The organism is Methanoregula sp. (assembly GCF_049510175.1).
Lineage (GTDB): Archaea > Halobacteriota > Methanomicrobia > Methanomicrobiales > Methanospirillaceae > Methanoregula.
In genome coordinates this window covers 55,072-109,424 of the sequence record NZ_JBEKZF010000006.1, presented here as the reverse complement: position 1 = coordinate 109,424, position 54,353 = coordinate 55,072, and the positions used below count along the sequence as shown (strand labels likewise).

63 protein-coding genes and 1 tRNA gene (1 of these 64 running past the window's edge) are annotated in these 54,353 nt (G+C 54.6%); 34 read left to right on the top strand and 30 right to left on the bottom strand.

Annotated features, from left to right (window positions below):
* Positions 1-7 precede the first annotated feature (7 nt).
* Positions 8-1,489, bottom strand: coding sequence for an MFS transporter (locus tag ABSG49_RS09450; RefSeq protein WP_424025878.1), 1,482 nt, complete (start codon positions 1,487-1,489; stop codon positions 8-10).
* Positions 1,490-1,781: 292 nt separating this feature from the next.
* Here ABSG49_RS09450 and ABSG49_RS09445 point away from each other — a divergent pair, with 292 nt between their 5' ends.
* Positions 1,782-2,381, top strand: coding sequence for a nitroreductase family protein (locus ABSG49_RS09445; RefSeq protein ID WP_424025877.1), 600 nt, complete (start codon positions 1,782-1,784; stop codon positions 2,379-2,381).
* Positions 2,382-2,596: 215 nt separating this feature from the next.
* On the opposite strand, the gene ABSG49_RS09440 is transcribed toward ABSG49_RS09445, so the two are convergent.
* Positions 2,597-3,490, bottom strand: a complete 894-nt coding sequence (locus tag ABSG49_RS09440; RefSeq protein WP_424025876.1) for a sulfurtransferase — start codon at positions 3,488-3,490, stop codon at positions 2,597-2,599.
* Between the two features lie 368 nt (positions 3,491-3,858).
* Between ABSG49_RS09440 and ABSG49_RS09435 the strand changes: the two genes are divergently transcribed.
* The 3 genes from ABSG49_RS09435 to ABSG49_RS09425 all read left to right on the top strand — a co-directional run bounded on the left by ABSG49_RS09435 (position 3,859) and on the right by ABSG49_RS09425 (position 5,552).
* On the top strand, positions 3,859-4,296 hold the full coding sequence (locus ABSG49_RS09435) for an ester cyclase (protein WP_424025875.1): 438 nt from the start codon (positions 3,859-3,861) through the stop codon (positions 4,294-4,296).
* Positions 4,297-4,422: 126 nt separating this feature from the next.
* Positions 4,423-5,124, top strand: coding sequence for a CDGSH iron-sulfur domain-containing protein (locus ABSG49_RS09430; protein ID WP_424025874.1), 702 nt, complete (start codon positions 4,423-4,425; stop codon positions 5,122-5,124).
* A gap of 32 nt (positions 5,125-5,156) precedes the next feature.
* A complete protein-coding gene (locus ABSG49_RS09425; protein WP_424025873.1) occupies positions 5,157-5,552 on the top strand; it encodes a Rieske (2Fe-2S) protein in 396 nt (131 codons plus the stop codon).
* Between the two features lie 157 nt (positions 5,553-5,709).
* On the opposite strand, the gene fhcD is transcribed toward ABSG49_RS09425, so the two are convergent.
* Together fhcD and ABSG49_RS09415 are read right to left on the bottom strand one after the other, a co-directional pair.
* Positions 5,710-6,600, bottom strand: coding sequence for a formylmethanofuran--tetrahydromethanopterin N-formyltransferase (gene fhcD, locus ABSG49_RS09420; RefSeq protein ID WP_424025872.1), 891 nt, complete (start codon positions 6,598-6,600; stop codon positions 5,710-5,712).
* On the bottom strand, positions 6,572-7,174 hold the full coding sequence (locus ABSG49_RS09415; protein WP_424025871.1) for a 5-formyltetrahydrofolate cyclo-ligase: 603 nt from the start codon (positions 7,172-7,174) through the stop codon (positions 6,572-6,574). The genes fhcD and ABSG49_RS09415 overlap by 29 nt, the downstream gene beginning before the upstream one ends.
* Before the next feature lie 286 nt (positions 7,175-7,460).
* Between ABSG49_RS09415 and ABSG49_RS09410 the strand changes: the two genes are divergently transcribed.
* From ABSG49_RS09410 to ABSG49_RS09385, 6 genes are all read left to right on the top strand, one after another.
* Complete coding sequence (locus ABSG49_RS09410; RefSeq protein ID WP_424025870.1) at positions 7,461-7,688, top strand: KTSC domain-containing protein; 228 nt, start codon at positions 7,461-7,463, stop codon at positions 7,686-7,688.
* Positions 7,689-7,922: 234 nt separating this feature from the next.
* Entirely contained in the window at positions 7,923-8,702 is a 780-nt protein-coding gene (locus tag ABSG49_RS09405) for an NYN domain-containing protein (protein WP_424025869.1), read from the top strand.
* A gap of 29 nt (positions 8,703-8,731) precedes the next feature.
* Positions 8,732-8,857, top strand: coding sequence for a hypothetical protein (locus tag ABSG49_RS09400; protein WP_424025868.1), 126 nt, complete (start codon positions 8,732-8,734; stop codon positions 8,855-8,857).
* Positions 8,850-9,530, top strand: a complete 681-nt coding sequence (locus ABSG49_RS09395; RefSeq protein ID WP_424025867.1) for a phosphoribosyltransferase — start codon at positions 8,850-8,852, stop codon at positions 9,528-9,530. Before ABSG49_RS09400 ends, ABSG49_RS09395 begins: the two co-directional genes overlap by 8 nt.
* Before the next feature lie 43 nt (positions 9,531-9,573).
* Positions 9,574-10,119, top strand: coding sequence for a hypothetical protein (locus ABSG49_RS09390; protein WP_424025866.1), 546 nt, complete (start codon positions 9,574-9,576; stop codon positions 10,117-10,119).
* A 99-nt stretch (positions 10,120-10,218) separates the two neighbouring features.
* Positions 10,219-10,773 carry a TATA-box-binding protein gene (locus ABSG49_RS09385; RefSeq protein ID WP_424025865.1) on the top strand — a complete coding sequence of 185 codons (555 nt, stop codon included), beginning with the start codon at positions 10,219-10,221 and terminating at the stop codon, positions 10,771-10,773.
* Between the two features lie 230 nt (positions 10,774-11,003).
* On the opposite strand, the gene thsA is transcribed toward ABSG49_RS09385, so the two are convergent.
* Positions 11,004-12,647 (bottom strand): thermosome subunit alpha, encoded by a 1,644-nt coding sequence (gene thsA / locus ABSG49_RS09380; protein WP_424025864.1) that lies wholly within the window; start codon positions 12,645-12,647, stop codon positions 11,004-11,006.
* 329 nt (positions 12,648-12,976) lie between these two features.
* On the opposite strand from thsA, the gene ABSG49_RS09375 reads away from it, so the two are divergent.
* Complete coding sequence (locus tag ABSG49_RS09375) at positions 12,977-13,693, top strand: Hsp20/alpha crystallin family protein (protein ID WP_424025863.1); 717 nt, start codon at positions 12,977-12,979, stop codon at positions 13,691-13,693.
* A 239-nt stretch (positions 13,694-13,932) separates the two neighbouring features.
* Here the strand turns inward: ABSG49_RS09375 and ABSG49_RS09370 are convergent, their stop codons facing one another.
* Positions 13,933-14,355: a YkgJ family cysteine cluster protein gene (locus ABSG49_RS09370; RefSeq protein WP_424025862.1), complete on the bottom strand. Its 423-nt coding sequence runs from the start codon at positions 14,353-14,355 to the stop codon at positions 13,933-13,935.
* Positions 14,356-14,643: 288 nt separating this feature from the next.
* On the opposite strand from ABSG49_RS09370, the gene eif1A (ABSG49_RS09365) reads away from it, so the two are divergent.
* Positions 14,644-14,985, top strand: a complete 342-nt coding sequence (gene eif1A, locus ABSG49_RS09365) for a translation initiation factor eIF-1A (protein WP_424025861.1) — start codon at positions 14,644-14,646, stop codon at positions 14,983-14,985.
* A 189-nt stretch (positions 14,986-15,174) separates the two neighbouring features.
* Here the strand turns inward: eif1A (ABSG49_RS09365) and dnaJ are convergent, their stop codons facing one another.
* Genes dnaJ through ABSG49_RS09350 form a run of 3 tightly spaced genes read right to left on the bottom strand, consistent with a single transcriptional unit; the run spans position 15,175 to position 18,659 of the window.
* Positions 15,175-16,236 (bottom strand): molecular chaperone DnaJ, encoded by a 1,062-nt coding sequence (gene dnaJ / locus ABSG49_RS09360; protein WP_424025860.1) that lies wholly within the window; start codon positions 16,234-16,236, stop codon positions 15,175-15,177.
* 19 nt (positions 16,237-16,255) lie between these two features.
* Positions 16,256-18,139, bottom strand: a complete 1,884-nt coding sequence (dnaK, locus tag ABSG49_RS09355) for a molecular chaperone DnaK (RefSeq protein ID WP_424025859.1) — start codon at positions 18,137-18,139, stop codon at positions 16,256-16,258.
* A complete protein-coding gene (locus tag ABSG49_RS09350) occupies positions 18,132-18,659 on the bottom strand; it encodes a nucleotide exchange factor GrpE (RefSeq protein ID WP_424025858.1) in 528 nt (175 codons plus the stop codon). The genes dnaK and ABSG49_RS09350 overlap by 8 nt, the downstream gene beginning before the upstream one ends.
* 437 nt (positions 18,660-19,096) lie before the next feature.
* Between ABSG49_RS09350 and ABSG49_RS09345 the strand changes: the two genes are divergently transcribed.
* The 3 genes from ABSG49_RS09345 to lon all read left to right on the top strand — a co-directional run bounded on the left by ABSG49_RS09345 (position 19,097) and on the right by lon (position 22,201).
* A complete protein-coding gene (locus ABSG49_RS09345; RefSeq protein WP_424025857.1) occupies positions 19,097-19,252 on the top strand; it encodes a hypothetical protein in 156 nt (51 codons plus the stop codon).
* 79 nt (positions 19,253-19,331) lie between these two features.
* On the top strand, positions 19,332-19,751 hold the full coding sequence (locus tag ABSG49_RS09340) for a MarR family winged helix-turn-helix transcriptional regulator (RefSeq protein ID WP_424025856.1): 420 nt from the start codon (positions 19,332-19,334) through the stop codon (positions 19,749-19,751).
* A gap of 56 nt (positions 19,752-19,807) precedes the next feature.
* The gene (lon, locus tag ABSG49_RS09335) at positions 19,808-22,201 is read left to right on the top strand and encodes an endopeptidase La (RefSeq protein WP_424025855.1); all 2,394 of its coding nucleotides are present in this window, start codon (positions 19,808-19,810) and stop codon (positions 22,199-22,201) included.
* Positions 22,202-22,687: 486 nt separating this feature from the next.
* Here lon and ABSG49_RS09330 read toward each other — a convergent pair whose 3' ends face one another.
* On the bottom strand, positions 22,688-23,254 hold the full coding sequence (locus tag ABSG49_RS09330) for an LEA/WHy family protein (RefSeq protein ID WP_424025854.1): 567 nt from the start codon (positions 23,252-23,254) through the stop codon (positions 22,688-22,690).
* 394 nt (positions 23,255-23,648) lie between these two features.
* Here ABSG49_RS09330 and ABSG49_RS09325 point away from each other — a divergent pair, with 394 nt between their 5' ends.
* On the top strand, positions 23,649-23,858 hold the full coding sequence (locus ABSG49_RS09325; RefSeq protein WP_424025853.1) for a hypothetical protein: 210 nt from the start codon (positions 23,649-23,651) through the stop codon (positions 23,856-23,858).
* A gap of 15 nt (positions 23,859-23,873) precedes the next feature.
* Here ABSG49_RS09325 and ABSG49_RS09320 read toward each other — a convergent pair whose 3' ends face one another.
* Positions 23,874-24,098, bottom strand: a complete 225-nt coding sequence (locus ABSG49_RS09320; protein ID WP_424025852.1) for a hypothetical protein — start codon at positions 24,096-24,098, stop codon at positions 23,874-23,876.
* Between the two features lie 168 nt (positions 24,099-24,266).
* On the bottom strand, positions 24,267-24,512 hold the full coding sequence (locus ABSG49_RS09315; protein ID WP_424025851.1) for a hypothetical protein: 246 nt from the start codon (positions 24,510-24,512) through the stop codon (positions 24,267-24,269).
* Positions 24,513-24,811: 299 nt separating this feature from the next.
* Here ABSG49_RS09315 and ABSG49_RS09310 point away from each other — a divergent pair, with 299 nt between their 5' ends.
* From ABSG49_RS09310 to ABSG49_RS09300, 3 genes are all read left to right on the top strand, one after another.
* A complete protein-coding gene (locus ABSG49_RS09310; RefSeq protein ID WP_424025850.1) occupies positions 24,812-25,312 on the top strand; it encodes a Holliday junction resolvase-like protein in 501 nt (166 codons plus the stop codon).
* A 169-nt stretch (positions 25,313-25,481) separates the two neighbouring features.
* Entirely contained in the window at positions 25,482-25,973 is a 492-nt protein-coding gene (locus tag ABSG49_RS09305; protein ID WP_424025849.1) for an META domain-containing protein, read from the top strand.
* Positions 25,974-26,160: 187 nt separating this feature from the next.
* A complete protein-coding gene (locus ABSG49_RS09300) occupies positions 26,161-26,670 on the top strand; it encodes a TspO/MBR family protein (protein WP_424025848.1) in 510 nt (169 codons plus the stop codon).
* A gap of 117 nt (positions 26,671-26,787) precedes the next feature.
* On the opposite strand, the gene ABSG49_RS09295 is transcribed toward ABSG49_RS09300, so the two are convergent.
* Positions 26,788-26,967 (bottom strand): CxxC-x17-CxxC domain-containing protein, encoded by a 180-nt coding sequence (locus tag ABSG49_RS09295; protein ID WP_015285958.1) that lies wholly within the window; start codon positions 26,965-26,967, stop codon positions 26,788-26,790.
* 101 nt (positions 26,968-27,068) lie between these two features.
* A complete protein-coding gene (gene eif1A, locus ABSG49_RS09290; protein WP_424025911.1) occupies positions 27,069-27,407 on the bottom strand; it encodes a translation initiation factor eIF-1A in 339 nt (112 codons plus the stop codon).
* 405 nt (positions 27,408-27,812) lie between these two features.
* Between eif1A (ABSG49_RS09290) and ABSG49_RS09285 the strand changes: the two genes are divergently transcribed.
* The 3 genes from ABSG49_RS09285 (at position 27,813) to pscS (ending at position 31,040) form a co-directional block, all read left to right on the top strand.
* On the top strand, positions 27,813-29,519 hold the full coding sequence (locus ABSG49_RS09285) for a histidine kinase N-terminal 7TM domain-containing protein (RefSeq protein WP_424025847.1): 1,707 nt from the start codon (positions 27,813-27,815) through the stop codon (positions 29,517-29,519).
* Between the two features lie 160 nt (positions 29,520-29,679).
* Positions 29,680-29,862: a hypothetical protein gene (locus tag ABSG49_RS09280; protein ID WP_424025846.1), complete on the top strand. Its 183-nt coding sequence runs from the start codon at positions 29,680-29,682 to the stop codon at positions 29,860-29,862.
* Positions 29,859-31,040: an O-phospho-L-seryl-tRNA:Cys-tRNA synthase gene (gene pscS / locus ABSG49_RS09275; RefSeq protein ID WP_424025845.1), complete on the top strand. Its 1,182-nt coding sequence runs from the start codon at positions 29,859-29,861 to the stop codon at positions 31,038-31,040. Before ABSG49_RS09280 ends, pscS begins: the two co-directional genes overlap by 4 nt.
* A 146-nt stretch (positions 31,041-31,186) precedes the next feature.
* Here the strand turns inward: pscS and ABSG49_RS09270 are convergent, their stop codons facing one another.
* Positions 31,187-32,389, bottom strand: a complete 1,203-nt coding sequence (locus tag ABSG49_RS09270; RefSeq protein WP_424025844.1) for an ammonium transporter — start codon at positions 32,387-32,389, stop codon at positions 31,187-31,189.
* A gap of 321 nt (positions 32,390-32,710) precedes the next feature.
* On the opposite strand from ABSG49_RS09270, the gene pap reads away from it, so the two are divergent.
* Both pap and ABSG49_RS09260 read left to right on the top strand, forming a co-directional pair.
* Positions 32,711-34,189, top strand: coding sequence for a polyphosphate:AMP phosphotransferase (pap, locus tag ABSG49_RS09265; protein WP_424025843.1), 1,479 nt, complete (start codon positions 32,711-32,713; stop codon positions 34,187-34,189).
* Between the two features lie 143 nt (positions 34,190-34,332).
* Positions 34,333-34,641 (top strand): hypothetical protein, encoded by a 309-nt coding sequence (locus ABSG49_RS09260; RefSeq protein WP_424025842.1) that lies wholly within the window; start codon positions 34,333-34,335, stop codon positions 34,639-34,641.
* Here ABSG49_RS09260 and thiI read toward each other — a convergent pair.
* On the bottom strand, positions 34,638-35,879 hold the full coding sequence (gene thiI / locus ABSG49_RS09255) for a tRNA uracil 4-sulfurtransferase ThiI (protein ID WP_424025841.1): 1,242 nt from the start codon (positions 35,877-35,879) through the stop codon (positions 34,638-34,640). The two genes, ABSG49_RS09260 and thiI, sit on opposite strands and share 4 nt — an antisense overlap.
* A gap of 155 nt (positions 35,880-36,034) precedes the next feature.
* Here thiI and ABSG49_RS09250 point away from each other — a divergent pair, with 155 nt between their 5' ends.
* Together ABSG49_RS09250 and ABSG49_RS09245 are read left to right on the top strand one after the other, a co-directional pair.
* The gene (locus tag ABSG49_RS09250) at positions 36,035-36,667 is read left to right on the top strand and encodes a DUF2150 family protein (protein WP_424025840.1); all 633 of its coding nucleotides are present in this window, start codon (positions 36,035-36,037) and stop codon (positions 36,665-36,667) included.
* Entirely contained in the window at positions 36,664-37,116 is a 453-nt protein-coding gene (locus ABSG49_RS09245; RefSeq protein ID WP_424025839.1) for a DUF5814 domain-containing protein, read from the top strand. The genes ABSG49_RS09250 and ABSG49_RS09245 overlap by 4 nt, the downstream gene beginning before the upstream one ends.
* A gap of 45 nt (positions 37,117-37,161) precedes the next feature.
* Here ABSG49_RS09245 and ABSG49_RS09240 read toward each other — a convergent pair whose 3' ends face one another.
* From ABSG49_RS09240 to ABSG49_RS09230, 3 genes are all read right to left on the bottom strand, one after another.
* Complete coding sequence (locus ABSG49_RS09240; protein WP_424025838.1) at positions 37,162-37,329, bottom strand: hypothetical protein; 168 nt, start codon at positions 37,327-37,329, stop codon at positions 37,162-37,164.
* 166 nt (positions 37,330-37,495) lie between these two features.
* Positions 37,496-38,224, bottom strand: coding sequence for a hypothetical protein (locus ABSG49_RS09235; protein WP_424025837.1), 729 nt, complete (start codon positions 38,222-38,224; stop codon positions 37,496-37,498).
* Between the two features lie 143 nt (positions 38,225-38,367).
* Positions 38,368-38,452: transfer RNA gene (locus ABSG49_RS09230), tRNA-Leu, on the bottom strand.
* A 210-nt stretch (positions 38,453-38,662) separates the two neighbouring features.
* Here ABSG49_RS09230 and trpY point away from each other — a divergent pair.
* Positions 38,663-39,163, top strand: a complete 501-nt coding sequence (trpY, locus tag ABSG49_RS09225; RefSeq protein WP_424025836.1) for a TrpY family transcription regulator — start codon at positions 38,663-38,665, stop codon at positions 39,161-39,163.
* Between the two features lie 485 nt (positions 39,164-39,648).
* Positions 39,649-39,858 (top strand): hypothetical protein, encoded by a 210-nt coding sequence (locus ABSG49_RS09220; protein ID WP_424025835.1) that lies wholly within the window; start codon positions 39,649-39,651, stop codon positions 39,856-39,858.
* A gap of 228 nt (positions 39,859-40,086) precedes the next feature.
* Here the strand turns inward: ABSG49_RS09220 and ABSG49_RS09215 are convergent, their stop codons facing one another.
* From ABSG49_RS09215 to ABSG49_RS09195, 5 genes are read right to left on the bottom strand one after another with little or no spacing between them, the layout of a single operon-like run.
* Entirely contained in the window at positions 40,087-40,563 is a 477-nt protein-coding gene (locus tag ABSG49_RS09215; RefSeq protein ID WP_424025834.1) for an HD domain-containing protein, read from the bottom strand.
* Between the two features lie 25 nt (positions 40,564-40,588).
* Entirely contained in the window at positions 40,589-41,110 is a 522-nt protein-coding gene (locus ABSG49_RS09210; protein WP_424025833.1) for a transcription factor, read from the bottom strand.
* Positions 41,110-42,186 carry an ATP-grasp domain-containing protein gene (locus tag ABSG49_RS09205; RefSeq protein WP_424025832.1) on the bottom strand — a complete coding sequence of 359 codons (1,077 nt, stop codon included), beginning with the start codon at positions 42,184-42,186 and terminating at the stop codon, positions 41,110-41,112. Before ABSG49_RS09205 ends, ABSG49_RS09210 begins: the two co-directional genes overlap by 1 nt.
* The gene (locus ABSG49_RS09200) at positions 42,183-42,713 is read right to left on the bottom strand and encodes a tRNA (cytidine(56)-2'-O)-methyltransferase (RefSeq protein WP_424025831.1); all 531 of its coding nucleotides are present in this window, start codon (positions 42,711-42,713) and stop codon (positions 42,183-42,185) included. Before ABSG49_RS09200 ends, ABSG49_RS09205 begins: the two co-directional genes overlap by 4 nt.
* A 1-nt stretch (position 42,714) precedes the next feature.
* Positions 42,715-42,987, bottom strand: a complete 273-nt coding sequence (locus tag ABSG49_RS09195) for a MarR family transcriptional regulator (protein ID WP_424025830.1) — start codon at positions 42,985-42,987, stop codon at positions 42,715-42,717.
* Between the two features lie 106 nt (positions 42,988-43,093).
* Between ABSG49_RS09195 and ABSG49_RS09190 the strand changes: the two genes are divergently transcribed.
* Together ABSG49_RS09190 and ABSG49_RS09185 are read left to right on the top strand one after the other, a co-directional pair.
* Positions 43,094-43,513 (top strand): hypothetical protein, encoded by a 420-nt coding sequence (locus tag ABSG49_RS09190; RefSeq protein ID WP_424025829.1) that lies wholly within the window; start codon positions 43,094-43,096, stop codon positions 43,511-43,513.
* A gap of 329 nt (positions 43,514-43,842) precedes the next feature.
* Positions 43,843-44,391: a hypothetical protein gene (locus ABSG49_RS09185; protein WP_424025828.1), complete on the top strand. Its 549-nt coding sequence runs from the start codon at positions 43,843-43,845 to the stop codon at positions 44,389-44,391.
* A 762-nt stretch (positions 44,392-45,153) separates the two neighbouring features.
* On the opposite strand, the gene ABSG49_RS09180 is transcribed toward ABSG49_RS09185, so the two are convergent.
* From ABSG49_RS09180 to ABSG49_RS09170, 3 genes are read right to left on the bottom strand one after another with little or no spacing between them, the layout of a single operon-like run.
* Complete coding sequence (locus tag ABSG49_RS09180; RefSeq protein WP_424025910.1) at positions 45,154-45,867, bottom strand: UPF0280 family protein; 714 nt, start codon at positions 45,865-45,867, stop codon at positions 45,154-45,156.
* Positions 45,864-46,250, bottom strand: a complete 387-nt coding sequence (locus ABSG49_RS09175) for a 4Fe-4S binding protein (protein WP_424025827.1) — start codon at positions 46,248-46,250, stop codon at positions 45,864-45,866. The genes ABSG49_RS09180 and ABSG49_RS09175 overlap by 4 nt, the downstream gene beginning before the upstream one ends.
* Positions 46,247-47,755 carry a homocysteine biosynthesis protein gene (locus tag ABSG49_RS09170; RefSeq protein WP_424025826.1) on the bottom strand — a complete coding sequence of 503 codons (1,509 nt, stop codon included), beginning with the start codon at positions 47,753-47,755 and terminating at the stop codon, positions 46,247-46,249. The genes ABSG49_RS09175 and ABSG49_RS09170 overlap by 4 nt, the downstream gene beginning before the upstream one ends.
* 92 nt (positions 47,756-47,847) lie before the next feature.
* Here ABSG49_RS09170 and ABSG49_RS09165 point away from each other — a divergent pair, with 92 nt between their 5' ends.
* The 4 genes from ABSG49_RS09165 to ABSG49_RS09150 are packed head-to-tail and all read left to right on the top strand — an operon-like array spanning position 47,848 to position 52,279.
* Positions 47,848-48,555, top strand: a complete 708-nt coding sequence (locus tag ABSG49_RS09165) for a Nif3-like dinuclear metal center hexameric protein (protein ID WP_424025825.1) — start codon at positions 47,848-47,850, stop codon at positions 48,553-48,555.
* Positions 48,552-48,899 (top strand): SWIM zinc finger family protein, encoded by a 348-nt coding sequence (locus ABSG49_RS09160; protein ID WP_424025824.1) that lies wholly within the window; start codon positions 48,552-48,554, stop codon positions 48,897-48,899. Before ABSG49_RS09165 ends, ABSG49_RS09160 begins: the two co-directional genes overlap by 4 nt.
* 37 nt (positions 48,900-48,936) lie before the next feature.
* Positions 48,937-51,678: an alanine--tRNA ligase gene (gene alaS / locus ABSG49_RS09155; protein ID WP_424025823.1), complete on the top strand. Its 2,742-nt coding sequence runs from the start codon at positions 48,937-48,939 to the stop codon at positions 51,676-51,678.
* Positions 51,671-52,279: an ArsR/SmtB family transcription factor gene (locus ABSG49_RS09150; RefSeq protein ID WP_424025822.1), complete on the top strand. Its 609-nt coding sequence runs from the start codon at positions 51,671-51,673 to the stop codon at positions 52,277-52,279. Before alaS ends, ABSG49_RS09150 begins: the two co-directional genes overlap by 8 nt.
* Before the next feature lie 402 nt (positions 52,280-52,681).
* Here the strand turns inward: ABSG49_RS09150 and ABSG49_RS09145 are convergent, their stop codons facing one another.
* The 3 genes from ABSG49_RS09145 to ABSG49_RS09135 form a co-directional block, all read right to left on the bottom strand.
* On the bottom strand, positions 52,682-53,512 hold the full coding sequence (locus tag ABSG49_RS09145) for a hypothetical protein (protein WP_424025821.1): 831 nt from the start codon (positions 53,510-53,512) through the stop codon (positions 52,682-52,684).
* A 95-nt stretch (positions 53,513-53,607) separates the two neighbouring features.
* Positions 53,608-54,213 carry an imidazole glycerol phosphate synthase subunit HisH gene (hisH, locus tag ABSG49_RS09140; protein WP_424025820.1) on the bottom strand — a complete coding sequence of 202 codons (606 nt, stop codon included), beginning with the start codon at positions 54,211-54,213 and terminating at the stop codon, positions 53,608-53,610.
* Positions 54,191-54,353, bottom strand: the 3' portion of a protein-coding gene (locus tag ABSG49_RS09135) for a phosphoadenosine phosphosulfate reductase domain-containing protein (RefSeq protein WP_424025819.1). Its footprint extends 1,250 nt past the window's final position; 163 of the gene's 1,413 nt are visible here — the last part of the coding sequence; the start codon falls outside the window, past its right edge; its stop codon occupies positions 54,191-54,193. Before ABSG49_RS09135 ends, hisH begins: the two co-directional genes overlap by 23 nt.

Genomic DNA, 54,353 nt, shown 5'->3' with positions numbered 1-54,353 from the left:
CTTCCTCTCACTCCGGCCCGTCCGGGTGAAGCCCGGCCGCCGGCTGCCGCTTCCCCCGCATGAGCGACGCGGCGATCCCGAAGATACAGAATATCGTGAAGAGGACGAATGCATAATGGACGCTGATAATAAACTGGGGATAGTACTCCGGCGTGATCTCGACCCGGCCGATGATGAGGGAAAAAAGCATCATCGCTATACCCATCGAGAGCATCTGCCCCACGAGCCGCATCGTCCCGTTCATGCCGGATGCGACCCCGTAGTACCGTTTTTCGACGGCACTCATGATCGCATTGGTGTTTGGCGAAGAGAACAGCCCGAAGCCGGCCCCGAGCACCCCCAGGCAGAGGAGCATGTACCACAGGGGAGTTGATTCCACGAGGAAGGAGAAGAGGAAGAGACCGAGGGCGGTTAACCCCATACCTGCTGATGCAACGATCTGCGGATCGATCCGGTCGGAGAGCCGTCCGGCAACGGGTGAAACAAATGCCATGATAGCCGGCTGGACAATCAGGATCAGTCCGGCATGCTCGGGTGAAAAACCCTTGGTAAACTGGAGGTCGAGGCTTAATAAGAACGTCACGGCGTATGTGGCGCTGTAGTTGATGAGTGCAGCAAGATTCGAGAAGGCAAAGACCCGGTTCTTGAAGAGGAGGCGCATATCAAGGACCGGCGCGGGAATCCGCATCTCGTACAGGGCAAAGATGATCCCGATGATGATGCCGGTGACAATCAGAGCGATTCCCGTACTGTCCGGCACAGTGGAAAAGCCGTACATGAGAGCAATAAGGGTACAGGCATAGATGACCGAACCGGCAAGATCGAAGTGCTCACCCACGCATTCCGCCCATTCGCCGTCCAGTTTCCAGAGGATGAGGATGCAGGCAATAATGCCGATGGGTACGTTGACAAAGAAGATGCTCCTCCACCCAAAGTACTGGGTCAGGACGCCCCCTAAAAACGGCCCGAGTGTGAGCCCGAAGTACACGGCGGTCAGGTAGATCCCCAGCGCTTTTCCCCGCTCGCCTGGAGGGAAGACGGACGTGAGGATAGCGATACTTGTGCCGAAGATCATGGCACCTCCGAATCCCTGGAGGATCCTGACCGCAATGAGCAGGCTGGTGGTGGGGACCATCGTCATGACGAGGGAAGCCAGGGAGAAGATCGCAATGCCGTACAAAAAGATCCGTTTTCTTCCGTAAATGTCTGCAATCTTCCCGAACGGGACCAGGAAGAGCGCGGCGGCAAGGATGTACGCGGTTGCAATCCAGGAAAGCGCGATCGCATCCATGTGGAATTCCGCACCCATGGCCGGCAACGCGATATTGACCGCTGAGCCGTCAAAAGGTGTAATAAACCCGGCAAGGATGGCAATCAAAAGCACGATCTGTTTGCCGGTCGGGGTGATGGGTGCAGCAGGTGTATGGCAGATGGCCGGCACATCTGCAGGGGTTCCGATGGAGGGGTCTGGGGGTTCTATAGGGATCACGCACGCTCCGGGTAACGGGTTTTGTTAGATCTTTGTCGGTTAAGTATTTTTACGCTGTGAAAAGCCTATCATCAGCCATCGTGTTTACAGGCCCCTGCCTGCATCGGCCCCCGGCCACACCGCCACGCAGGGACCCCGACTCCCGGCCCGGAAAACCCACTTTTTATGAATACATCCCACCCCACTACCCGAAACCTGTGGCAGGGCGACTTTTGCCGCGTACATGCACCCAGAATCATATATAAATAGAGGAAATGCGGAATCAATCGAGTATCAAGCAGAGGTAGACACTATGGAGTTTGGAAAGATTGTGATGTCGCGGTATGCGACAAAGAAGTTTGACGGCAGGAAGATCCCTGAAACAAAGGTAAGCGAGCTTCTCGACATGGTGCGGTTTGCTGCATCTGCGATAAACCTCCAGCCATGGAAGATCAAGGTGGTAACCGACCAGAAGACAAAAGAGCTGCTCAAACCTGCGGCCTTCAACCAGGAACAGATCACCAGCTGTTCGCACCTGCTTGTGTTCTGTGCAGATCCCGATTACGACAGCCTCATCAAAAGGCTCGGGGCACTGTTGAAAACGAGCGGTGCACCGGAAGAGATGCAGAAGAAGATCATCGAGATGTCGGTCCAGTTTGCCAGCAGAATGTCACCGGACCAGAAACTGGCATGGTCGCAGGCCCAGACGTATCTTGCGCTGGGGAATGCCATCAACGGTGCAAAAGCACTGGGTTTTGATTCCTGTCCTATGGGAGGGTTCGACCCCACAGAGTTTTCCCGGATCCTGAAGATCCCTGCGCCCCTTGTACCGGTGATGCTCTGCCCGCTCGGGTACGCGGCAGACAAGCCGATGCAGAAAGTGAGGTTCGCAAAAGAGGATGTTATATTCTGAAACGGGGTGACCGTTTCTTTTTATTCATTACGGCCCGTTAAGACAGAAAAACCGGGACAGGTAACCGCCCTTTGGCGATCACGGAAAGAAGAGCCCCCTCATGCGATACTCATATGCAGAGCTTCGCTCATCAAATACCAGCAATAAGGGGCGCCCGGTATCTGGATCCGAACGCTGGTTCCGTCCTGCGGGATAACCGTAAAAAGGATCGCGGGTTACCGGGGGTTTTTCCCGGTCACGGTCTGGTTAGCCGGATAGGAAGACCATTCCGTAAATCCGCCCTCGTAGAGGACTACGTTCTTACATCCCAGATAAAATCTGAAGAGAATGAACTCATTGGTAGCCTCGCGCCCGGTCCCGCAGGAGCAGATGATGGTCTTGTCCGGCGTTGCTCCGGCAGCCTTGACCAGTGCCTGGATCTGGTCATCGGGTTTCATAAGTTTCTTGTTTTTATCCTCCATCAGGCTCTTCCAGGGCAGATTAACGGCACCGGGAATATGGCCGGGCCTGATCCAGGGCCCCTGACCCTCATATACCGGCGAGGGGCGGGCATCCAGCACGACAACATCAGGCCGGTCCTTCATCCGGATAAATTCGTAGTAATCCACGAAAAAATCCTTCTGCAGGTTTACCGTAAACGATGAAGGTTTCGCAAGATCGAACTGGCGTGTGAGGGGACGTTTCTCTTCCTTCCATTTTTCAAGCCCGCCGTCAAGGACATAGACATTCTTATGACCGTAGCGTGCAAGCGTGTAGGCGAGCATGGTCTGTTCAAGACCATCGCCAATATAGTTGCCGCATGTCGTCAGGGGGCCACCGCTTGAGTACACCACGACCGGTTTTTCCGGTTCTAACCCAAGGGTCCTGAAAAGGCACTCGGCTGCATCGGCCGGGATCCATCGTGTCGGAATTGCTCCCTCATGAATGCGGAACAGGTTCTCATGGGCATACATGGCCCCGGGAATATGATCCTGGATGTATTCGTGGACATTCGGCTGGCAGTCAAGGACAAGAAGACCCTTGTCATGCAGGTGACTCTCCAGCCATTCAGCAGATACCCACTGAACAGTCCCGTCACCCTTCCCATACGGATATGTTTTTGCCATCATTTTCACCTTTGATAATTCAATCCATCCTGATCGATGTGGACAACTGCGCTTCACTATATAAGATGATAATATTTTGCGTCCAAAAACATTTTTTAAAAGGAAAGACTCTGATGGCACCTCCCCGCATCCGGACGCCGGAAACCCAGCCGGCATGCGGATATGAAGCTCGTTTTTTCCGAGTGTCAAACCTGGAACGGGTGAGAGAGGAGAAGAACAGAGTTCTTCGACGACGGTAAAAAAATGACACCTATGAGAACCATCCACCATCCCCGAAACAATACTTTATAATCTCCCGTGTGCAGTTCACCTTTAGTATCCGGGCTCCTTGAGTCCGCTCAGGTATCCGGAGATACAAAGGAGATACAATCATGTCAACAGTAGAGGAGAATATGCGTCTTATGCAGACGCTGGATGATTCCTGGAATGCGCAGGACTGGGTAACGTTCGAGAAACGCCATGCAAAAGAGGTCGATGTCTTCTGGCCAGCACAGGCAGACCCGACCCATGGCCGCCTGTCCCACAAGGAAGAGGCAATCGCGTTCTTCAAGATCTTCCCGGACAACAAGGTCGGGAACCGGCCGTACAAGATATTCTTCGGCCAGGGCGATTATACCTGCTCGGTCGCCGAGTTCACCGGCACCTTCAAGGGTCCGATGACCGGCCCGGACGGGAAGGTCATCCCGCCGACCGGCAAAAAATTCAAGGTGGAGTTCTGCACGGTCGCCAAATGGAAGAACGGGGAGATCGTCGAGGAGAAACTCTTCTACGACAAAATCGGCCTGATGCAGCAGATCGGCCTGATGTGAGGATCCAAACCAGCAGCACAGTGTTGTTTGGGAACTGGCATAAAAGTCGAAGTGTTCTGATGAACGCTTCTTCTCCCCAAGGCCCGATGACCTTTTTGAAAACGAAGAAATTGGGAAGATGTAACCATGACAGAACAGACAAAAAAATCTCAGGAACCAAGGAACGATTCCATGAAGGTCACCGTCAGTAAAAACGGCCCCTATATCGTGACCGGGAGCGTTCCTCTCATACAGGAGGAGATCTGCAACGATGACGAGGGCTATTGCCGCACCTGGCGGAAAGTAAAGCAGTTTCCCGTACAGGAACAGTACGCTCTCTGCCGGTGCGGCCACTCGCAGAACAAACCATTCTGTGACGGGACGCACACAAAGATCAACTTCAACGGCACTGAGACCGCAGGGAACGAGCTATACCTCCGGCACCCACGGATCATCCGGGGCCCGGAACTGGAACTGCTTGATTACGAGAACCTCTGCGTTCATGCCCGGTTCTGCATGAGGGCCGGCGGGATCTGGAACCTCACGGAACAGTCTGATGTACCGGAGGCGAAGGCTACAGCAATAGAAGAAGCGTGTAACTGCCCGTCCGGCCGGCTCGTCATCAAAGACCAGGAGACCGGCAAGGCCATCGAGCCGGCACTGGAGAAGTCCATCATCATCATCGAGTATCCCGCGAAGGGGGAGCACGGGCCGCTCTGGGTTCGTGGGGGTATCCCGGTGGTGTCCTCAGACGGCAGGCAGTACACCGTCAGGAACCGGCTCACGCTCTGCCGGTGCGGCAAATCACAGAACAAGCCGTTCTGCGATGGCAGCCATGTGCAGCATTGATGCGGCAATAATCGGAGGAGTTGCATAAGAATATGAAATTCGTTGATGTAGCAGGAGTAAACGACATACTGCCCGGGAAGACCCGGCATGTTGAGACGAAAGGAATCGAGATTGTCCTGGCAAATGTGGCCGGGAAGATCTACGCGGTGAGCGAGCGGTGCGGCCACATGAATGCCCCGCTCTCGAAAGGAACGCTGTACGAAAACATCATCACCTGCCCGCTCCACCACGCAACGTTCGATGTCCGGACGGGAAAGATGATCACCGGCATGGTCGAGCACCCGCTGCCGGATCTGGACAAAGCCCCAAAGGAGACACAGGACGAGTACAGGGCCATCGGGATGCTGGCAAAAGGGATCAGGATCCATGACCTGCAGTCATTCCCGGTGAAGATCCAGGGAGACCGGGTCCTGGTAACGATACAATAACCAGATTTTTTCGCAGATCCCTCTGTTTTCAGGCTCATGTGCCTGCGGGACGGTCTCATTGTTCTCTGTACTTTCACGCACTGCCACCGCAGGGTACTTCCTTCGGGCAGGAACCGGAAGTGGCAGGGATTGTGATGCGATCGGGCCTGGCAACGGGTTACCGGAAAAGGTCGTGGAGGTACAACCGGTACTGGCCGAGTTTCCCGTTAAAATTGGATGCTCCGATGAACATGACGGTCCCTGTTTCCGTTGCAGCCTGGATACCGTTTCTCATCGCATTTTTGATGGAGGGTTCATCGATGCCGTTTAAAACAATCTCGTATAGGGAAGCCACACCCTCAGGGACTAACGAATCAGGGATATGGTCCTTTAAGCCCGGACACCAGAGATGGTTGGTACTTGCCGACATCGGGAAATGGTAATTGTTGCACCCTACCTTGGAACCACTGGCAACAATGCCACCCGCAAAACTGGTGATGACGCCACGCATCCCTTTTATTTTTTCCATGGCAGCCTCGGCGCCGGTAAGTGCCGACCGCTGGTCTTTCCCCATGACCAGAAAGTTACCGCCGGCGATGCCCTTCACGGTACCAAAACGTTCCTCTCCCACATATTCGCCTTGCATAACCGGGATCTTCCAGCATCTCCTGCTGCCAACCATGCACCGCTCTTCATACCGGTCCCCGAAATAGTGCATCCTTGTATAGAACCGGGAGGCAGCATCGGGAAAACCGTCAAAGGCGGATGCGGTCGGTGTCGGGAGGATACACTGGGAGATCCTGCCGGCGACATTTGATTTCATATTTTTCTTATCAGTACAGATCAGGATCGAGACGCCTGCCCTGCCATCCGGGGTCTCTTCTGAAGAGTGGTATCGTTCGATCCCTGCCTCGCAGGGGCACCCGATCTTGGAGCTTGCGAATCCTGTTGCTTCAACCGCTGCCTTATATGCCCATTCCTGTGTGGCTGCCGTGATGATGACCCGTGACAGCCAGACCGGGAATGCCTCCGCAAAGGTGTCAAGTATCCCGGTGCCGTTGATCTCCACCGCTTACCCCCCCGTCCGGATACACAATGCCATCCTCGGTGATGATATAGTCCATCCGGATATCATTCTCATCGACCGGGAGGCTGTCTACTTCCTGGCAGGCAAATGCGATCCCGATCTTCCGCAGGCCCGGGTTTTTTGACATGAACCGGTCATAATAGCCGGCACCGTACCCGATCCGTCCCCCCTTCCGGTCAAACCCAAGCATCGGGAGTATGATCGTGCCGATATCCTCTGCAAGCGCCGGGATCTCACTGCCGATGGGCTCGGGAACGCCGAACGTGCTCGGGACCAGTGCGGAAAAATCCCGTAGGTAAGACAAACGGAGACTCACGTCTTCTTTTACAATAATCGGGACAACAACCGGATTTCCCTTTCCGAACAGTGCCTGGATCAACGGCTTTGTGTTGACCTCTTTTTCCTTTGAAGTAAAGACCATGACGGTCTCGCCGTTCCTGATGAACTCCATGAGATGACGGCAGATCCTGCGGCTTTTAAGAAGCCGGTCTTCTGGCATCATTGCGTCTTTTCGCTGGCGCAGGATCTGCCGCACGCTGTTTTTCAGCTCCCTCATGGGCAGTAGTATATCGGCGACGTATTTATGGTTTTATATGTTCCTGCTCCCAATGTGCGGATACCGCATTCTCACCAAAATGTCTGAAAAGAGGATCTCGCGACAACAAGGAAACATGTTCCCCAATACTGCAAATGCCGGAGGAACCCGGAACCGGCTCTGCACTTAAGCCCAGCCCCGCGGCCCGCGACGGCACCGCCACGCGGGAATACAAAAAGAGGTGCAGCGCCCCCCCCCATCAAAACTTTTATAAAAAGCATTAACCCTTCAGCGCACTTGTAAGAGAGTGGTGATACACGTGGAAAGACTGTCTGTTAAATCCCGTATTCTGCGCTCTGTGGGATATGATGACAGCACAAAAATCCTGGAGATAGAATTTCACACAGGACTTGTTTACCAGTATTCGGGTGTCCCTCCAAAAGTCTACGCGGATCTCATGCATTCAAACGAGGTTGGAAAATACTTTTCCGAAAAGGTCCGGACCCGGTTCCGGACAAAACAGGTTGTTGCATAAAATAGCAACCCGGAACGTCCCGCACGATGGTCCCGGCTCCCGATGAAAAAAAATGTGTGCGAACGTACCGGAAAACATTCCAAAAAAATTTTATTTTTTTGATTGCTCTGCGTTCTTGCATGAAATTTTTCCGGATCCACCTGACTCTGTGAAAATTTTCACGGCTCCCTGTCACGGAACAGACTGGCCCCGGTAATACTCAACATTAAATCCTCTGAAAAGAATGTTGAATCAATGGAATATACTTCACTCCCGGTCGAACGCCAGAAAAAACTGGCAGTACTCATTGATGCCGATAACGCACAGGCAAGTATCATCAAAAACCTGCTTGACGAAGTTGCCAAATATGGCGTGGCGTCCGTGAAGAGGATCTACGGTAACTGGACCACCCCCCAGCTCACTGGATGGAAAGATGTCCTTCTCTCACATTCGATCGTCCCGATCCAGCAGTTCAACTACACAACCAAAAAGAATGCAACGGACAGTGCGCTGATCATCGATGCGATGGACCTGCTCCACGCGGGAAACCTGGATGGCTTCTGCCTGGTCTCGAGTGACAGTGATTTCACCCGTCTAGCCTCACGGATCCGGGAATCCGGCCTGATGGTATACGGGTTCGGGGAGGAGAACAAGACCCCAAAGGCATTCGTTGATGCATGTGACAAATTCATCTATACAGAGATCCTGCGGCCCACGGAATCTGTTGAGACGAGCGCTCCGGTTTACCAGAATGTTTCCGTATTCAAGGATACGAAGAAAGATCAGAAATTCCTGAAATTGTTAAAAAACAGTATTGAAGATTCATCGGATGAGCAGGGCTGGGCAGAACTCGGTCTGGTCGGGAATAATATCCAGAAGAAAAGCCCGGAATTTGACTCGCGGAATTATGGATTCAAAAAATTTTTCGACCTCATACGTTCTCTGGATCTGTTCGAGATAGAAGAACGACAATCAAAGGATAATGTTGGAAAAATCATCTATATCCGGGAGCGGATGAAAAAAATACGGAAATAGGTTACAGCGGTGTCACGCTCATCAACTCAATGACCCTGCTCCCCGAATACCGCTCTTCCCTCCTCTCCGGCTTCTCCCCGAGGCGATCGCGTGTGCCCGAGCCCCTTCCCGCAACCCTTATGTCCCATAAGATCCAGAGCACCGGTCATGGGTGACATAACCGACAATCCCCGGCTCCGGGAACGGAGGTATGTCTTTGAGGACCGGCATGATGCGGGACGACAACTGGGGGCGCTCATTAAAACCCGTCCCGCCATCCGCGATCCGCTGGTCCTTGCCGTTCCGGCAGGTGGTGTTCCGGTTGGCAGGGAAGTTGCCGCGGCGCTCGGAGCACCCCTATCCCTTGCTGTCGTGAGGAAGATCCGGGTCCCCGGCAGCACGGAATCAGGATTCGGGGACGTCACTTGGGACGGGCAGGTCCTGATCAATGAACCGCTGCGGGCTGCGCTCGGCCTTTCTGCCAGGGAGGTGGATGCAGCAGTTGCACAGACCCGGAAAAATGTCAGCGCACGGGTTGCCCTCTTTTCCGGGGGGAGGCCGCTTCCGGCGATGGAAGGAAAAACCGTCATCCTCACCGATGACGGTCTTGCATCGGGGTTCACGATGCTCGCCGCGATACAGGGCATCCGCCTCCGGAACCCTGCCCGCCTCATCGTCGCCATTCCCACCGCATCCGCAACGTCCGCCGCACTCGTATCCAGGCACGCGGACCACTTGGTCTGCCCGAACATCCGGTCCGGCCGGACGTTTGCGGTTGCCGAGGCATACCGGGAGTGGTATGACCTTGACGATCGCGAGGTTCTTGAAGAACTGGCCGGTGTCCCATGAATACCGTGCCCGATTGCGGTCACCGGGAGCGGGGGTTCCGGTAATGCGGGTCCTCTATGAAAACATCCCAACACAGCTTGCGCAGCGTGACCGCTGGGTAGTCTGGAAATACGAAGAACGGAACGGGAAGACAACCAAACCGCCGTATGTTCCGGCACCGGGTAAACAGCGTCACGCCCTCGTTAATGTCCCCTCGACGTGGGGGACGTTCGAGCAGGCAAAAAACGCCTATGAATCCGGAGGTTTTGACGGGATCGGGTTTGTGCTGGGAGAGGGAATATTCGGCATCGATTTCGATCATGCGACGGATACAATGGTTCAGGAAGCGCTGTCCCTTGGCTCCTACACGGAATGGAGCCCGTCCGGTCATGGAGTACATGTCATCGGGCAGTCCGCGCTCGTGCTGAAAGGCAGGAAAAAAGGGCCCGTGGAGCTCTACATGCAGGGGCGGTACTTCACGGTGACTGGCTCGGTGGTGTCCAGGTCCCCGCCGGACATTGTGGAAATTCCCGTTGACCGGCTGATGGTCTTTTTCCGGCGGCATTTTGAGGAGGGTATGCCCCCCGACCGGTCCGGGAAACCAGTTTAATTTACCTACCTTCGGCGACCTCGAAACGGCAACTGGAAGACATGGCATAAATGTTCTCCATTAGTCTTATGGTTCGGAGAGCGTCATAGAGTAGAGAAGATGACTGAGAAAAAGTACGAATCCTTGAAGATTGAAAACATCGTCGCATCCGGTGTCATCGCAGAGTCCATTGATCTTGTTGAATTTTCAAATAAGGTTGAGAACTGCGAACTCAATAAGAAACGATTTCCCGGTGCAGTGTTTCATATCGCGGATCCCAAAATTGCGTGCCTGATCTTTTCATCGGGCAAGATTGTGATCACCGGCGTCCGTAACGATAAGGCGCTTGCAGAAGGACTTGCGATCGTCCTCAAATCGTTAAAACATGCGGGTATTGAACCCCTTAAAGCCCCCCGGATTGCGATCACCAATATGGTCTGTTCGTACAATCTCGACCGATATATCAATCTCAACAAACTGGCCGTCACGTTCAATGTCGAAAATGTCGAGTACGAACCCGAACAGTTCCCAGGGCTTGTATACCGGATCAAAGATCCGAAGATCGTTGTTCTTATCTTCTCATCCGGAAAGATCATTCTCACGGGGGGTAAGACCCTTGAAGATGTCAAATTGGGACTTGACGTCCTCGAAAAGAAGCTTGAAAGCCTTATATAAACAGGGGATATTCTCGCCTGATCCCCCCTTCCCCCTCCTTTCTCTTAATGTTTTCAACGATCCTACAGACACTGTCGGAAAAAGAATTTTTAAGTTGTGTCCGGCAAAAAAAAGTTAAACTGCACTCATATGCATCGTGCCTCTCATATGCATCGTGCGGGGCACGGACGACATCCTGATGCGTTTTACCCGTTTTTAACGACAACAAAAAAATGAGGTAATGGTGTGTGTTAATAATCTCCCATTCCCGGGGGCATCCCGCCCATCCCGCCCGGAGGCATACCCCCGGCAGGACCTGCTGCCTTTGACGATGCGATGACATCGTCGATACGCAGGATCATGACCGCGGCCTCGGCAGCGCTCATGATCGCCTGTGTCTTCACTCGCAGGGGTTCAACAACGCCCACCTTGAGCATGTCGATCGGTTTACCCTCGTAGACATCAAGCCCGAAGGTCCTGTTGCCGGCCTCGTGCGCAGCCCGGATCGCGACGAGCATATCGATAGGATCGAGCCCGGCATTCTCGGCAATGGAACGCGGGATGATCTCGAGTGCAGCAGCAAATGCCTCGATCGCAAGCTGGTTGCGGCCTCCGACGGTTGGTGCATAACGCCGCAGTTGGAGCGAGAGCTCGGTTTCGGGAGCCCCGCCTCCTGCGACAATTTTTTTGTCCTCGACGACAACACTGACAACCATAAGCGCATCATGTATGCCACGTTCGAGCTCATCGATCACATGCTCTGACCCGCCCCGGATAATGATCGATACCGCCTTGGGGTTTTTGCATTCCGAGATATAGATCATCTCATGGCCGGAGAGCTTCTTCTCCTCCACAAGGCCGGCGGTCCCGAGATCACCCTTGGTGATGGCATCGATGCTGTTGACAATCGTTGCACCGGTAGCCCGCGCAAGGTTTTCGATATCGCTTTTCTTTACCCGGCGGGCGGCAAAAATGCCGGCTTTTGCGAGGTAGGCCTGAGCGACGTCATCGATGCCCTTCTGGCAGAACACGACGGTTGCACCACTTGCTGTGATCTTGTCTGCCATGGTATGGACCATCTGCTCGTCCTCGTCGAGGAATGCCTGCACCTGGTCGGGGTGTGTGATGTTGATCTTCGCGTTGACTTCCGTCTTTTTGTATTCAAGTGCCGCGTTGAGGAGGAGGACTTTTGCGTTCTTCACAACATGGGGCATCCCCGGATGTGCCCGTTCCTTGTCAATGACCATACCTTCGACGATAGCGGTGTCTTCCACTTTCCCGCCGACCTTCTTCTGTACGTTCACGTGCCCGATATCCACCGTCCCGTCAGGGTCGGCTACCATGGTGACTGCACGTACGACAATATCGCAGAGAAGGCCCTTGTACGCCTCTGCACCCTTGCCGCTGATCGCCGTTTCCGCAACTTTTTTCAGCATTGCAGTGTCGGTTGGTTTTACGCTGATGGCTATGCTGGAAAGGATCTCCAGTGCTTTCACCGAAGCCTGCTGGTATCCTTCGGCAATAACGGTCGGATGAACCTGATGGTTGAGCAGGCTTTCCGCGTTCTTCAGGAGTTCCCCGGCAATCACGACTGCCGATGTCGTTCCGTCACCAACTTCATCGTCCTGGGTCTTTGCGATCTCGACCATCATCTTTGCTGCAGGGTGCTCGATGTCCATCTGCTTGAGGATGGTGGCGCCATCATTGGTGATGACGATATCGCCCATGCCATCGATAAGCATCTTGTCCATGCCTTTTGGCCCGAGTGTCGACCGGACTGCATTTGCCACCGCCTTTGCAGCGGCAATGTTGCTGTTCTGGGCTTCCTGCCCGCGGTTCCGTGTCGTTCCCTGCCTGAGAATTAAAATAGGCTGTCCGCCAAGCTGTTGTGACATTTCATTTCCTGTTGTTATTTTGGTTGTTCATATTCCGGCAAAGCCGTTCTTACGCCCTGGTTCTTACGCATCGCGGGTCCTGGCATCCGGATACTCCGGATTCACGTGCAGGCCTTAAGTATCGTGCAATCGTCGCCGGAGATTACCATCCACCAGGTGCCATGCCCGGTTGGGGGGTACATTGTCAGCCCGAATGGAGGCTGATAAGGGAGAATTTATCGCCATGCCGTGATGGGCTACAATTGCTTTGTGGCGTCATATCTCTATCTATAGTGCGGGATGATGTCTGGCCATCTGGCTTCGACTGCCGAACCGTGAGGTGAGGTGAGGTGAGGTGGAGAAGTTATCAGACTTCTCCTGCCGGAACCCGGGCTGAACCTATATCTCTCTCAGCCCCGGTTGGTTTTTTTAAAATCCCGGACTTTTTCCACGGTGCCGGAAACGCATATCATTTCAGCCATAGACAACAAAATAAAAAAAACCTGGTATCTTTTACCAAAATCTATATTGGCACAAACAACATCCGTCACACTATCCAGGTGGGATTACACCTGGGCAACAAAAAGGAGGAGGTAGACAAAATGGTACGACGTTTTCACAGATCAATCTATGATGAACTCGATGAACTCAGAGCATCCATGGACTACCTGTACCAGCTTGCTCTTGAACCAGCTGATAACCCGCTGTTGCCTGGAGACGATAACCCCGACATCGTGTGCCAGTACCTGCACAACCTGAACGCGGAAGTTGCAGAGCATGATGATGAAGTGACGGTAACCGTGGACACGATTCCGGGAACGGGAAATTCAAAACTATCCGTTGACTTGCTCAATGAAAATACCCTGAAAATCACCAGTGATCGGGAGGAGGAACGAACAGTGGATGATGACGGGAACTGCCTGCGTCAACGAAGAGCGTTCTCCCTGCACCGTCTCATCCCTCTCCCCGCTCAGGTCATGAATAATGGGGCGAAATTGAGTTTGAGAAATGGCGTACTTGATATCCATTTGAAAAAAGCACAGCCAATGCATGCAAAAAACCCATGAACAACAATCCTTTTTAAAAACACTCTTCACTGCGAGGTTCTCCTGGCAGGCTCACCATAACGAAAACAGCCGGGAGATTCCCGAACACCCGTATTTCAGAAGCCGTTACCCCGTTGTATCTGCCGGCACTATTCCGGCGACCATGACACCCTTCGCTGGGAGAGAATCTCCGAACGGGAAGCAGGGTGAAATCTACCGTGAACGGTATCGTGTCTGGCCGGGGGGAACATTTTTCCGGATCAGGGCGGGAATCTGCATTTTTGGTCGGTCTTTTTTAAGGTCCTGCACCGGTTGAAGTACGTTTCGCCCCAGATCCATGGCTGGTAGGTGCAGCACATCTCGGGTTTCACTTGGTGGATCCCGCAGAGGTACCGCTCTTTTGATACGCGGCGCAGGAACGGGCAGACCGTGACGTACTCGCCTGTGTCGGGATGACGCATCTCGACAGAGACCATGTTCCCGAGGTCTTCGGCCCGGAGCTCGGCACAGTTTACCGGGGTGCTCTTCTCCATGAATGCGACAAACCAGCGCAGGATATCGGTCCGCCCCTGCTCCATCCAGGTGTACACATTCGATGCTGTCGGTGCAATACCGGGCCCGAAGATCCGGCAGCAGAGTCCGCACTGCTCACAGGGCTCGTCTTCCGTTACCTGCTCATCCATTGAATTCCCATCCACTATTCATCCGGCATCTGGATAATGTTTTGCCGATACGACCAGGCAACAGCCATTACCGGGTTCAGTGCGCAAGGCCTGATCAGGAATATCCTTGTCCTCACGGTAGGTTTTTTCAGCCTGTCCGCCGCTATTGATCGAACTTCAGACGGTGCCGGAGTGACCTGTTCCCTCGTGATTTCCCTCAGGATCAGTTTCACGCCCGTGGTCCCCCCATTCCCGATATATACCTTCAATATGTCAGCCACCATGTATAGTACATACGTAGTTGGTTGAATGAGTGGTTTCCATAAAAAAAATACTGAAGCAGCAGTAGATCCGAATGCAGTAAATCCTGATGGTACTCCCGTCGCCCGTGTACGGCTACCCAAGAAATGGGCCAAGGAACAGTTCGCCCTTGCTGAACTGATGCTGGGGGCAAATCACATCCGTGTCCAGTGCATTGACGGGATCACCCGCATGGGCAGGATCAAAGGAAAGATGAAGAAACGGCAGTGGATACGGGAGGGCGATACCGTACTCATCGTTCCCTGGAGTTTTCAGGATGAAAAATGTGATATTATTTACCGGTACCTCAAGCCGCAGACAGACTGGCTGCGGAAAAACCGCTATATATAACCGGAAATTTTTTTATACCTGTGAATTTATAATAACCGAGCCGTAAGGCGAGGTGGAGAAGAACGAAGTTCTTCGACTATCGGGCCGTAAGGCGAGGTGGAGTGGTTATCAGGCTTCGAATGCCGGCTCCGGAACACATCCGGTTCAGGGATCACCTTTTTAAGGTTATATAAAATCAGTAACGGGTTCTTATTTTTCACTGGCAAAGGCCTTTTTTACCAGTTCTTCCTGTTCCTTTGATAATTTTTCCGGGATCTTCACAACCGTTTTTACCAGCAGGTCTCCCCTGTTGTCTGCATTCATGTACGGCATCCCCTGCTCCCTGAGCCGGAACAGTGTATGGCTCTGCGTCCCGGGGGGGATCTTCAGATGCGCTTTACCTGTGATTGTGGGCACCTCTACCTCTCCGCCAAGAAGCGCGGTATCAAGCCTGATGACCACGGAACTGTAGAGATCGGCACCTTTGCGGTCGAACGTGCGGTCCGGCCGGATACGGACGACCGCGTACAGGTCACCGGGGGGCCCGTTGTTCTCTCCGGGTTCCCCCTCACCCGGGATCCTCAGGAACTGCCCGTCTTCCACACCGCGGGGAACCGAGACCTCGATCTTCCGGGTCTTCTGCACCGACCCTTTTCCTTTGCAGGTCGGACAGGGCTTGTCGATGATCCGTCCCTCTCCCCGGCAGGCGGGACAGACCGCGATATTCATCATCTGGCGGCTGCCGTTCCTCTGGATATTCCGGACCTCCCCGCTCCCCATGCAGGTCGGGCAGACCCGCATGGAACCAGATTCTGCTCCGGTGCCATGACAGGTCCCGCAGGTATAATGATGCGGTACACTGACCGTGTTTTTCGTGCCGTGAAATGCATCGGCAAGGGAGATCTCGATTTCGTACCTGAGGTCTGCACCGCTGCGCTGCCGGGTACGGGCAGAACCGCCGGAATATGCGTCGAAGATATCCCCCAGACCAAAGTCCCGGAAAAGGTCATCGTAACTGGGCGGTTTATACCCGGCAGCATCGCCGGGCCGGAATTCCGCGTGGCCGACCTGGTCATACTGCACTTTTTTCTGAGGATCCGAGAGCACCTGGTTGGCCTCGTTGATCTCCTTGAATTTCGCTTCGGCCTCCTTGCTTCCCTTGTTGAGATCCGGGTGGTACTTCCGTGCAAGCTGACGGAATGCCTTCTTGATGTCATCCTGCGATGCATCTTTTTTCACGCCAAGGATCTCGTAATAGTCTTTCTCTGCCATGGTTTTTTAGAAAAAAGGACTATTTCTCATCCTTTACCTTGAAATCAGCATCGACGACTTTTTCCCCGCCCGGGCCGGTCGTCTCCTCACGGGGAGGTTCATTGCCTGCAGGACCTGCCTGCGGACCCGACTGTTCCTGGGCCTGCTGACGGGCAGCTTCCTGGTACACGGCAGACCCGGCATCTCCCAGCACTTTCTGGAGTTTTTCCACCTCGGCCTTGATCTTTGCGGTATCTTTTCCTTCCAGTGCTGACTTGACCGCAACGATGGCCGCATTCATCTTGTCAACGAGATCAGCACTGATCTTTCCGGCAAGATCGGATTTCGTCTTTTCCGCCGTATAGACAAGGGAGTCCGCCATATTACGGACCTCGACCTCCTCTTTCCGGCGTTTGTCCTCTTCTTCAAACTGTTTGGCCTCATTCACCATCTTCTTGACATCGTTTTCTGCCAGTTTGGACGAGGCCGTGATGGTCATCTTCTGCTCTTTACCCGTCCCGAGATCCTTTGCCGTTACATTGAGGATCCCCGATGCATCGATATCGAACGAGACTTCTATCTGGGGAAGACCCCGGGGTGCCGGGGCAATGCCGACGAGGTTGAACTGCCCGAGACTCACATTGTCTGCTGCCATGGGACGTTCACCCTGGAGCACATGGATGGTAACGGAGGTCTGCAGATCGGTTGCGGTGGAAAAGATCTGGCTCTTTTTCGTCGGGATTGTGGTGTTCCTCTCGATCAGCGGGGTCCTCACGCCGCCAAGCGTCTCGAGACCAAGCGTGAGCGGTGTCACATCAAGGAGCACCATATCCGTGATCTCGCCGCCGAGAATTGCTCCCTGGATGGCCGCCCCGATGGCGACACATTCCATGGGGTCGATCCCTCGCTCCACCTTCCTGCCGACATTGTCCTCGATGAACTTCTGGACGACGGGCATCCGTGTCGGCCCCCCGACAAGGATCACCTTCTGGATATCATCCTTTTTCAGGTTTGCATCCTTCAGGGCCTGTTCAAACGGCAGGATGCAGCGCTTGATGATCGGTTCGATCAGCTGTTCGAGTTTTGCCCGGGTCAGTTTCATGGAGAGATGTTTCGGGCCTGACTGGGTTGCGGAAACGTAGGGGAGATTTATCTCGGTTTCTATCACGGTGGATAACTCGATCTTTGCCTTTTCGGCAGCTTCTTTTACCCGGTTGACTGCCATCTTGTCACTCCGGAGATCGATCCCTTCGAGTTTTTTGAATTCATCGGCAATCCATTCAAAGATTGCATTGTCCATATCGGTGCCGCCCAGCTGGGTATCGCCCGAGGTAGCTAGGACCGTGAACGTCCCGCCGCCAAACTCCATAATGGTCACATCGAGCGTGCCTCCGCCAAGGTCAAAGACAAGGATCTTGTACTCACCGCTGCGGTCTAGGCCATACGCCATAGAGGCCGCCGTGGGCTCATTGACCAGCCTTACAACATCCAGCCCTGCAATTTTGCCTGCATCCTTGGTTGCCGTTCTCTGGTTGTCGTTGAAGTAGGCGGGGACGGTGATCACGGCCTTGGTCACCGTTTCTCCCAGGAATGCTTCTGCATCCCGTTTGATCTTCTGCAGGATGAATGCAGAGATCTGCTGGGGCGTGTATTCCTTGCCGTAAATTTTGTACACGTGACCGGATCCCATCTTTCGTTTTACCGCCGTGACCGTGCCTTCAGGATTGCTCACGGCCTGCCGCCGCGCCGGTTCTCCAACGAGAAGCTGACCGTCCGGGGTGAACGCAACATACGAGGGAAACATCTTTCCGGCAACGGTTGCCCCTTCGGCAGACGGGATAATGGTCGCTTTGCCCCCGAGCATCACCGCACCTTCACTGTTCGAAGTCCCGAGATCAATTCCGATAATCTTCTCTTTACCCATGGTTCTCACCTTCATGTTCTCCAACGTTTTCTGCAATCACTACTTTCGATGGACGGATAACCTTTGATTTCAGCTGATAGCCCTTTTCGATCTCGCTTAAGATCGTATCAGGTTCCTTCTCGCATTGCTCCTTGCACAGCACGTCATGAAAATTCGGATCAAATTTTTTCCCTACGCAGTCTACGGGGTGAAGTCCATAACCAGCCAGAATTTTTAAGAATTTTTTCTGGATCATCTGAATCCCCTCCTTGTTTTTTTCCTGTTCGAGCGATGGCAGCGCACGTTCGAAATCATCAAGAATAACGAGGAGATCTTTGATCAGGTCCTCGTTTGCGAGCGCTATGATCGTTCCTTTCTCTTTTTCAGACCATTTGCGATAATTATCAAAATCTGACTGGAGGTATTTCAGCCGGTTGAGCCGCTCCTCTGCAAGAAGTGTTTTTTCATCGAGTTCTGTTTTCAGCCGTTCGATCTCTTCCGTCAGCTGTTGTTTCTTCAGCTGGACATCATCGGTATCCATTGAAAAATGCATTAACTTCTTATGGCTCTTTAAACTATGCCTTGCGGCCCTTTTTGTCCTGAAGGAACATTGAAACCGGATAACTTATACCCGAAAAATGATACAATCTGTTCATACGCACGGTGATCTGCTGCCACTTAATGGGAAGAGGGTCACCAAAGGGGAGATGGGTTGGACCGTATCCGGCATTGTTATGAATTGTTTCCTCACCTTTGCACACCTCCCGTCCATTTACTCCCTGCCGTGCCTGGCCCCCGTCTCCGCAGCCGGCCAGGGCCGGCGCCATTCCAGGACAGGAGTTCCTTTGGAAGACCTGCTGTATAACGCATCCCGCACATGAGGAGCCCGGGTTTTTCCCGGCGGGGGGTGATCCCCCCAAGCAAGAATTTATACGTTATCACCCACGCAATCTGGATTACGGATATCGGTGAAGGACAATGCTGTACCGGAAAATGAACAAGGCCGCACCGGAACTCTCCATCCTCGGGTTCGGGTGCATGAGGCTCCCCGAGAAGGATAACGGGCAGCGTCTCATGGTGAGAGTCTCCAGCCGATATCCGGGTTGGATGGATCTCACTTCAGTCAGAGCCTGACCAGGGCCCTGCCAGGAAGGCAATACCCTGACCACTATCTTTATAATTAGGCAAGACCTAACTAACGAAGGATCGGAGTATGATGGAGAGAGACGAGCATCTGTTCGAAGTGTTTGAGCACCTGATCAGGATCAAGAATGAATGCTCCTGCACCATCTCCTCCGAATGCGGACTCTCGGATATCACGGTGAAGCAAATCGCCTACCTGAAGATCATCGACCAGGAGGGAGATGTCACCTTCAGCAGGCTTGCGGAGATCACCAGGAACTCAAAACCCACAATCACCGAGATGGTCAACAGGTTTGTCCGGATGGAGTGCGTGTACCGGGAACCCTGCCCCGATGACGGGAGGATCCTGTACATCCGCTTAACGGACAAGGGACAGAAAGTTGTACATGCCGAACAGGATGCCCTGCGCCGGGTGGTGGAACGAATGGTGAATTCACTGGATGAAGACGAGCTGGATCTCCTGATCGGGATCCTGCAGAAGGTCGGGTAATTTTTTTTGTCCTGCACTTTAGTTAGGTAAATTCGAACTAAATGAATGAGGTAACCATGCAATCAGGAAAAACTGAAGATATACAGGAAAAACAGGAAAACATTGTGATCCCACTCTTTGAGATCGTAGTCTACCCGGATAGCCGGACAAAATTCCATGTTGACCACGCCACCGGAGAGCTCCTGCTGGCAGCAATGGAGCACGCAGACGCTGCGCACGCCGTCGGTCTTACGGTGAAGAGTGGTACGAGGATTTCAGAATTAACCGGGGAGTCGCTGTATAAGATCGGAAATCTTTTCCGGATCTCGTACGTGCAGCCTGCCGATGACGGGTACCTGATCTGTGCACAGGTTGTACGGAGGGTGAAAGCGGTCTCCGTTTCTGAAAAGGACGGGCGCCTCTATGCTGCCTGCGAATTGGTCCCTGACATCCAGGATATTGAGGAAGACCTGCGGGCCCGGATCCTCGCGGACATCAAACTCACCATTCACGAGATCAGCAGCCGTTTCACGGGCTCCGAACAGTTTACGCAGCCGATCGACCGGATGGACTCCGTCGACCAGATCATGGGGTTCGTCATGCCCTTCCTGCCCATCAGCCTTGCCGAGAAACAGGCGCTCCTTGAGATGGTCTCAGTCCGGCAGCGCACTATCACGTTCCTTGAGATTCTCATCAGGACACGGGAGAATATCGCCATACGGATCGAGATGGCAAAGAAAGTCTCCGACCGGGTGAGCAAATCAAACCGCGAGGCGATGCTGCGGGAGCAGCTCAGGGTGATTCAGGAAGAGCTGGGCGAGAGCGATGGCACGGGAGGTGACGGCGGCTACCGGGAACGCGTCGAAAACTCCAGGATGCCGGATGACGTGCGCAAAAAGGCATTGGTTGAGGTGAAAAAACTCGAGACCGGGGGCAGCCAGAACCATGAAAGTTCCGTGATCCGGAACTACCTTGACCTCCTACTCGACCTCCCGTGGGTGACGGAAGAGAAGAAGAGTATCGATATCGGGGAGGCCCGCCGCGTGCTCGAAAGCCACCACAACGGACTTGAGAAAGTTAAGGAACGGATCATCCAGCACCTCGCGGTCATGAAACTGAAGCAGGAGAAACAGGGTTCGATCCTCCTCTTTACCGGCCCGCCCGGCACGGGCAAGACGAGCCTGGGCAGGAGCATTGCGGAGGCGCTCGGGCGGAAGTACATCAGGATCAGCCTTGGCGGCGTCCGGGACGAGGCCGAGATCCGGGGACACCGGAGGACATACGTAGGTGCCCTGCCCGGGAGGATCATTCAGGGCATCCAGAAAGCCGGCACGAAAAATCCGGTCTTCATCCTCGATGAGATCGACAAGCTGGCAATGTCATATGCGGGCGATCCGGCGAGTGCCCTGCTCGAGGTTCTCGATCCGGAGCAGAACAACACCTTTTCGGACCATTACCTCGAGGTTCCGTACGACCTGTCGGACGTATTATTCATCGCCACTGCCAACTCCTTGGCAACGATCCCGGCCCCGCTTCTCGACCGGATGGAGCTGATCGAGATCTCGGGCTATACGAAAAACGAGAAATTTACCATTGCAAAAGACCACCTGGTTCCCGAAACCTTAAAAGAGCACGGTCTCGATGCGGACAAACTCCGGATCGAGGACGAAGCCCTGAAGGTGATCATCGAAAAGTACACCCGCGAGGCAGGAGTACGGTGGCTCAAAAAACAGTTGGCGAAGATTGCACGGAACGTATCCGAGAAGATCGTTTCCGGTATGACCGAGCTGCCGTTCGTTGTGACAACCGACAATCTCTCAATAATCCTGGGAAAGGAGTTGATCCGACAGGAAGTGGCACGCAAAGAGCCCGTCCCCGGCGTTGTGACCGGCCTTGCCTGGACTCCCGTCGGGGGGGAGATCCTCTTCATCGAGGGCACGTTCATGCCCGGGACCGGCAAGCTCACTCTCACCGGCCAGCTTGGGGATGTGATGAAGGAGTCGGCGACAATATCGCTCTCCCTCATCCGGTCGCGGCTCGCAGATACGCAGGGAGGGTTTAACTTCATGACAAGCGATATCCACATCCACGTACCCTCGGGAGCAACGCCCAAGGACGGGCCATCGGCAGGAGTGACCCTCTTTACGGCTCTCTCATCCTTAATCACCGGGAAGACCGCTGACCCGGAGCTTGCCATGACCGGGGAGATTACCTTAAGTGGCGCGGTATTACCCGTCGGCGGGATCAAAGAGAAGGTCCTTGCCGCACACCGGGCGGGAATAAAGAAGGTGATCCTGCCCAAAGAGAACGAACGGGACCTCCAGGATGTGCCAGACGATGTCCGGGGCGAACTTACCTTCGTGCCTGTGGAGACCGTTGAAGAGGTCTTAAAAGAGGCGCTGGGCATCGAACTACCTAGGACTGTCATGCTGCATGCAGGGAACAGTGTGGTACCGGCACAGAACATCTGAACGCCCAGGGAGCCGGAAGCTATCGTGATCGGTTCAGACAGAGGGATCAGAGCGGCCACCGGCATTTCAGGGCATTCATTTTCAGGGCCGTGCACCGGTTGAAGTACGTCTTGCCCCGGACCCACGGCCAAAAATAGCATTATTTCCGGAGATACCCCCATCACCTGCGGTACCTGACAGGAAATCCAAAAACCCTCCTTCCGTGAGGCCAACCCCGCCATGCTCTGAAACCTGTGGCAAAACGACTTTTGTCAGTCGAAGAACGCTTCCCCAGCGTTCTTCTCCAATTCTTACAGCCCTTCGGGCAGTTATCGCTTCATAACCCGTCACATACCCCAAGCGGGATTCTCCGACATGAAGTGTCCCGGAAATCAGGGGGATTTTCCGAAACCATCGCACTTTTTGGGCCGCAAGCCCGTTTTGGGGATGAGACCCACGACTGAGACTGATGGCAGGGGAAGTACTAGTGACCGTGGATCCCATGCATCATCCCGACAACGCGTCAAGGAGTCCATTCGCCTTTTCCAGTCCCTCCGTGACATTGATGGACGTTTCCCCTACGGAAATTTCAGGGAGAAGGTTCGTGAATTCGCTTGCCATGAACTGGTGACTCCGCTCAAACGGCAATTCGTAGGAAGACACCTTGATATCGATGAACGCCGAGCCGTTGACCTTGAGAGTGATGGAGCCTTTCCGTACGAGCGATCCCACGGCCTGTAATGCCGGGACATTCCCGATTTTTACGGGAATGGTAACCGTGGTGTTGCCGCTCTCTTTTACCACAATACCGGTCTGTTCTCCGTGACCCAGGTAGTGTTCGCTTTCGTCAATGTAGTAGACATCAAATGCTGCTCTCTTGAGAGTTGCCCCGATGGGATTGGGGTTATAAATGTTCACGGTCGTATTCACGGTCATGGTCTGCAAAGAGACATCCGATAATGCGATATCGCTCACCGAGACCGTGGGTTCCTTAAGCGGCGGCTCCGAACACCCGGCAATGAGAATAAAGATGGCGAAGAAGATGAAAACACTGGAAATGGGGTGAAGTATCATACAATAAATTCACCGGTGCATCTAAATATAGGGGTGGTCCCCATTCGATTGCTCATACCGGAAGATTCCCGTAAAAAATCCTGTCAGGTACTCATCCTGACAGGTATGGCGGGCAGACTTCGAGGTCGGGGCCTGACTCGAGGGAGCTTATCTCCAAAGAACAGGTTCCGGCACACGTACTCACCGGGAGGATCCATTATGATTTCGAGAAAGAATTATTATTTTTTTAAAATTTACGGGCAATACGTACCTATATCCCCCAACAAACCAAGTATAGAAAAGAAATATAAAAAAGGAGGCAGAAATGGGACATATTCGAACAGATTCGACGCGGAGATATCAGTGCGCACAGCTGATATGTACCTATCTGCTCACCAAAAAAATAACCCGGGCGGTGGTAACATCACGGGAAATTGCCCGGTTCCACCACCTGACACGGAAATCCTCGCAATCGATCAGCGCCATGCTGAATTTTCTGTATACCAACCGCATACGGGAATCACGGTTCGGATTTTATATCCTCGGAACAACACCCTTCAGGAAATGCGATTATCCCCATCACTATACCATCGAACTTATCGATCAAGCCCGGGGGCTGCTCTGATGGTAACTGTACCCGTCAACGGCCTGGCACAACACACCGGGGAAGTGCCCTGCGGCCGGCTTTTCCCTTGCCCGCGGAAAAAAGCCACATGCAGGACCCTGCCATGACACTGACCTTGATGGAATGGGTCATGGAAAAAGACGGGGGGAATTCAAGATGGTTTGATTTTATGGAAGCGCCGCCGGTATGGAAGATGAGGTGGTTCTGGATCAGTGTCGCAGCCGTGTCCCTCTGCAGCATCGCGTTTTTCTTACTGGGACTCCAGATAACGTCCTGGTTTTAAGAGTAAACCTGGTCTGTCCCGAAACCGGTACGCTCATGCCCGGGATGCCAGCTTCTGCTTCCCATAAGCGGGAACCTGCATTCCGGAAAAGAACCGGTATGTTATTGTCCGCGAGCGGGAAGTTATCACGGTGTCTTGCATCCGGTATACGAAGAGACCGGGGAATATCCCGGTCCGCGGTTCCAGCGTGGCGTGAGCACCCGTGACCGTTTCCTGCACTTCGCGCAGGTGGCGTCCCGGGTCTCCTTGTAATGGTCTTTGGGCGTCTTGCTGATGATAGTATTCTCGGCAGCACAGATCGGGCAGGTGAACCGGATCACGTAGCCGGTTCTTGTCCCTGAAATTTCTGGTTTTGATGAATGTGATGTCATTGTTGTATTAATTCCTGGTTTTCGCAATAGTACCGGCTTTTTTAAAAGATCCGGTTCCCCGTACACGAAGGGTTTTGCCAAAGAGAGGAACGAGAATGTCCTTTGCCCGGCTGTCCCGGGCGATGCTGCTGCCAAAACCGTGTATGATTACCTAATATGGGAGGTCATAGCTGATAGAATGATGGGATGGCACCTTCCCGGTTTCCAGACTTCCGGAGCCAATCACAACGGAAATACGAAATCACCAGTTTCACCCCCCGCACCGCTCCTTCATTACCCGTGACTCCGAAAAAAATCCTGTGATAATTCCCGAAACCCTCCTGATCATCGCCGGCTTCATTGCCGGCATCATCACCGCATATCTCTGGTACCGCACGCGGGTCTGCGTCATTGAAGGCCGGGCGCAGAATGACCTCGACCGCTGGAAGAACGAGCATACCAAAGAGATCCGGAAAGACTCTGTCAACCGCTCGCGGTCCACGCTGAAAGGCAGGATCTCGGAGCAGATGGCCCCGCTTCTCCCGGAGTTCCCGTACGCTTCGGCCGATGCCCGGTTCATCGGCAACCCGATCGACTTCGTGGTCTTTGACGGGTATACGGAAGCAAAGGACGGGGATGGTACAGCGATCAGTGTTGCCCTGGTTGAGGTGAAGAAAGGGAAGGGGCGACTCACCCGCGAGGAGTCGCTGATTAAAAAGGCGGTGGAGGAAGGCAGGGTATCGTGGAAGACAATTTTTCTGAAAGATGAGACCGGTGAGGGATCGGAAGTCGGGGGAGAATATGCTCACCGGGATGAATAACCGTCTGGACAATTTTTAGGAAATATCAGAAGCAGTGGAGAAGATTCCCTCACCTGCCCTCATCTCCCTCTGGGAGTTACCCTGCTGGCATCCCGGCAAGCGAAATGATTAATGCATTGCCGGGTGAACACCGGCTATGCCGGATGATCCAGGACCCAAAGGTCCCGCCATGGATGATGGCCCGGAAGCTGCGGGGCCGGGCGGGTTCATGGTGTATGTCGCTGTCGTATTCATCGCCATCCTCATACTTCTCACTGTCTTCCTGAATACCTCGGGGCAGGGGACCACCGCGGCGACAGCAATTACTGAAAATACCTGGTCGCTCCAGTCCTTTACCGATACCAAGGGCAATACCGTCCCGGTACTGAATGGTACCACCATCACCGCAAAATTTTCAACTGACGGGAAACTGACCGGGTCGGGAGGCTGCAACCAGTACTCCGGCCGGTACATGGTCCAGTCGACGCTGATGGTTGTGTCACGGGTGACGACAACGTCCATGGCCTCCTGTTGGGAAGACAATGCCACGCTCCAGGAAGAGCGGTACTATGCAGCGCTCGAAGACGCTGCCGCACTACGGGTCCATGACCGGTTCCTGACCCTTTATGGGATTGACGGGAAACCGGCTCTCATTTTTACCCCGGCGCCGACAGGGAACTGATATTTTTTCGCACGGGATGATCGTTATAGGGAACCGGGCCCGGAGATCCTCATGGTTTCCTGCATTAATCTCAATTCATCCAGAATCAACCAAAATGCATAATAGATAATAAAATGATCTTTATTCATTGCACTCCCGGGATTTATGGCATATCCATAGTCGCAGGAGCAGGAGACAGATCCGGAACATGGTTGCCCACCACCCTGCAGTACGATTGATCGCTTCACTTATCATCTGTCTGTCAGCAGGATATGCAGACCTGTATTTATTTCTCCCCTCTCTGACAGCATGGTTCGGATCCCTGCAGAAACCCTCGTTCGTGCCGTCCGTTACCGTCATCTACTACACGATCATCGCGATATCATTCCTGCTGGCATTCGGTCTGTACATTATCTGGAATTCAGCCGAGAAAAACCCGGAAGCCAGGCTCGCCGTATGGCTCTTTCTTTTCGGTCTCATCCTCAACGTGAGCTGGTTCTTTGTCTTTTTCTGGGTCAAGTCAGTATTTTTCAGCATGATAGTGATGGCCATACTGCTCGTCGTTGTTATCGCTGTCATGTTCCAGTCGCTGAGATCCGCGGTACTTGCGGATCTCTTCCTCGTCCCGTACCTTATTATTTTGATCATCGCCCTTTATGCCAATGTGATGATATACCTCATGAACCCGAAACTCCCGCTCCTGGGTTTTATCCTTTAAATACCCTGTGGAAATCCAGGCGTATCCCGATTTTTCTGGGAAGATGGCCTCATGCATGCCAGAACAACACGGGAAAACAATCAGAATACCTGCAAAAAAGGATAAATGAGAGAAAAATTAGAACCGGGGTTTCCGGTGCTTCGGGAGGCAGTCGCGGCAGTAAACCGGCCTGCCCTCAGTCGGCTTGAACGGAACTTCACATTCCTTTCCACAGTCCGAACAGGTTGTCTTTGTCATTTCGCGGGGTCCGAAATCTCTGGGCCCTCTGTTACCGCCAAAGTTATTTGATCCGTACATGATTCTTTCTCTAACAGTCTTGTTACAACTGTGACAAAATATTAGTGAGCAGAAGATAATAAATGCTGGTACCCTGCAGGATGCCTGATACAAAAAAAAGTTCAGAGATAATTATTCTTCCGCAGCCAGTCTGCCTGAGGGGGCAGGTACCGGTAAAGGATATCGCACTTCTCGTCCTGGAAACTCCACGGGATGATGATCACGATATCACCTTCCCGGATCCATGCCCGCTTCTTGATCTTGCCCTTGATCCTGCCCATGCGCTCAACGCCATCCTGACAGCGGACGCGGATGTGATTTGCCCCCATCATCAGTTCCGCGATGGCAAACTGCTCGTTCAACCTTTTTTTGGGCAGCCGCACACGGACAACCGGTGTCCCATCGGGATTGAACTCTCCCGTGCCGGCTGCACCTTCTGGTTTTTTTACGTGATTATTAATTAAAACAACTCCGGTGTAGTATAATAAGGGCGTGTAGCATGATGAAGGTATTGATAAAGGGATTCTCACCGCGGGACAACCATCTCTTTCTTGAAGGTATCAAGGAACCGGGAAAGAACCGCGTGCCGCGCCCGTGCACTATGCCGGGCCGTTTCTGTATACATCATGCCAGGTAATTTGAGTGAATACCTTTTTTAATGCCTTTAAAGTTATAGCATAGCCGGACGCCATGGTACCCGTGTTACAAAAACAAATACGAAATGTTTTATCTCATCTCTCCGCTTATCAACAGGTACGAGGAGCATAACCCTATTTACTGGTGATAATCTCAATCGGCACTATCCTGCAGGAGGATCCGGGTCACACTGACCTCCGGCAGGTCTCTGTACGGGTTTTGAGGATTCCATGGTGCTGTTCTCTATTCTCGAATTCTTCTGCCTTTTGTCCGCGTTTACTACCTGCGCCCTTGGATTTTTCGTATATGCAAAGAGTTCGGACTCACCGATCAACCGTCTCTTCCTTGCCTGCATGCTGGGAACGACTTACTGGGCAATAGGGGAATTTTTTTTCTGGCAGGCTGAAACGTATGACGGGGCCCTGATCTGGCTGAAGGTGAGCGCATTCTGGCCGGTTGTTATTGTACTGTCAGCCCATTTTGTACTTGCCTATACCGAACATCCCCTTGCACAACCGGGAAAGTCACGCCTTCTGCTCATCTGCCTCTATGTACCGGCAGTCATCTTCACCCTGCTGGGTCTTTTCACGGATATGGTCTATTTTGTGGTGAATAAGGCAGGTACCGGTTTTGTTTATACGCCTGACGTGACCGGCCCCGTCTACCCGGTGGAATGTATTTTCATCGTCATGGTTATGCTCTGTGCAATCTTCGCCGGTTATTCAGCATGGAAGAAAGCTGACAGCGCGAAAAAACGCAGGCAGGTGAGGCTCATCTGTATCGCACTTGCGACCGCGATCGGCTTTGGTGCAATCTCCGGTATCATCCTCCCGCTCTTCCGGATATATACCCCCAATTTTATCTTCATCGGGCTCTTTCTGTTCTCGCTCATCATTACGTATGCCATCACCCGGTACGGACTCTTCACGCTGAGCCCGGAGACGGCTCTGCCGTATATCCTCCATACCATGCCCGACGGGTTTATTCTCATGGACATGGACGGCCGCATCATTACCGTGAATGCATCGGCTGCACGGATCTTCCGGGTGGAGGAGAAAAACACGTCCGGCCAACTGGCTTCGGAGTTGATACCCGAGCCGGCGTACGGTACTGTCATGACGATGATCCGTGAGCAGGGAACATTCCTGGATCTCGAAGCGGTCCTTGACCAGAAGGAGAATAAGGTAGTCAGCATTGCCGGTTCCCAGGTCCGGGACCCCGGGGGAGCACCTGCCGGGATTGTCCTCATCATCCGGGATATCAGCAGCCGGAAGAGGCAGGAGCGTGCGCTCCGGGTGGCCAACGAGAAGATCTCACTTTTGACCCACCTCACCAGCCATGATATCAACAACCTGGTTACCGGCTTATCCGGCTACCTGCTCCTGCTCGAGGCGATCAATACCAGCCCTCCCGGTGATGCCTATGTCCATAACGCTCTTGAAGTGGTCGACAAGATCAGCCGGCATCTCTGGTTCTCCAGTGAGTACCTGTATCTCGGAACATACCAGCCGGACTGGCAACCGCTTGCCATCGTCATGGCCCGTGCGGTGAACGATCTTCCTCACGAAGGAATTGAAATCACAACGCAGATCCCCCCGGCGGAGATCTATGCAGATCCGCTTTCCGGCAAAGTCATCTACAACCTGCTTGAGAATGCACTCCATCATGGGATGCACCTCACCACGATACACATAACTGCCAGTGAGGGCAAAAACGGGGACCTTGTCGTAGTATTCGAGGATAACGGGGTTGGAATTGCAGATGGGGAAAAAGAACATATTTTCCAGTATGGTGTCGGGAAGCATTCCGGACTCGGTCTTGCGTTCACCCGGGATATCCTGGGGGTGACCGGTATCACCATCGCTGAAACCGGGACCCCGGGAAAAGGTGCCCGGTTCGAGCTCCATATTCCTCCTGCAGCATGGAGACGCACCTGATCTGCGGGATTCCCTCCTCGTTACAGGTCCATGGGGCTGGTGATACCAGAAGGGGAGTTTCTGCTCCTCCTGATTGCCGCTTCAAATTGATAGGCTTACCTGTTGGATCCTTTTCAGTACGTACTTAATTCATCACATGCAATAATACGTAGGTGAAACCATGTCGAAACGGGCTGTCGATATGACCTTCCAGGCACTCTATACGCTGACGGACATCCGGGTACTGCTCCGGGAAACCGCACCTTCCCACGAGTTCGATAAGGACCAGCGGGTACAGGCAGAGAGGCTCCTGGAGAATCTCGAACGGCAGGTCGGGTCCTTAAAGCAGGAGATGCTGAAATGAAATGCGGGAACGGGATCGAGGCCCGGCAGGTAAATGAACTCTTCATCAACATCGATCCCATCCAGGCCGGAGGAAGGCTCACGGCCGATGCAATGAAAGCGGTCGTGGCGTACGGGGACGGGTACTCCGTCTGCGACAACTGCCGCAAGCCCAACCGGCTCGATTATATCAGCAAGCCACCGATCGCCCAGTTCCATAAGGATGTCGCTGCATGGCTCAACATGGATGCCATGAGGACCGTGCCCGGGGCACGGCGCGGGTTCCAGGCTGTGGCCCAGACCTATGTGGGCAAAGGCGAACCGGTCCTCCTCACTTCGCTCTCGCACTACACGGAGTTCCTTGCAATCGAGGAGGCCGGGGGAATTGCCCGGGAGATCCCTGCTGACGGGCACAAGCTTGTCACACCGGATGCAGCAGCAACAAAGATTGAGGAAGTCAAACGTGAATTCGGAAGGCCGCCGGTCCTTGCCTTCATCGACCATGTCGATTACCAGTACGGCAACATGCACGATGTTGCTGGCATTGCAAAGGTGGCACACCAGTACGATATCCCGGTACTCTATAACGGGGCGTATACGGTTGGGATCCTTCCGGTTGACGGCAAGGCGCTGGGGGTCGATTTCGTGGCAGGTTCCGGGCACAAGAGCATGGCAGCCCCTGCACCATCCGGTATACTCGCAGCAACTGCTGAACGTGCCTCTGAGGTTTTTCGCACAACTTCAATTATCGGCGATGTTACCCAGAGGAAATTCGGGATCAAGGAGCCGGAGATGATGGGGTGCACGCTGATGGGCGCGACGCTTGTCGGGATGATGGCATCATTCCCGCACGTAAAGGAGCGGGTAAAACATTTCGACCGTGAACTGGAGAACCAACGCATCGTGATGGATGCTCTCCTCTCCATTGAAGGAACGAAGTGCCTCTCGGAATACCCAAGAAAGCACACGATGACCCGGATCGATACGACGGCGTCGTTTGACAAGGTTGCAGAGACCCACAAAAAACGGGGATACTACCTCTCATCCGCTCTTGAAGAACACGGGATCACCGGTGTGATCCCCGGGGCAACCAAGGTCTGGAAATTCAATACGTACGGCACAACAAAGAAGCAGGCTCTGCACCTCGCGGGTGCGTTTGTTGCGATTGCCCGCGAGAACGGGATCGCAATAAAGGAATAATTTTTCAAGCATGTCTCTTGAGAAACTTTTCGGAATTTCTGATCGGGTTCTGGCAGCAGTACCGCAAATCTGGTATCCGTTCATGTCATAAATAACCGAACAGGAGAATATTCTTGCCACCAGGAAAGACTAAAAAATTGAAAACATTATCTGCAACATTCGCCATGCTGTGAGAGATCCAGCCCGACATACTCTTCTTCCTCGCTTACCCGGAGCCCTAAGGTCCTGTCAATGGCAATAGCGATCACATAGGTAACGATAAACGCGTAAACGGTCACAACAACAGCCCCGATTACGTTTGCCGTGAACAGGTGAATATTTCCTTCGAGCAGCCCGGAATAGCTGCAGACAGCAGTCGTGGCAAAAATCCCGGTAAAAATCGTTCCCATAAACCCACCTACACCGTGCACCGCCCATGCATCGAGGCTCTCATCCATGCCGCTTTTAATCCTCCAGAGCATCGCTTTGTAACAGACGATCCCGGCGATCGCTCCGATAAGGACTGCGGTTAACGGAGTGACATACCCGGCAGCAGGGGTAATCGTCCCAAGGCCTGCCACTGCTCCCGTGACCATTCCCAGAGAGCTCGGCTTGCCATAGTACCAGCTGATCGCCATCCATGACAGTGCGCCTGCCGCTGCAGCAGTATTGGTCACGACAATCGCGTTGACTGCGATACTGTTAGCCGCGAGAGCGCTGCCGCCATTGAACCCGAACCATCCGAACCAGAGAAGCCCCGCGCCAAGCAGGGTCATCGGGATGTTATGGGGCTCGAGAGAGTACTGGCCGTATCCTGCCCGCTTGCCTATGGCAAGTGCAATGGCGAGTGCCGCGAACCCGGCGCTGATATGGACCACCATTCCTCCGGCAAAATCAATGGCTCCCAGTGAAGCCAGCCAGCCTCCTCCCCAGACCCAATGGCAGATCGGATCATACACAAGCGTTGTCCAAAGCAGGGAGAAGATGATAAATGAACTGAGCTTGACCCGCTCTGCCAGCCCTGACGTGACGATGGCAACCGTTACTGCTGCAAATGTCATCTGGAATATCATGAACAGGAGCGGGGGATACCCTGCCTCACCAGTATTCATACTCACGCCATTCAGGCCGAGATACTGTAAATTCCCCAGCATACCGGATATATCGCTACCGAATGCCAGTGAGTAGCCGAGCAGTATCCACTGGATGCTGACCAGGGCAAATGCGATAAAAGAGAGGGAAATCATCGAAATGAAGTTCTTCTTACGAACAAGCCCCCCGTAGAAGAAACCTACACCGGGGGTCATCAGCATCACCAGCGCTGTTGCGGTGATGAGCCATGCAATGGTGGAACTACTATCCGCTACCATGAAACTCTTCCTCAGTACCAATCGACTCTGATGTCATTCCGCCGGAAAATCCTCTCTTGTCACTCTGCCGGAAAGGATGCCGTGGATTTTGACAAAACCGGTTATCCGGTACGATATGTTACTAGATAAATTAGAAGGAAACCAATTTCCAGGTTATTTAAAATATTTTATTATTGCCAACGCCCCCCTTTCGGAAAAAAGTTTTTGATATGGTGCATCGTGTACGGCAGGTAGTTTCATTAACCGACATGCCCTACGATCCGATGATCCGCATCGGGTACGTCGGGCAAATCTGGTTTCCGTCACGGATGTAATGGCATAATGCTTGAAAAACTGGACCTGACCAGAACGGTTGATGACAAGACGTTCAACGAGTCTCTGGCCGGCTACAAGGAGCGCCTGAGTGTTCTCCAGCGAATGCTCCGCGATCAGAAGATCCCTGCGATCATTGTTATCGAAGGCTGGAATGCATCCGGCATCACTATGTCTACGCAGGCAATCATCCAGTCGCTCGATCCCCGCGGGTTCACCCTTCACTCGATCGACCGCCCTACTGAAGAAGAGCAGATGCGCCCGTTCCTGTGGCGGTTCTGGATACGAACCCCGTCTCGCGGGCGTATTGCCCTGTTTGCCCGGAGCTGGTATACCCGGGCATTGTCTGACGAGATGCAGAAACCCGCATGGAAGAAGTCACTTGCCAAAAAGATCCGGTCAATTAATAATTTCGAGCGCCAGCTTTCCGATGACGGTACCGTCATCGTGAAATTATTCCTGCATATCAGCAGGGAAGAACAGAAAAACCGGCTCGAAGAACGCGAACGCAATCCTCTCACGGCATGGCTCGTGACCCCGTCGATATGGCATGTCCACCACCACTATGATGAATCGCTGCCGGTCATCGATGATTTTATCGAGAAGACCAGTACCGGGTATGCCCCGTGGAACGTGATAGAGGCAACCGACCGGAAATACACGATCCTCAACGTCTATTCAACTCTTGTAAAAAACCTTGAAAAAGCGGTTGAGGGCGCAAAGGAAGTAAAACCAAAAAAAGGAAAGCCAAAAGAGCTGGTCAAGCCAAAAAAGAGCCCGGTCAAGCGGAGTTCTACTCCGGAAGAAACTCGTTCCAAAGAGGATTACCAGCAGACGCTCGCCTCCCTCCAGATCGAGATGCTCGAGATGCACTATCTCCTCTTCAAACGGAAGATCCCCCTCATCATCCTGTACGAAGGCTGGGATGCGGCAGGAAAAGGGGGCAATATCACGCGGGTCGCACGGTACATGAACCCGCTGGGATATGATGTCTTCTCTATCACTGCACCGGACCCGGGAGAGAAAGAGCACCACTACCTCTGGCGGTTTATCCGGCAATACCCGAAAGCCGGTCATGTCGCCATTTATGACCGGAGCTGGTATGGGCGGGTCCTGGTCGAACGGGTCGAAGGGTTCTGTTCAGACGCGGAATGGCAGAGAGCATACCAGGAGATCAACGAGATGGAAGAAGAGTATATCACTTCCAGCGGGGGTGCAATGGTAAAGTTCTGGATGGAAGTCAGCAAGGATGAGCAGCGCAGGCGGTTCCAGCAGCGGGCGAGTGATCCTTTGAAGATCCACAAAATCACCGATGAAGACTGGCGGAACCGGGAAAAATGGGATTTGTACGATGAAGCCATCGATGAGATGCTTGCGCGGACAAGTACGTCCATCGCACCCTGGACGGTCATTGAATCCGATGATAAATGGTATGCCCGCGTCAAAGCGCTGACAACGATCATTGACAGTACACGGGCACTCCTCTGAACCAGGCCTTACCGTATCCCACGGTGGAGCCCCGCAGCCTTTGCCCACCCGATCGCCAGGGCATATTCTATGGAAGTAATTTTCCTTCCCGCGCCGCACTGGCTGATCTCGTACTTCTGGCAGAAGTCGTACGAAAGGTTGCAATGCGTGGCAAAGAGGGTGCCCGAACCATTACTCCTGGCAAGCGGTACATCCTCCCCAAAATGCGGGCCGGAACGCGCAATGACCGGCAGAAGACCAGTCCTGCAGAATCCCCTATCTCCAAAGAGACGGTTTACCCGGCACCCGTGAGGGCAGACCGTACACGGTTCCAGCAGTTCAAGGCCACGGGCTGCCCGATCGACAAGTTCCCCCTATTCACTCAAGCCCACAAAATTCCGGGAGATCGTGCTCCTGCATTGCCATCCGTTATCGGAACAGGGCTTGTAGACCGTAAAAGTATTTATGGTTAATTTTTCCGGGCATCTGCGGGAGGCACGTGCCGGATGATCTTCCCGTCACGTGCCGTCACACGTCCGAGTGAACCGGACGCATGTGCAACAAGACCGTCAATGTCCATCGTTTCCTCACATTCTTTTATCTCTTCAAGTGAGGCCTTCGTTGCAGGCATCCGGGGGACTGCGCGGCAGGCAAGATCACCCGGGTGTGCATCGAATGTCGCGATCTTCCGGGCGAGCGTGATCGTCTCCTCCTTGTCATAGGTAATGAGGGGGCGGAGCACGGGGACAGTAACCGCTTCGGAGATGACCGAGATGTTGGCAAGCGTCTGGGAAGCGACCTGGCCGAGGTTCTCGCCGGTCACCAGCGCCTGTGCCCCTTCCTTTTTCATCAGGAGTGCGGCCACCCGGTGCATGAACCGCTTGCAGATCACGCACCGGAGCCGCGGCGGGATGCGGAGACGTTGCATAACGTCGTACAACGGTTCACTGTCGGCAACGAGCATATGGATATCGCTACCGGGACACCAGCAGGAAAGTTTCCGGTGGTTGTCGATCGCAGCAGCAAGGACATCAGCCCCTGCCCATCTCCCGCCATCCATATGCAGATGTATGATCTCGCATCCCCGCTTCATGACAAGCCACGATGCCACGGGAGAGTCGATGCCGGACGAGAGGAGGACAAGGGCCCCTCCCTGCGTGCCCCACGGCAGACCCCCGGGCGCCGCGATGCGGGAATCGTATACGAGCCCCCCGAAGTCCCGGACTTCGATAAAAATCTCGTAATCCGGATGGTCGAGATCGACGGTAAGGCCCGGGATATGATCCCATATCGCAGAACCGATACAGGTCCCGAGCTCCTGGCTTGTCGGGCCAATCTTCTGCTGGCGTTTCACGCGGACGGCAAAACTCATTCCGGCGGACAGGTGTTCTGACGCAAGGGAGATCGCTTCCGAACAGAGTGCTTCAGGTGTACTGCCTGTCCTTGAGCAGATGCTTACGTCCACGACGCCAAATACCCGTGATACAATACCGGCAATCTTTTCCGGCTGGTCACCGTATATCAGGATGCGCCCGCGGGGGGTTTCACAGCGTGCGGCAAGTCCGTTAGCAGAGAGTGCATGCCGGATGTTCCTCAGGAGCATGCCGATGAAGTGGTGTTTTACCGGATCGCTTTTTAAAAAAAGCTCCCCGTATCTCACCATGACGAGATGTTCCCTGCTCCCCATGTCTGTGCTCGAGGCCGGTCCCATATTCTTTCCATATATTGAAGGTCAGGCATGATAACGATTGGTGGTAATCCATGCAGCTTTAATCCGGCAGGACGGAATTATTGGGGCTGCTGTCCTCACAGTTTTGGCTCCTGATGAAAAAATCCTTTAATAACGAGTGGGAATAGTGTACTGAAATGGCGAAGAAGGCGACAAAAAAAGCTGAAGAAGCGCCGCTCAAGTTGTTTTACATCTTTTACAACCAGGAGCGGTGGGACAACTGGTTAAAGACCCTCTCGGAAGCGAGTTTTGATGCAGACCCGAAAAGCGAGGAGATGCCGGAAGGGTTCCGGATCCTTGACGGATTTTCTGTTGACATCACCCTTGCCGTCCTCAAGATCATCAAGCTCTACCAGAACAAGCGGTTCACCCGGGATGAAACCCTTGACAAGATTTCCGCTGTTGAAGCGATTGTCATGTCTGCCGCTCCCAGGAGTGATCTCGAAGAACTTGTCGGGATCCTCCAGCTCCCAAAACTCGTGCTCTTTGCCGGCAGCCGCAAATATATCCAGGGCGATTTTGACAAGGATATAAAAACGCTGGTCAAAAAAGGCAGGGACCAGATTGAGAAGGATATGGAACTTGCACTGGAGACTGCATCCAATATCGGTGCCGCGGTCATTGACGGTGCCACCTGCTGCGGGAAATATGTCAAGGAAGACCTTGAGAACCCGACCCTCTTCGACGAATGGCTCATCGAATGCGAGCGCATGAACGAGGCCATGGCCTCCCTCAAGAACTTCGATGAGTCAACGGGAGACGACGAGTGATCGCTGACAGGGCACGGTTCCGTCTTGCAAAGAAACTCGAACGGCTTGCCGGCTATCGCCTTCCCGAGCTTGCGTTCTCGGGAAACATGCTCGAGACCCTGTGCTCCCGCCTCAACTATGATGCACTTGACTTTGCAGTGAGGGAACAGGTCCTCGTGTTTTTCAATGATTTCCTGCGCTGTGATTGCCGCGACTCCCCGCTCTGCGGCTGCCCCGAGAAAAAATTTGCACAGAAAGTGATCGAGCTGCGGGAGAACGGGCTCGATCACCGGCAAATTGCCTCGTTCCTCCTGGACGAGTACGGGATCGAGGTCTTTCCCACCGACATCCTCTCGTTCCTGGAGGAATCGGTGCACGTGCTTGAAGCCATGTCGGACGTGGCACGCCTGCAGGACAGGAACGATCTTGCAAAAAAGACCGGCGAGCACATCCGGCTCATCGAACGGTAACTCACGCGCTCATCAGCCCTCCTGATAACGTCTCGCGGGACTATGTTATCGCGCCTCTTTTTCATGGAGTGTCGCTTTTGCATGGCACTTCGGGCAACCGACCTTGACCGGTCGCCGGGACCGCTGGAGCGAAGAGAGCCGGCTTCCCATATATGTCCAGGTGTGACTGCAACGATGGCAGGTCACGCGACAGCTTGTGTACTGGCATTCCATGATCAGAGAACCGTACCGGTCACGTATTAAGCAGAGGCAGGCGGGGGTCGAAAGTGAATCAGGATTGTTTTTTAGATCGCATCGTTTTTCCTACGAGAACCGGCGGAAGAGAATGATAGGTGGCGTATCTTTCCATGAACCTGCAGAAGTATGTTGGTAAAAAGTATCACTCCTTATGGCCATGGACGAGAACGATAGTGATAGTCCGTTCACTCCCGGCAGAGAGTGCCTCCTGCATAAGGTGCTCGCAGGACGTTTCCACGTTCTCACCGTTCTGAATAACAATCTCCGCGATCCGCTCTTTTCGGACAAAGTCATGAAGGCCGCCTGAACTGAGGAGCAGGAAGAGATTCCGGATATTGACGGTCACAAAGTCTGACTTCTTCAGCATGTGAGGCTCACCGAGAGTGCGGGAGATCATGTCCACCCGCTTCCTCTCTTCACCGGGTTTCCGGGATAGAAAATCCGGAACTTCCGGCTGGCCGGATGCCGGATAATCCACGGGTACCCGGATCGTATCCGGGCTGATCAGGTAGGCATTCCCCTCGCCGGTATCGAGAATCGTGCAATTCAGGTTATCATCGATGAGACCGGCGCTCAGGTGTGTCGCATCCCTGATCTTCCCCGGGGTCTTCCCCACATGCGCATTGATCCGGGTCTCGCTTTCGTACACGGCGGCCTCCAGGACTGCTGCCGGTGACCCCTTCTGGCGCTGCACGGATTCCTTGAGGCTGGAAATTGCAACTCCGCTTGCGGAACCCGAACCGGGAAGATCTGACAGCCCCTCAGCTACCCCAAAGACATGATATTTCCCAATCTTTTCAGCACAGAAGGCGTCATTATTCTCTGCACTGACCCATCGATCAGACAGGGCGAAGAAATGTACCTGGGCCATAGTCTCTGGAGGGTTATGCAGGAAAATAATACTTGTGATGCAGCCAATCCGTAACCGGATCGGCGGCAAAGCGCAGGACCGGAAGTGATATGGACAGATACGATGTTAAAAGAGCGATCCAGACGAAAACGAAATGAAAAGAATGCGAGGGATGGGATTCGAACCCAAGAACTCCTACGAGACTAGGCCCTCAACCTAGCGCCTTTGACCTGGCTTGGCTACCCTCGCCTTTGTGCCATAACAAAGAGGTTGTCTATCTAATAAAATCTTTGGCAAACAGTTTCTCTCCACGCACATCCCGGAACCACGACCTGAAGTCTCCGGACAATTGGTCTATACTGCAGACCTGCGTACGAAACCGGGAGATCCATCCGGTGACACCGGTGTCATCAGATCAGCATCGCTGTATATTTATATGCGTCATTCCCAGTGGTGAGTATGTGGTCTGACATCATCCACGAGTTTGCCGACTCCCCTTCCCAGAGCCGCGTGGTGCGGTTCCTGCTCGAGAACGGTTTTGGCGTAACGGAAGACGGGCGGATCAGCTGCAACGGGATCGAGATGCCTGCGACTGCCGTCGCAAAAGCAATCGGTTCCGATCGCAGGGTCGTCGATTCCACTGCGCGTCGCATTCTCGAACGGCCGATGCTCCGCGAGATCTTCCTCAATATGCGGGCCACGCCGGACCTGAGCAGGGTTGCCGAATCGCTCCGGTATACGGTTATCACCGTGCTGCCCCGGAACGCGAGCGAACGGGGCATTGTCGGTGCTGCGGTCCGGGTCCTCTCGGATTACAACCTCTCGATCCGGCAGATCTTCGTCACCGACCCCCAGTTCTCCGAAGAGCCAAAACTCGTCATCATTATTGAGGATGTCCTGCCTGACGGCGTCATTGAAAAAATCCGTGCGCTTCCCCAGGTAAAACAGGTCATCATCTGAAACGAGGGAGCCGGCTGGTAATACAGGGATTTAACGATAAAAACCAGTTTTTTCTGAGATAATTCTGATTTGATATGTCTTTGCGATGAACGCCGCCGCCCCGACGGGGCACCCCCCGCGGCGGTTCAGTGAGTAAAAGATAATTTTTTTTTAATAACACACTGTTAACTGTGAGAATGTAGAAAAAAGTTATAGGTGAATTTTGCCCTCGTCACGCATTTTAAGCAATCGAGTAACGAGTGCCCATAATGCTGTGGGAATGAATATTATACCCAAGAGGGGCAACAGCGTATTTGTGTCCGTTTCTTTTCACCTCCCTTTTCATCATTATTTATCCCCCCCATCCAAAGGACACAGTATCCCTTGTGATGGATTATTCTATGTCGCATATTAATGATAAATTATTGGAAGTAGAAACGAAAATATGGACCCGATTTAAGGAGAGTTAATGTAATAATTCGGAAATTACCAATACGGTGCCTAGAATGAAACCAAAGATGCCACAATATTTCACTCCTGCTGGTGAATTGGGATCAATTTTTATCCCAACCATGATTCCTATGAATACGAAAAGGCAGATAACCAGAATATATGCGGTTGCTGGCGAGGCTCCCATAATCTCGAATGCGTTAACAAATGGCGATAGAAATCCAGCCATAATGAATCATTTTTCTATTGCATTTTTATTCAATTAAGTTTTTTCTACTCGGTAAGTGTTCAGTAAGTTCATGGTTGCATATGAGCGTAGGAGCCTGAGAGCTGAAAATTTTTTATAAAAAACCTACCTGCCCCGCCATGGCTCGAAGAACCTGATGATTCTTCTCGATTTCGTGGTTCTGATGAACCGCTCAATCCCCGGAGAGGCCCTGAGGCGGGGAGCACTCACTATATCTGCCAAATCGTTTTGTGTTTGATATCCGCGGTCATGCCCGGGAATTACAGAGCAGCTCCACGTCCGCTGAAAGCCGGTACATCCGTTTGCGGGCCTTCCTTGGCAGGTGGATGGCAGAAGCGATGCTTTCATCAATCGTCACGCGCCGTGTGCCGGCGATGAGGTTGTCGGCATGCGTGACAATTTTTTCCTCGGTTGTCCGCGGGATGCAGTCCCGGGCCTCGAGGCCAAGGAGTGTGCACTCATCAGCAGTAAGGCCGGCCCCGGTATGACACTCCACAATCCGGGCTATCTCTTCGGAGAGACCCATTGAGCGCAACAGATCCGCCCCGATCTGTCCGTGTCGTATCGAATGAGTGGTACCTCTTCCGATATCATGGAGCATGGACCCGGTTTCAATGAGCGTGTAGTCTGCATCCGGGTTACGCCGGGCATATTCAAGGGCGCAGTCCCGGACTGCCCTGCAGTGGGCGATGACTTTTCCGCTGCACCCGGCATCGCGCAGCATATCTTCATACGATATTTCCGGATGATCAGGCATGACCCAGCGACTTTTTGATCGCCTCGATGCGATCCGTGAGAGATGTTAAGAGGACTTCATTGTCGAAGTGTCCCAGGGGTTGCCCGCAGTCCGGGCACTTGAAATCCGTATTCATCGCCTTCGGAAAGGTGAAGATGAGGTGGCAGTCCTTGCAGATATAGAAATCGTTCTCCTCCTCGTACCGTTCGCGGCGGGAGAGTTTGTCGAATACGAGCTCCATGTCTTCCCTGATTGCATCGTAGATGTGGTCGGTCCTCAGTTGCCAGAGATAGGTGAGCCAGCCGGTCTCATTGTTTTTTATCCGGTGATACTCGGCAAGTCTCTTCTCGTACAGGGTATAGAGGGTGTGTCGCACCGAGTTTAAGTTAATCCCCGTGCTTGCGGCAAGATCTTCATCGCTGTGCTCCCCTTCTGTCGGGAACCGCTCGAGCAGGTTGAGCCCTTCTTCCCCGACAAGGCGAAAAAGGTATGCGCGGATTGCCGGATTATTCAGCGTTTCTTCGGTTGGATCCATCAGCGCATATATTGTCGGACGGTGGTAATATGCTTATCCAGCACGGCAAGGGCACTGGCACGCGTCGTTCCCCACCCGTACACGCTGACCAGTGCCTGTCCGGCCTCGAAATGAGTCCCCGGCCAGGGAATATCTGCAACAAATGCCTTCAGAGGACTGAGATCAGCGGCAAGGGTCATGTCACGGTCGGCGAACAGGATGCTCCGGGCGGCAACCTGTCGTGGCCGGGGAACCGGCTCCGGGAGCCTGCCCCGGCAGGCACTGACATGGAGATCGAAGAGGTTGCACCCGCATGCCATCTCTACGGTATCGACCGTCCCCTGGAACCGGGGGTTGACTTCGATTGCCCATGCAGAGTCATCGCCGGCAACAAAATCGATGCCGATTGTGCCCCGGCATCCGCTGGCAGCGGCCACGTTCTCTGCTGCTGCCATCATCTGCCGGCACAGCGGGTGCTCAAAGGGCGTGACCGATCCGCAGAAACCGAATGCCGACTCGCCGCTGCCCCGGAGGTACTGTTCGTTTGCCGCTATGGCCCGGGCCCTTATACCGTCCGTGACACAGCAGACGCTGGCAGCGATACCGGCCACGAGTTCCTGCCGTATGAAGGGAACGTCGGGATAGAGCGCTTCCCACGCAGCCATCTCCTTCTTATCGTGGATGATCGCATTCCGCCACCCGCCGGCGCCCCGGCGGGGCTTGATCATGGCGGGGTATTCTCCGGGAGCCAGAAAGCGCGGCACGGGCACTGCACAGGCATCAAAAAAATGCTGGGTTTCGAGTTTATCGAGAAACCGTGCGATCCGGTCCCGCGGCGAACCGCACAGCGGGATTGTTGTCGGCAGGTCTTCCGCGCCGGACGTGGGTACGAACAGATCGAACGTGTGGCGGCGGGCGATCCGGCTGATTGCATCCGGGAGATCGTCGAGTTCGTCAAATTTTTCCCGGTCTTCCGTGCACCAGGCAAGGTCCTGGTCGCAGAAATGATCGACTGCACAGACCTCGTACCCGGCACGGTGGGCCGATTGCGCGACATGGCGTGTGGCAAAGCCGGCGACCAGCACCCGCCCTTTCACAACTCCTCCGTCCGTTTTCCGGCCTTCGAGGGGATGATGCGGATCTGCGCCCCATAAAACTCGTTTTTAAGCTCGCTCGCGGAGAAGAGGTGGTCGAGGAAGAGCGCAAGGCTCGAGATCTCGGAATGGGGCTGGCCGGTAACAGCCACATTATAATCGGCAAGGCCGTAGATCTCGCCCGGCACTTTCTCCGCCCCGACAATGATGAGGATCTTTGCCTGCGGCCGGATCTCTTCGATGATGTCCGGCAGGTTCAGCCCGTACATCGTGAGGTGGACGACGACTCCGCCGGCTGCCTTCCAGTCTTTTATGCAGGAGCGCCACTTCACGTTATCGCTGCAGAAGAATTCCCCGCCCCATCGTGCAGTCACATCCACGATGCTCTGCACGACGCCTTTATCGGACGCAGCAAGGTACATACCTCTCGCACCCAGCGCCCGGCCGGTGAGACCTACATGGGTGGTGACCCGCTGGTCGCGCTCAGGCCGGTGGCCGATCCGAAGAATAACCACTTCTTTTTCCGGCATGTTATTTTCTCTTCTCTTTGATCACACCGTTCTCGATAGTAAACGGGAAGTCCTTTTCGTGGTGTATCTGGTTGTGGATCAGGGATTCGCCGATGGTGAGCATCCTGACCTTCCCGCCGTTCCGTTCGATGAGGCAGTACCTCTCGAGACGTTCGAGAGATGCTTCTATCACGGACGGATCAAGGCCGCTTTTCCGGACCAGGACTTCTGCTGTAGACGATGCATCCGAAGGAATCAGGTGGTACACCAGCCAGTCCGTATCCTCTTGTTTCACCTGTATGCATTCCCCCCGGAGCCGAATAAGGGTTTTTGTCCGGAAGGAAGCGGGACGAAGGTTTTAACCGGGAGGTTTTTCTGGTGTTGCGCCGAATCAGTTGTGCATGAATGACGGCAGGTCCCGGACCCCTTATAGTGCCCTTGTCAACCTTGCCGACCGGTTGCTGGAAGACTGCGAGGACGATGTCGAATGCCTGGCGGTCCGTCTGGGCGGGCTTGATCCCGGGGTGCGCGACGAGCTGCTCACGTCAGATCTCCTGAACGCGTGGCAGGTATTCTGGTACTGCTTCCGCACCGACCCCGGCATCTTCCTCCGGGAGATGATGGATCTGGAACCGGCCTCCATGCTGGCGACCGGCCTGAAACTGGGCGAGATCGATCTTCTGGATCTCTTCTTCCTGATCAGGGACGATAAACCGTGGATTATCCTTGCCGATGGCGAAAAAACAGTAGCCTCCTTTTCGGGCCGGACCGCGTATGCAGATGCGATGAAGTACTGTGAGAATCCGGACAGACACAGTTAGATCTACCAATATACTCAGGCTATCATACAATAATTTATATTTTCAAGAATAATTTTGCCGGAAACAACCGGGGCAGTGATGCGATGTCTTGGCTCTCTGCCATACAATGGGCGCGGGCCGCAGCATAACCGGTCCCGGTAAAAAAATGATGGAGAACCAGATACGAATACACACAACCAGAAATTTATCCGGGCTGCAGCTAATGTGCCGGCTTTCATAAAGGGCAACCGTCCCGCGGCCAAGAGTATAACAGGATCTATTGCGCGATCACTACCGGATACGGTGCGAGGCGAAGTGCCCAGTATTTCCAGAAATTCCGGAGGCCGGCCATGACCCGCGGTCGTATTCCGGTTGAGGCGCTCAGGGTCGCAGAGCCGATCGCGGAGAAACGCGGGCTGGTCCAGCACTACCTGAGGGAACGTGGCTCGGTCTGTAACTTCACCATTATGAGTCCCGGCATCGTGGCGCACGTTGCACTCAGGTGCGTGCGCCGACTCTGCTGCACGGTCAAAGAGATCAGCAGGGACTGTGCCGCGGAGATCGGGGCGCTCCGGATCATCGCGTCTTCGAAAGAGATCTCCCGCGAGCTCTGGCTCTCTTCGCCCCGGTACGCGCTCCGGTTCTTCCGGGTCCTCGACAACGGGCTCATCGAACTCGGCCGTGACGGTGCGCCGCTGCCGGTCATCGGGTCTGCTCATCTAACGGCCGTTCAGCCCGGCGGAGTCCCGGCCGACAAAGCCGGAGAAAATTCTACAACTACACCTGTTAACCCTCCAACAGCAAATGGCGAGAAAAATTTGGCCGGAAAATCCGGAAAAAATTCTTCCGGTAAATCCGGTGAAGCCCCTACCGGACACGATGATAAAAATCCGGCGTGAGAATCCGGGAGGCAAAACCTGCAGGCATCCCCCGGCTCCCCCACGGGGTCATTCGGGAGAGAAGACGGGGAGGGACGATTCTCCTGACGGGTTCCCCCCCGACAAGATCCTCCGTCGGAGAACACTATCCCGGGGAACATCGATCCCGAGGTCCCCTGAGTTTTTCAAATCAGGCTCCTTTTTGCAAACAGGGGCCATTTTGGGCGATTTGTTCCGGGCCTAGATCCTCATGGAACTCGAAATGTGCGTAATTCGGAGAAAAAGGATGTAAATTCATTTTAATTCATCCGCTACGGGACCGGATACTAAAAAATCACACCGGTAACCCAAAAGTGCGCTAATGGGTTCATTTGGCTGAAAAACACCCTTTTTTCACAGGGGGTAGGAAGCGAAACGGACAGACCCCCTGTTTTCCGGATCGGGTTCACGTCAGAGAGGGCAGGTTCTCCGTCGAAGAGTCTTATGGACTCCCCTCCTCCTCCGGGTCTGATAACCTGTCGGACGTCGGAGAATTCCGGGTTCTCCTGTGGCAAGGCAGGTTTGTGGTCACGGGTCTGATTGATCTCTGCCCGATGTTTTCTCTCAAATGAGAAAAAAATCATGGCGGGACCGGTGAATTTTTTATGAAGTTGTAGAAAAATTTTCCGGAAAAAATTTTAAAATTTTTTTTTGCACCGGATTCTATTCTCATTAAACCATTGGGCTATCCAAACTTGGTACGAAAAAATCTCCCTCATCTGCCATCGGGTTCACCAATTCTTTTCACTGACGGTCCCCCGCGCTGATCAGCTGCTCATCCACAACCGCGGGAACGAGCGGCGGCAGCACTCCCCACTTCACCGTTACGTCTCCCATGATCGCGAAAACCCCGTACACTTCACCGGGATCGATCCGGTCGAGCACGCTCCGGTCGTCCGGTCGGATCTCGTTGCAGACAGCAGTCGCCCACGCGTCGGCAAGCGCGACATTGCGGGAGAAGACAGTGACCGCATCGGCAATGCCGAACGAGATGGAAGGTCCGACCGTAGCCGAAGAGGTGCAGATGCCCAGCACCCGGTCCTGGGGCGGGACAATAAACGCAATCCGGTTGGAGAGGGCCGCCTCCCCGGCATGGATCCCAACCCGTACCGGGCGATCCGCGATGAGGGCGATGTCGCCGCCGTTATCGATCACGCCGAACAGTGCACCGGCCTCTTTCATTGCCTCCACGCCGGCCCATGCGATTGCGCCGGCCACCGCCGCCATCGGGCCGACCCCGGCTTTCCGGGTTGCATCCGCCATGCGGACGATCACCTGGTCATAAGAATCCGGGACATAAGGATCAAACGTGGCGGCAAAAAAAGGGTCGCGGGCGATGTAGGCCTCCAGTTCCTGCCGCGCCTCAAGCATGCCGGCTGTGGCTGCCTTTACCTGAGCCGGGTCATCCGCGAGGATCGTTGCAATCGTTTCCCGGAACCGGAACGGCACCCGGATCATAGCGGCAGGGTCAGCGCACGGTGCGGGCAGGCATCGATGCATTTCCCGCAGAGGATGCACTTCTCCTCTTGAAGTACCAGTTTCCATTCCGGATCGAACGAGAAGACCTCACGGGGGCAGACGCTGATGCATGCCCCGCAGTCCACGCATTCGCTGTCGTTGAGGTTGATGCCGTGCTCAAGGATCCGCACCTGTGCCCCGAGACCCGTCATGGTGTCGCGGACGAGCCGGCACTGGTCATCGGGGACATCGATGAGCGCTTCGCCTTCGGAGGAGTCGATGTTCGCCCGCTCTACGTTGATCAGGACGCCCGTGTCACGGACCACCTGTGCGATGATCGGTTTGCGCCCCTTGCCCCGCGAGAAGTTGACGAGGAGTTTCATTTCAGCCACCTCCCGCCCAACAGTTTACCGAGGTCCATGGCCGTGAGGAGGGCGATGACGTGGTGCTCTGAGTCCACGACCGGCAGTGCGCTGATATTGTTCTGTTCCAGTTTCTGGATCGCGATATCGACTGCCTCATCCGGCGTTGTCGTGATCACTTTCTTCTTCATAATGTCCCTGACCAGGTGGGCCTTACCGGGATTTGCCACCGCTTTTGAGACATCAAACGTCGTGACGATGCCGACCAGGACTCCCTGCTCGTTCACCACCGGGAGGTGGTTGGTCTCGCCCTTGAGGAGTTTCTTTGCCGCGGTCCGGATCTCTTCGGTCTCGCCGATCGTGATCACGGAACGGTCCATGATGTCCAGCACGCGGGGGCCTTTTTTTGTCTCGTGCATCGGTCGTGCTGTTTTGTGGGGATCGATGGCGCGGGTCGGGAGCGCAAGCTGCATGTTTCCTTTTTCCACCCATTCCTTCAGCTCGAGCGCGACTTTACGTGCCCTGCGGAAACTGGAAAGTGAGGATGTCCTCACCTCTTCGCCGTTGAGCTCGACCGTGCCGCTGCGGAGTTCCGCGTAGGTGACCTTCCGCATGGCCGGGCGGGAACGGCTTGGTATACCGTAATCGAGAATGTCGACCGATATGTCCTGGTCGCGGACCGCCGTGGCACGGACCACATCGATGTCGAGTACCGGCAGCGGCACGCCAAGACCGACATAGAGCGTCACGCCATAACCCGACATGGTCGCCGCCCGCAGGTACTCCGGCGACATCTGCTTGAGGTCCCCGGTCACCATCAGTGTCCCGAACCCCCCGGCAGGGGAGTGCTGGGTGCCTTCGCCGATCACCATGCCCGGCGCACCGCAGAGGAAGATGGGGACGCCGCTGCCGATCAGCCGGAATTTCGGGTCGTTCGATATCGGGTTGAGGACACCGGCTCCCGAGAACGTGATATTGCCGCAGCCGGGAAGCAGCGTCCCCATGTAGGTATTGAGGACGCGGTCCGTCGTGTTCGTTGCGGCATTGTAGCGCTGGTAGGCATTGCGCGGGTTGCACATGATCGCCTGGTTGAGGTTTTCCAACAGAAGATCCGTCGTGATTGTCCGCCGCGGGTAACAGTCGGTACCGTGGGAACTTGCGCGCAGCTCCACGGATTTTCCCGCCACGAGATCCTCGATCACGTGCGCCCCGCCGTACTCGGCCTCACGTGTATCGGACTGCTGGGTGGCGCCGATGTAGGTATCAACGGCCGCAAGTCCACCGTAGGCTTCAACATTGTTCAGCCAGATCCGCTCCATGCGGATCGGCGGTTCGGCATGGCCAAAGTTAAGGAACGCACCGGAAGAGCACATCGCCCCGAAGGTCCCGGTCGTGACGACGTCAACCTCCTTCAGCGCTCCCTCTTCCCCGAGTTCGGCGACGATCGCGGGCATCTCCTCAGCGGTGACGACCCGGGCATTTCCCTCGCGGATGCGTTCATTGATCTGCCCGATGGACTTGTGCATATCCCCAAATATGCTTTTATGAATATTAAAAATGTTTGCTATTACCTTTAGTAATAAATGCTATTTAATCCCGGACATCCATGATCCTGTGTATGAAAGTGCAGGCCTTCATTGAGGAGATGGAACGGCTGGCTCCACCCGACCTGGCCGAGGACTTCGATGCAGGAAGGATCGGACTTATTGTTGAAGGAACCCCGGAGTTCTCCACGGTCTGCTGTGCCCTTGACGCGACCCCGGCCGTGGTTAAAGAGGCCATCCGGATGAAAGCCGGAATGCTCGTCGTCCACCATACGCCCCTGTGGACGCCCATCACGGCCGTGACCGGCAGCACCGCAACCCTCATGCGCGACGTGCTCCCGGCCGGCCTGAACATCTGGGTCATGCACACCAATTATGACCGGGCTGATGAAGGCGTGAATGATGCACTCGCCGAGCTCCTCTCGCTCAGTGACGTATCCCCCCTGTCGCTGGGGCGGATCGGTACCTGCACGATCTCCCCCGCCGAGATCTCCCGGCGGCTCGGCTGCCCCCTGCGTGTCTGGGGAACTCTGGGGTCCATTAAACGACTGGCGATCGTGGCCGGCAGCGGATTCGATCCCGGATTCCTCACGGAGGCAAAGGAACGGGGAGCCGATACCTTCCTCTCCGCTGAAATGAAACATGCCGTTGCACGCTCCGCTCCCCTTCCCTGCATCGAAGCCACGCACTATGCGCTCGAGGCACCGGCCATGGTGCGACTGGCAGACCGGCGCGGGTGGCACTATATTGATGATCCCCCGGTCCTCCATACCCTCCCATGAGCGATGTCTGGCAGCACCTTGCGGAGCAAAAGAGTCTCGATGACGAGATCCGCAGCGAGATCGAGACGGCCTTTGGCGCCCGGGGGAAGAAGGCGCTCGTGGCGATCGATGAAAGGAAAGTGAAGAGGTACCTGGACTTTTTTGTAGTCGACGGCAGGACTGCACATTATATTGTCGAAGAGGATTTCTGCACCTGCGGGGATTTCATGTACCGGGGCAGGACCTGCTGGCACCTGCTGGCAGTCAGGATCGCTGCGGCCACCGGCACGTACCAGTCCGTGGACAGCTGGTACCAGGACCAGATGAAATCTTCCAAAAAACCTCACGAGCAAAACCTAGATTAGCGTTTGTAGTCAATAGTACTGACGATACGTGTTACTTATGCTCGAAGAGGAATACCAGCTTGATTATTTTAAGACGCAGGGGTTCACCCGCAAGATCTGCAAGGCCTGCGGCTCTGCGTTCTGGACCCGCGACAGCTCCCGGGAGATCTGCGGGGATGCGCCCTGCGAACCCTATAATTTCATCGGCGACCCGATCTTCCGGCCCCACAACCTCGACACGATGCGCGAGGCATTCCTCTCGTTTTTTGAGAAGCAGGGGCACACCCGTGTCGAGCGGTACCCGGTCGTTGCCCGGTGGCGCGATGATATCTACCTGACCATCGCGTCCATCGCGGACTTCCAGCCGTTCGTGACCGGCGGTATTGTGCCGCCTCCCGCAAACCCGCTCACCATCTCCCAGCCGTGCATCCGCTTAAATGATCTTGACTCCGTGGGACGGTCGGGCAGGCACCTGACCACCTTCGAGATGATGGCGCACCACGCGTTCAACACACCCACCGAAGAGATCTACTGGAAGGACCGGACCGTCGAACTCTGCGACCAGTTCATCGCGTCCATCGGCGGTGATATCAACCGTGTCACTTACAAGGAACACCCGTGGATCGGCGGCGGCAACGCCGGGCCGAGCGTCGAAGTGCTGATGGGGGGTCTCGAGATCGCAACGCTGGTCTTCATGAGCCTCGGCCGGCAGAAAACTGCCGGGAAGGGCTACGATCTGAACGGTGAGATGTATTACCCGATGAAACTCCGTATCGTGGATACCGGGTACGGTCTCGAACGGCTGGTCTGGGCTTCGAAAGGCTCCCCCACGATCTATGATGCGGTCTTCCCGGAGATGGTCAGCCACGTCATGAATTCCGCGGGGCTCAGCCACATGCTCGACAACAAGGAATATACGAAGATCCTTGCCCTGAATGCGAAATTTGCCGGTCTCATGGACATCTCGGGCACGAACCTCTTCAACCTCAGGAAGAAAGTGGCGGCGGCAATCGACGTCTCGCCCGAGAAGCTGGACAAGATGATCACACCTGTCGAGAAGGTGTACGCGATCGTGGACCACACCCGCTGCCTTGCCTTCATGCTCGGCGACTGCATCGTCCCCTCCAATGTCCGCGAAGGCTACCTCGCCCGCCTCGTCATCCGGCGCACCCTGCGCATGATGAACGATCTCAAAATCGAAGAACCGCTTGCCGACCTGATCGAGCAGCAGACGCGGATCCTCGGGGACCGGAAGTTCGAGCAGGATATCGCTGTTGTCCGCGAGATCGTGGACCGCGAGACCGAAAAATATGCCTCCACGCTCGAACGCGGGACGCGGATCGTCCAGAAAGTGGCAAAGACGTACAAGGCAAAGAGCCAGCGGATCCCGCTTGCCGAGATCATGACCCTCTACGACTCCCATGGCATCCAGCCTGAAATGGTCAGGGATATTGCCACAAAGGAAGGGGCAGTTATCGATCTTCCGGACAATTTCTACTCCATGGTCGCGGATATGCATTCCGAATCCAAGAAGGAGGTCGAGGAGGACAAGACCGCAAAGTACGCGGAACGGGCGCAGGCACTGCCGCCCACGAAAAAACTCTATTACGAGCAGCCCTCGGATATCGAGTTCGAGGGGGTCGTGCTTGACTTCTTCGATGAGTATGCGGTCCTTGACCAGACCCTCTTCTATCCGGAGGGAGGCGGCCAGCCTGCCGATACCGGGACGCTTGTCAGCGCCGAGAGCATGGTCCGGGTCGACAGCGTGGTCAAGGTCGGGGAGGTCATCCTCCACCACATTACGGGCGGCGTGCTCCGGCGCGGTGAACGGGTGAAAGGGATGGTTGACGAGGAGCGGCGCTGGTCGCTGATGCGCCACCATACGGCAACCCACGTCCTTCTCCACGCGGCTAAGGAAGTGCTCGGGGCCCACATCCACCAGGCCGGTGCACAGAAAGGCAGCGAAAGCTCGCGGGTCGATATCCGCCACTTCAAGCATATAACACCGGACGAGCTTCACCGCATAGAGATCGCGGCAAACCGGATGATCATGACGAGCCAGCCGGTTGACATCTCCATCGAGGACCGGACAAAGGCCGAGCAGAAATACGGATTCTCGCTCTACCAGGGCGGTGTTCCCCCGGGCAGGGATATCCGTGTGGTCAAAGTGGCCGGCGACATCGAAGCCTGTGCAGGTACGCACTGCCAGAATACCGGGGAAGTCGGCGTGATCAAGATCATACGGGTCGAACACATCCAGGACGGCATCGAACGGATCGAGTTCGCCGCCGGTGTTGCTGCGATCTATTACATGCAGCACCTTGAGCAGATTGTCACTGCCTCATCCGATGTCCTGTCGGTCCAGCCCGAGAACCTCCCGGCCACCGTAACCCGGTTCTTCACTGAATGGAAAGAGCAGAAAAAGGAAGTCGAGCGCATGAGCGCAAAACTGGTCGAGCTGGAGATACGCTCGCTGGTTGCGGAGTCCATTGGCGGTATTGACGTGGTTGTCCGGCGCATCGACCTGCCGCAGAAGGAACTCTCGGCCCTCGCGAGTTCCGTTGCAGAAAAAGGCGGGGTTGCCCTCATCGCCGGTGCGGGAGAAACTGCCCGCGTGGTCCTTGCATCCGGTGATTCCCGGGTGAATGCCGGCGATATCATCGGGCAGGTCTGCAGCCTCCTCGGCGGCAAAGGGGGGGGCAAACCCGCCATGGCGCAGGGTGGCGGACCGGAGATCAACCAGCTGGATCTTGCACTGAAAGTCGGGCGCGAACGGATTATTGCCTCACTCCATGTCTGAGAATGTTGTTGTGCTGGAACCCGGGGACGTCCGGGCGCAGAAGATCGCAAAAGCGATGGCAAGCCCCACCGCAGGCGATATCCTCCAGCTGCTGGCAGAAAACCCCAGAAGCCTGACCGACATCACGGAACGGCTTGCACTTCCCATGAACACTGCCAAGTACCACATCGACAACCTCCTCGAGGCCGGCGTCATCTCTGTTGCAGATACAAAATACAGTGTCAAGGGACGTGAAGTGAAGATCTATTCGCTCACGAACCAGCTTCTGATCGTTGCCCCGCGCCGCTCGGATATCCGCTCCCTGCTGCTGAAATATGCGTCCCTGTTCGGGATCGTTGCGGTGGCATCGCTGGCAGTATCTTCCCTCCTGCCACTGGCTTCCAGCTGGGGCATGAATGCAGCGACTGTTGCGGCCCCGGTCCCGAGCGTGGGAGAGACCGGTGCCGGGCGTGAAGCCGGTGCTCTTGCCATAAAAGCGAGCTATGATGGCTGGGCCGCATCACCGGCTGCTCTCGATCCTGCCCTTGCCTTCTTCTTCGGGGGGCTGCTCGTGATCGTTGTCCTGCTTTGTTACGAAGCCTGGCTCTGGAAAAAGCGATAAAATCGAATCAGCCTTTTTCCCGAACACTGAACATTGCCGGATACTTTTTTGAAAGAATAGTAACGTGAATAAATTTTCCCCCCCCGTGTGCCACCGGAAAGTCGAAGAGCCTGAAGGCTCTTCTCCCGTCTCCGCTTCCCTTCGGGAACTGGAGTCTCCCCAAAGGGGGGCGGGGCACACTGCGATAGTGCCCGAACAGGTAATATAGGACCCTCGCATAGCGCAGGGGCAGTGGGGCAGCATACCAGCCCGAAGGGCTGGTGTGGTGCGCAGAAGATTTCCGGCGGAAATCTTCGAGATGCGACGAAGGAGCATGAGAAAATCTTCATCAGAAGATTTTCGAAGAGGCACGGTCCCCTCCGTCAACGTGTGTTTTATATTTTTTCAAAAAAGAAAATTTTCTTATTGGGCGCGCCTTCTCATCAGCACAATCAGCATTCCTGCACCTGCGAGGCTGCACATCACCGCGAATGGTGAAAGGGGAGATTTCGCTGTGGTCGGCCATGGTGTAGGGGCGGTTGTAGTAATAGTGCGGGTCGTTTTGACTACTGCTGCCGTGGTTGTGGCAACTGCTGTCGGCTGCGCTGTAGGTGCAACCACCGTGAAGGCCTTCTCTCCGATGAATCCTTTTGCATCCGTGAAGTCGACCTGGTAATCCCCGCTGCTGCTGACATCCACTTTCTGGGTAAAGACGCCGGCGTTGTTCTTGATATCAGCCTTTGTCTGGATCCACTGGGGCCCGAAGATCCGTCCGTCCGGGCCGCTGACTTCAATCTCAACGCCGTCATTTCCCCCGTTGGCGATGTTCCCCTCGATCCGGAGCGCATCCTTGAGGTCCTGGGATACGGGTGACGTGATCTCGATATCGGTGGACCGGTCGACGATCGTGATCAGCTGGAGTATGGTTGAATCCGAGCTGGGTTCAACGGCGCTGGTATACTGCACCTCAAGCTTGTATTGCCCTCCCGGTAAACCCGTGGTATCGGTCACGAGATACTGGGTGTTGTGGTCAGACTGGATCGTCACAGGCTGGTTTCTAATCTGGGTGGCGGTGTATTGGGTGTGGTACAGGACAAGATTGAACGTTGTTCCCGCCGGGAAATTGCTGTCAAGCGAGCATTTGAGCGGTACCCCGGCCTGCACGCTGTCAGGGCATTTCAGGTAGATATTGTATGCGGAGGCAGTCCCCACAGTTCCTATCAGGAGCAGTATGATGAGCAGGATCCTTTTCATATCTACAGGGTCATATGTCCGGCATTAAAATCTTATCCATCTGTCCATTTCTCAGGATAAAATGGGGAAAAACCTGTCCCCGGCATAGTGCGGGATCAGACCATACCAATGAAATTTTTAAGCATCAGAAGGCCGGTCGCGCCGCTTTTTTCCGGGTGGAACTGGACGCCATAGGTATTGCCATAAAAGACCGCTGAAGCAAAGGGACGGATATAATCCGTCGTTGTGAGCGTGTATTCGGGTGCAGTGTCGGCATAATAGGAATGGACAAAGTATACGTATTCCTCAGGCCCCAGACCGGCAAGGAGCGGGTTATCCGGTTTTTCCAGCCGGAGCGAGTTCCAGCCCATGTGGGGGACCTTGAACCCGGCACGCTTCGGGAACCGCTTCACGCTGCCCGGGATAAGGCCGAGGCCTTTGTGGCTCCCGTGCTCCTCGCTCGTTTCCATGAGCATCTGCATGCCAAGGCAGATGCCCAGCAGCGGGACAGAGCGCGTTGCATCAACGACCGTTGACTGCAGGGGCCCGAGCTGCTCCATCCCCTCGTGGAACGCACCGACACCCGGCAGGACAAGCCCGTCGGCAGCAGCAATTTCCTCTGCGCTGCAGGTGATGATCGCATGTGCCCCCGCTTTCTCCAGGCCCCGTATGACACTCCGGAGGTTTCCCAGGCCGTAATCAATAATGGCTATCTGCGTCATCGCTCCCCCCTTCCTTAAGCCTCCACCTGCCTTCCGTTACCCATTCCACGGGAAGTCCCCGTGACTGCTGCCATTCCGACAACCGCCGGGTCCAGTCCTGCCAGAGTGCCGGGTAGTCCTCCGCGATCATGTGGATCAAT

Bases quoted from the DNA above. Each gene is read 5' to 3' on its own strand.
- ABSG49_RS09445 (WP_424025877.1), top strand. From the start codon at position 1,782: ATGGAGTTTGGAAAGATTGTGATGTCGCGGTATGCGACAAAGAAGTTT.
- ABSG49_RS09440 (WP_424025876.1), bottom strand. From the start codon at position 3,490: ATGATGGCAAAAACATATCCGTATGGGAAGGGTGACGGGACTGTTCAG.
- ABSG49_RS09435 (WP_424025875.1), top strand. From the start codon at position 3,859: ATGTCAACAGTAGAGGAGAATATGCGTCTTATGCAGACGCTGGATGAT.
- ABSG49_RS09430 (WP_424025874.1), top strand. From the start codon at position 4,423: ATGACAGAACAGACAAAAAAATCTCAGGAACCAAGGAACGATTCCATG.
- ABSG49_RS09425 (WP_424025873.1), top strand. From the start codon at position 5,157: ATGAAATTCGTTGATGTAGCAGGAGTAAACGACATACTGCCCGGGAAG.
- ABSG49_RS09415 (WP_424025871.1), bottom strand. From the start codon at position 7,174: ATGAGGGAGCTGAAAAACAGCGTGCGGCAGATCCTGCGCCAGCGAAAA.
- ABSG49_RS09405 (WP_424025869.1), top strand. From the start codon at position 7,923: ATGGAATATACTTCACTCCCGGTCGAACGCCAGAAAAAACTGGCAGTA.
- ABSG49_RS09400 (WP_424025868.1), top strand. From the start codon at position 8,732: ATGACCCTGCTCCCCGAATACCGCTCTTCCCTCCTCTCCGGCTTCTCC.
- ABSG49_RS09395 (WP_424025867.1), top strand. From the start codon at position 8,850: ATGGGTGACATAACCGACAATCCCCGGCTCCGGGAACGGAGGTATGTC.
- ABSG49_RS09390 (WP_424025866.1), top strand. From the start codon at position 9,574: ATGCGGGTCCTCTATGAAAACATCCCAACACAGCTTGCGCAGCGTGAC.
- ABSG49_RS09385 (WP_424025865.1), top strand. From the start codon at position 10,219: ATGACTGAGAAAAAGTACGAATCCTTGAAGATTGAAAACATCGTCGCA.
- thsA (WP_424025864.1), bottom strand. From the start codon at position 12,647: ATGTCACAACAGCTTGGCGGACAGCCTATTTTAATTCTCAGGCAGGGA.
- ABSG49_RS09370 (WP_424025862.1), bottom strand. From the start codon at position 14,355: ATGGATGAGCAGGTAACGGAAGACGAGCCCTGTGAGCAGTGCGGACTC.
- eif1A (WP_424025861.1), top strand. From the start codon at position 14,644: ATGAGTGGTTTCCATAAAAAAAATACTGAAGCAGCAGTAGATCCGAAT.
- dnaJ (WP_424025860.1), bottom strand. From the start codon at position 16,236: ATGGCAGAGAAAGACTATTACGAGATCCTTGGCGTGAAAAAAGATGCA.
- dnaK (WP_424025859.1), bottom strand. From the start codon at position 18,139: ATGGGTAAAGAGAAGATTATCGGAATTGATCTCGGGACTTCGAACAGT.
- ABSG49_RS09350 (WP_424025858.1), bottom strand. From the start codon at position 18,659: ATGGATACCGATGATGTCCAGCTGAAGAAACAACAGCTGACGGAAGAG.
- ABSG49_RS09345 (WP_424025857.1), top strand. From the start codon at position 19,097: ATGCTGTACCGGAAAATGAACAAGGCCGCACCGGAACTCTCCATCCTC.
- ABSG49_RS09340 (WP_424025856.1), top strand. From the start codon at position 19,332: ATGATGGAGAGAGACGAGCATCTGTTCGAAGTGTTTGAGCACCTGATC.
- lon (WP_424025855.1), top strand. From the start codon at position 19,808: ATGCAATCAGGAAAAACTGAAGATATACAGGAAAAACAGGAAAACATT.
- ABSG49_RS09330 (WP_424025854.1), bottom strand. From the start codon at position 23,254: ATGATACTTCACCCCATTTCCAGTGTTTTCATCTTCTTCGCCATCTTT.
- ABSG49_RS09320 (WP_424025852.1), bottom strand. From the start codon at position 24,098: ATGCTGCAGAGGGACACGGCTGCGACACTGATCCAGAACCACCTCATC.
- ABSG49_RS09315 (WP_424025851.1), bottom strand. From the start codon at position 24,512: ATGACATCACATTCATCAAAACCAGAAATTTCAGGGACAAGAACCGGC.
- ABSG49_RS09305 (WP_424025849.1), top strand. From the start codon at position 25,482: ATGGATGATGGCCCGGAAGCTGCGGGGCCGGGCGGGTTCATGGTGTAT.
- ABSG49_RS09300 (WP_424025848.1), top strand. From the start codon at position 26,161: ATGGTTGCCCACCACCCTGCAGTACGATTGATCGCTTCACTTATCATC.
- ABSG49_RS09295 (WP_015285958.1), bottom strand. From the start codon at position 26,967: ATGTACGGATCAAATAACTTTGGCGGTAACAGAGGGCCCAGAGATTTC.
- ABSG49_RS09285 (WP_424025847.1), top strand. From the start codon at position 27,813: ATGGTGCTGTTCTCTATTCTCGAATTCTTCTGCCTTTTGTCCGCGTTT.
- ABSG49_RS09280 (WP_424025846.1), top strand. From the start codon at position 29,680: ATGTCGAAACGGGCTGTCGATATGACCTTCCAGGCACTCTATACGCTG.
- pscS (WP_424025845.1), top strand. From the start codon at position 29,859: ATGAAATGCGGGAACGGGATCGAGGCCCGGCAGGTAAATGAACTCTTC.
- ABSG49_RS09270 (WP_424025844.1), bottom strand. From the start codon at position 32,389: ATGGTAGCGGATAGTAGTTCCACCATTGCATGGCTCATCACCGCAACA.
- pap (WP_424025843.1), top strand. From the start codon at position 32,711: ATGCTTGAAAAACTGGACCTGACCAGAACGGTTGATGACAAGACGTTC.
- ABSG49_RS09260 (WP_424025842.1), top strand. From the start codon at position 34,333: ATGCGTGGCAAAGAGGGTGCCCGAACCATTACTCCTGGCAAGCGGTAC.
- thiI (WP_424025841.1), bottom strand. From the start codon at position 35,879: ATGGGACCGGCCTCGAGCACAGACATGGGGAGCAGGGAACATCTCGTC.
- ABSG49_RS09250 (WP_424025840.1), top strand. From the start codon at position 36,035: ATGGCGAAGAAGGCGACAAAAAAAGCTGAAGAAGCGCCGCTCAAGTTG.
- ABSG49_RS09240 (WP_424025838.1), bottom strand. From the start codon at position 37,329: ATGGAATGCCAGTACACAAGCTGTCGCGTGACCTGCCATCGTTGCAGT.
- ABSG49_RS09235 (WP_424025837.1), bottom strand. From the start codon at position 38,224: ATGGCCCAGGTACATTTCTTCGCCCTGTCTGATCGATGGGTCAGTGCA.
- trpY (WP_424025836.1), top strand. From the start codon at position 38,663: ATGTGGTCTGACATCATCCACGAGTTTGCCGACTCCCCTTCCCAGAGC.
- ABSG49_RS09220 (WP_424025835.1), top strand. From the start codon at position 39,649: ATGAAACCAAAGATGCCACAATATTTCACTCCTGCTGGTGAATTGGGA.
- ABSG49_RS09215 (WP_424025834.1), bottom strand. From the start codon at position 40,563: ATGCTGCGCGATGCCGGGTGCAGCGGAAAAGTCATCGCCCACTGCAGG.
- ABSG49_RS09210 (WP_424025833.1), bottom strand. From the start codon at position 41,110: ATGGATCCAACCGAAGAAACGCTGAATAATCCGGCAATCCGCGCATAC.
- ABSG49_RS09200 (WP_424025831.1), bottom strand. From the start codon at position 42,713: ATGCCGGAAAAAGAAGTGGTTATTCTTCGGATCGGCCACCGGCCTGAG.
- ABSG49_RS09190 (WP_424025829.1), top strand. From the start codon at position 43,094: ATGAATGACGGCAGGTCCCGGACCCCTTATAGTGCCCTTGTCAACCTT.
- ABSG49_RS09185 (WP_424025828.1), top strand. From the start codon at position 43,843: ATGACCCGCGGTCGTATTCCGGTTGAGGCGCTCAGGGTCGCAGAGCCG.
- ABSG49_RS09180 (WP_424025910.1), bottom strand. From the start codon at position 45,867: ATGATCCGGGTGCCGTTCCGGTTCCGGGAAACGATTGCAACGATCCTC.
- ABSG49_RS09175 (WP_424025827.1), bottom strand. From the start codon at position 46,250: ATGAAACTCCTCGTCAACTTCTCGCGGGGCAAGGGGCGCAAACCGATC.
- ABSG49_RS09170 (WP_424025826.1), bottom strand. From the start codon at position 47,755: ATGCACAAGTCCATCGGGCAGATCAATGAACGCATCCGCGAGGGAAAT.
- ABSG49_RS09165 (WP_424025825.1), top strand. From the start codon at position 47,848: ATGAAAGTGCAGGCCTTCATTGAGGAGATGGAACGGCTGGCTCCACCC.
- ABSG49_RS09160 (WP_424025824.1), top strand. From the start codon at position 48,552: ATGAGCGATGTCTGGCAGCACCTTGCGGAGCAAAAGAGTCTCGATGAC.
- alaS (WP_424025823.1), top strand. From the start codon at position 48,937: ATGCTCGAAGAGGAATACCAGCTTGATTATTTTAAGACGCAGGGGTTC.
- ABSG49_RS09150 (WP_424025822.1), top strand. From the start codon at position 51,671: ATGTCTGAGAATGTTGTTGTGCTGGAACCCGGGGACGTCCGGGCGCAG.
- ABSG49_RS09145 (WP_424025821.1), bottom strand. From the start codon at position 53,512: ATGAAAAGGATCCTGCTCATCATACTGCTCCTGATAGGAACTGTGGGG.
- hisH (WP_424025820.1), bottom strand. From the start codon at position 54,213: ATGACGCAGATAGCCATTATTGATTACGGCCTGGGAAACCTCCGGAGT.